49 protein-coding genes and 1 pseudogene (2 of these 50 running past the window's edge) are annotated in these 57,671 nt (G+C 58.0%); 15 read left to right on the forward strand and 35 right to left on the reverse strand.

What is annotated here, in order from left to right; genetic code table 11:
* The 3 genes from H4N61_RS09265 to H4N61_RS09275 form a co-directional block, all read right to left on the reverse strand.
* A protein-coding gene (locus H4N61_RS09265) for an ABC transporter permease (RefSeq protein ID WP_182393844.1) crosses the window boundary here: on the reverse strand, positions 1-300 show its start. It extends 687 nt beyond the left edge of the window; only the first 300 of its 987 coding nucleotides appear in the window; its start codon is at positions 298-300; its stop codon lies off the left edge, out of view.
* A 143-nt stretch (positions 301-443) separates the two neighbouring features.
* On the reverse strand, positions 444-2,555 hold the full coding sequence (locus H4N61_RS09270; protein WP_182393845.1) for a family 10 glycosylhydrolase: 2,112 nt from the start codon (positions 2,553-2,555) through the stop codon (positions 444-446).
* Between the two features lie 85 nt (positions 2,556-2,640).
* The gene (locus H4N61_RS09275) at positions 2,641-4,569 is read right to left on the reverse strand and encodes an ABC transporter substrate-binding protein (protein ID WP_182393846.1); all 1,929 of its coding nucleotides are present in this window, start codon (positions 4,567-4,569) and stop codon (positions 2,641-2,643) included.
* Between the two features lie 229 nt (positions 4,570-4,798).
* On the opposite strand from H4N61_RS09275, the gene H4N61_RS09280 reads away from it, so the two are divergent.
* Positions 4,799-5,782 carry a LacI family DNA-binding transcriptional regulator gene (locus H4N61_RS09280; protein ID WP_248306607.1) on the forward strand — a complete coding sequence of 328 codons (984 nt, stop codon included), beginning with the start codon at positions 4,799-4,801 and terminating at the stop codon, positions 5,780-5,782.
* Between the two features lie 42 nt (positions 5,783-5,824).
* Here H4N61_RS09280 and H4N61_RS09285 read toward each other — a convergent pair whose 3' ends face one another.
* From H4N61_RS09285 to kdpA, 8 genes and pseudogenes are all read right to left on the reverse strand, one after another.
* Positions 5,825-7,444 (reverse strand): FGGY-family carbohydrate kinase, encoded by a 1,620-nt coding sequence (locus H4N61_RS09285; protein ID WP_182393848.1) that lies wholly within the window; start codon positions 7,442-7,444, stop codon positions 5,825-5,827.
* Positions 7,445-7,447: 3 nt separating this feature from the next.
* Entirely contained in the window at positions 7,448-8,176 is a 729-nt protein-coding gene (locus H4N61_RS09290; RefSeq protein WP_182393849.1) for an SDR family oxidoreductase, read from the reverse strand.
* 59 nt (positions 8,177-8,235) lie between these two features.
* Positions 8,236-8,361, reverse strand: a pseudogene (locus tag H4N61_RS09295) (IS3 family transposase); the annotation flags it as partial.
* Between the two features lie 545 nt (positions 8,362-8,906).
* Entirely contained in the window at positions 8,907-9,596 is a 690-nt protein-coding gene (locus H4N61_RS09300) for a response regulator (RefSeq protein WP_182393850.1), read from the reverse strand.
* Positions 9,593-12,271 carry a sensor histidine kinase KdpD gene (locus H4N61_RS09305; protein ID WP_248306502.1) on the reverse strand — a complete coding sequence of 893 codons (2,679 nt, stop codon included), beginning with the start codon at positions 12,269-12,271 and terminating at the stop codon, positions 9,593-9,595. Before H4N61_RS09305 ends, H4N61_RS09300 begins: the two co-directional genes overlap by 4 nt.
* 4 nt (positions 12,272-12,275) lie before the next feature.
* On the reverse strand, positions 12,276-12,863 hold the full coding sequence (gene kdpC, locus H4N61_RS09310; protein WP_182393851.1) for a potassium-transporting ATPase subunit KdpC: 588 nt from the start codon (positions 12,861-12,863) through the stop codon (positions 12,276-12,278).
* Positions 12,864-12,875: 12 nt separating this feature from the next.
* A complete protein-coding gene (kdpB, locus tag H4N61_RS09315; protein WP_182393852.1) occupies positions 12,876-14,939 on the reverse strand; it encodes a potassium-transporting ATPase subunit KdpB in 2,064 nt (687 codons plus the stop codon).
* Between the two features lie 11 nt (positions 14,940-14,950).
* Positions 14,951-16,660, reverse strand: coding sequence for a potassium-transporting ATPase subunit KdpA (gene kdpA / locus H4N61_RS09320; protein WP_182393853.1), 1,710 nt, complete (start codon positions 16,658-16,660; stop codon positions 14,951-14,953).
* A gap of 714 nt (positions 16,661-17,374) precedes the next feature.
* On the opposite strand from kdpA, the gene H4N61_RS09325 reads away from it, so the two are divergent.
* Positions 17,375-18,109, forward strand: a complete 735-nt coding sequence (locus H4N61_RS09325) for an SDR family oxidoreductase (protein WP_248310138.1) — start codon at positions 17,375-17,377, stop codon at positions 18,107-18,109.
* Between the two features lie 301 nt (positions 18,110-18,410).
* Positions 18,411-19,082 (forward strand): hypothetical protein, encoded by a 672-nt coding sequence (locus H4N61_RS09330; RefSeq protein ID WP_182393855.1) that lies wholly within the window; start codon positions 18,411-18,413, stop codon positions 19,080-19,082.
* A 241-nt stretch (positions 19,083-19,323) separates the two neighbouring features.
* On the opposite strand, the gene H4N61_RS09335 is transcribed toward H4N61_RS09330, so the two are convergent.
* The 8 genes from H4N61_RS09335 to H4N61_RS09370 all read right to left on the reverse strand — a co-directional run bounded on the left by H4N61_RS09335 (position 19,324) and on the right by H4N61_RS09370 (position 28,234).
* Positions 19,324-20,505, reverse strand: a complete 1,182-nt coding sequence (locus H4N61_RS09335) for a mandelate racemase/muconate lactonizing enzyme family protein (protein ID WP_182393856.1) — start codon at positions 20,503-20,505, stop codon at positions 19,324-19,326.
* On the reverse strand, positions 20,505-21,416 hold the full coding sequence (locus tag H4N61_RS09340; protein WP_182393857.1) for a dihydrodipicolinate synthase family protein: 912 nt from the start codon (positions 21,414-21,416) through the stop codon (positions 20,505-20,507). Before H4N61_RS09340 ends, H4N61_RS09335 begins: the two co-directional genes overlap by 1 nt.
* On the reverse strand, positions 21,413-22,249 hold the full coding sequence (locus tag H4N61_RS09345; protein WP_182393858.1) for a carbohydrate ABC transporter permease: 837 nt from the start codon (positions 22,247-22,249) through the stop codon (positions 21,413-21,415). The genes H4N61_RS09340 and H4N61_RS09345 overlap by 4 nt, the downstream gene beginning before the upstream one ends.
* Complete coding sequence (locus tag H4N61_RS09350; protein WP_182393859.1) at positions 22,249-23,184, reverse strand: sugar ABC transporter permease; 936 nt, start codon at positions 23,182-23,184, stop codon at positions 22,249-22,251. Before H4N61_RS09350 ends, H4N61_RS09345 begins: the two co-directional genes overlap by 1 nt.
* 62 nt (positions 23,185-23,246) lie before the next feature.
* Positions 23,247-24,515: an extracellular solute-binding protein gene (locus H4N61_RS09355; protein ID WP_182393860.1), complete on the reverse strand. Its 1,269-nt coding sequence runs from the start codon at positions 24,513-24,515 to the stop codon at positions 23,247-23,249.
* Positions 24,516-24,591: 76 nt separating this feature from the next.
* Complete coding sequence (locus tag H4N61_RS09360; protein ID WP_182393861.1) at positions 24,592-25,395, reverse strand: SDR family NAD(P)-dependent oxidoreductase; 804 nt, start codon at positions 25,393-25,395, stop codon at positions 24,592-24,594.
* The gene (gene ugpC, locus H4N61_RS09365; RefSeq protein WP_182393862.1) at positions 25,395-26,489 is read right to left on the reverse strand and encodes a sn-glycerol-3-phosphate ABC transporter ATP-binding protein UgpC; all 1,095 of its coding nucleotides are present in this window, start codon (positions 26,487-26,489) and stop codon (positions 25,395-25,397) included. Before ugpC ends, H4N61_RS09360 begins: the two co-directional genes overlap by 1 nt.
* A 14-nt stretch (positions 26,490-26,503) precedes the next feature.
* Positions 26,504-28,234, reverse strand: a complete 1,731-nt coding sequence (locus tag H4N61_RS09370; protein ID WP_182393863.1) for an SMP-30/gluconolactonase/LRE family protein — start codon at positions 28,232-28,234, stop codon at positions 26,504-26,506.
* Positions 28,235-28,362: 128 nt separating this feature from the next.
* Between H4N61_RS09370 and H4N61_RS09375 the strand changes: the two genes are divergently transcribed.
* From H4N61_RS09375 to H4N61_RS09390, 4 genes are all read left to right on the forward strand, one after another.
* The gene (locus H4N61_RS09375) at positions 28,363-29,514 is read left to right on the forward strand and encodes a mandelate racemase/muconate lactonizing enzyme family protein (protein ID WP_182393864.1); all 1,152 of its coding nucleotides are present in this window, start codon (positions 28,363-28,365) and stop codon (positions 29,512-29,514) included.
* A 5-nt stretch (positions 29,515-29,519) separates the two neighbouring features.
* Entirely contained in the window at positions 29,520-30,398 is an 879-nt protein-coding gene (locus H4N61_RS09380; RefSeq protein WP_182393865.1) for a 2-dehydro-3-deoxygalactonokinase, read from the forward strand.
* A 6-nt stretch (positions 30,399-30,404) separates the two neighbouring features.
* Positions 30,405-31,253, forward strand: a complete 849-nt coding sequence (locus tag H4N61_RS09385) for a hypothetical protein (protein ID WP_182393866.1) — start codon at positions 30,405-30,407, stop codon at positions 31,251-31,253.
* Positions 31,254-31,470: 217 nt separating this feature from the next.
* Positions 31,471-31,872 carry a VOC family protein gene (locus H4N61_RS09390; protein WP_169196411.1) on the forward strand — a complete coding sequence of 134 codons (402 nt, stop codon included), beginning with the start codon at positions 31,471-31,473 and terminating at the stop codon, positions 31,870-31,872.
* Between the two features lie 30 nt (positions 31,873-31,902).
* On the opposite strand, the gene H4N61_RS09395 is transcribed toward H4N61_RS09390, so the two are convergent.
* Positions 31,903-32,430, reverse strand: a complete 528-nt coding sequence (locus H4N61_RS09395; protein WP_169196410.1) for a hypothetical protein — start codon at positions 32,428-32,430, stop codon at positions 31,903-31,905.
* Positions 32,431-32,610: 180 nt separating this feature from the next.
* Between H4N61_RS09395 and H4N61_RS09400 the strand changes: the two genes are divergently transcribed.
* Positions 32,611-33,273 (forward strand): L,D-transpeptidase, encoded by a 663-nt coding sequence (locus tag H4N61_RS09400; protein ID WP_182393867.1) that lies wholly within the window; start codon positions 32,611-32,613, stop codon positions 33,271-33,273.
* Between the two features lie 59 nt (positions 33,274-33,332).
* Here the strand turns inward: H4N61_RS09400 and H4N61_RS09405 are convergent, their stop codons facing one another.
* The 8 genes from H4N61_RS09405 to H4N61_RS09440 form a co-directional block, all read right to left on the reverse strand.
* Positions 33,333-33,713 carry a DUF983 domain-containing protein gene (locus tag H4N61_RS09405; RefSeq protein WP_169196408.1) on the reverse strand — a complete coding sequence of 127 codons (381 nt, stop codon included), beginning with the start codon at positions 33,711-33,713 and terminating at the stop codon, positions 33,333-33,335.
* A gap of 282 nt (positions 33,714-33,995) precedes the next feature.
* Positions 33,996-34,895 carry a dienelactone hydrolase family protein gene (locus H4N61_RS09410; protein ID WP_169196407.1) on the reverse strand — a complete coding sequence of 300 codons (900 nt, stop codon included), beginning with the start codon at positions 34,893-34,895 and terminating at the stop codon, positions 33,996-33,998.
* Between the two features lie 78 nt (positions 34,896-34,973).
* Positions 34,974-35,714, reverse strand: coding sequence for an ABC transporter permease (locus tag H4N61_RS09415; RefSeq protein ID WP_169196406.1), 741 nt, complete (start codon positions 35,712-35,714; stop codon positions 34,974-34,976).
* The gene (locus H4N61_RS09420; RefSeq protein WP_169196405.1) at positions 35,711-36,649 is read right to left on the reverse strand and encodes an ABC transporter ATP-binding protein; all 939 of its coding nucleotides are present in this window, start codon (positions 36,647-36,649) and stop codon (positions 35,711-35,713) included. Before H4N61_RS09420 ends, H4N61_RS09415 begins: the two co-directional genes overlap by 4 nt.
* Complete coding sequence (locus H4N61_RS09425) at positions 36,646-37,800, reverse strand: ABC transporter permease (RefSeq protein ID WP_182395995.1); 1,155 nt, start codon at positions 37,798-37,800, stop codon at positions 36,646-36,648. Before H4N61_RS09425 ends, H4N61_RS09420 begins: the two co-directional genes overlap by 4 nt.
* 52 nt (positions 37,801-37,852) lie before the next feature.
* Positions 37,853-38,761, reverse strand: a complete 909-nt coding sequence (locus H4N61_RS09430; protein WP_182393868.1) for an ABC transporter substrate-binding protein — start codon at positions 38,759-38,761, stop codon at positions 37,853-37,855.
* A gap of 139 nt (positions 38,762-38,900) precedes the next feature.
* Positions 38,901-40,088, reverse strand: coding sequence for an MFS transporter (locus H4N61_RS09435; protein WP_182393869.1), 1,188 nt, complete (start codon positions 40,086-40,088; stop codon positions 38,901-38,903).
* Positions 40,089-40,228: 140 nt separating this feature from the next.
* The gene (locus H4N61_RS09440) at positions 40,229-41,218 is read right to left on the reverse strand and encodes a LacI family DNA-binding transcriptional regulator (RefSeq protein WP_169196402.1); all 990 of its coding nucleotides are present in this window, start codon (positions 41,216-41,218) and stop codon (positions 40,229-40,231) included.
* Between the two features lie 192 nt (positions 41,219-41,410).
* Here H4N61_RS09440 and H4N61_RS09445 point away from each other — a divergent pair, with 192 nt between their 5' ends.
* On the forward strand, positions 41,411-42,793 hold the full coding sequence (locus tag H4N61_RS09445) for an ADP-ribosylglycohydrolase family protein (protein WP_169196401.1): 1,383 nt from the start codon (positions 41,411-41,413) through the stop codon (positions 42,791-42,793).
* Between the two features lie 110 nt (positions 42,794-42,903).
* Here H4N61_RS09445 and H4N61_RS09450 read toward each other — a convergent pair whose 3' ends face one another.
* The 4 genes from H4N61_RS09450 to H4N61_RS09465 all read right to left on the reverse strand — a co-directional run bounded on the left by H4N61_RS09450 (position 42,904) and on the right by H4N61_RS09465 (position 46,846).
* The gene (locus H4N61_RS09450; protein WP_169196400.1) at positions 42,904-44,022 is read right to left on the reverse strand and encodes a Gfo/Idh/MocA family oxidoreductase; all 1,119 of its coding nucleotides are present in this window, start codon (positions 44,020-44,022) and stop codon (positions 42,904-42,906) included.
* A gap of 65 nt (positions 44,023-44,087) precedes the next feature.
* Positions 44,088-44,990 carry a sugar ABC transporter substrate-binding protein gene (locus H4N61_RS09455; protein WP_169196399.1) on the reverse strand — a complete coding sequence of 301 codons (903 nt, stop codon included), beginning with the start codon at positions 44,988-44,990 and terminating at the stop codon, positions 44,088-44,090.
* Positions 44,991-45,073: 83 nt separating this feature from the next.
* A complete protein-coding gene (locus H4N61_RS09460; protein WP_169196398.1) occupies positions 45,074-46,054 on the reverse strand; it encodes an ABC transporter permease in 981 nt (326 codons plus the stop codon).
* 9 nt (positions 46,055-46,063) lie between these two features.
* Complete coding sequence (locus tag H4N61_RS09465; protein ID WP_169196397.1) at positions 46,064-46,846, reverse strand: ATP-binding cassette domain-containing protein; 783 nt, start codon at positions 46,844-46,846, stop codon at positions 46,064-46,066.
* A 199-nt stretch (positions 46,847-47,045) separates the two neighbouring features.
* Between H4N61_RS09465 and H4N61_RS09470 the strand changes: the two genes are divergently transcribed.
* Positions 47,046-47,912, forward strand: a complete 867-nt coding sequence (locus tag H4N61_RS09470; RefSeq protein WP_169196396.1) for a MurR/RpiR family transcriptional regulator — start codon at positions 47,046-47,048, stop codon at positions 47,910-47,912.
* A gap of 21 nt (positions 47,913-47,933) precedes the next feature.
* On the opposite strand, the gene iolG is transcribed toward H4N61_RS09470, so the two are convergent.
* Positions 47,934-48,923 carry an inositol 2-dehydrogenase gene (iolG, locus tag H4N61_RS09475; RefSeq protein WP_182393870.1) on the reverse strand — a complete coding sequence of 330 codons (990 nt, stop codon included), beginning with the start codon at positions 48,921-48,923 and terminating at the stop codon, positions 47,934-47,936.
* Positions 48,924-49,134: 211 nt separating this feature from the next.
* On the opposite strand from iolG, the gene iolC reads away from it, so the two are divergent.
* The 4 genes from iolC to iolB are packed head-to-tail and all read left to right on the forward strand — an operon-like array spanning position 49,135 to position 54,621.
* Positions 49,135-51,051, forward strand: coding sequence for a 5-dehydro-2-deoxygluconokinase (iolC, locus tag H4N61_RS09480; protein ID WP_169196394.1), 1,917 nt, complete (start codon positions 49,135-49,137; stop codon positions 51,049-51,051).
* On the forward strand, positions 51,048-52,892 hold the full coding sequence (iolD, locus tag H4N61_RS09485; RefSeq protein ID WP_182393871.1) for a 3D-(3,5/4)-trihydroxycyclohexane-1,2-dione acylhydrolase (decyclizing): 1,845 nt from the start codon (positions 51,048-51,050) through the stop codon (positions 52,890-52,892). The genes iolC and iolD overlap by 4 nt, the downstream gene beginning before the upstream one ends.
* A gap of 23 nt (positions 52,893-52,915) precedes the next feature.
* Positions 52,916-53,809, forward strand: coding sequence for a myo-inosose-2 dehydratase (gene iolE, locus H4N61_RS09490; protein ID WP_169196392.1), 894 nt, complete (start codon positions 52,916-52,918; stop codon positions 53,807-53,809).
* 14 nt (positions 53,810-53,823) lie between these two features.
* Positions 53,824-54,621: a 5-deoxy-glucuronate isomerase gene (iolB, locus tag H4N61_RS09495; protein WP_169196391.1), complete on the forward strand. Its 798-nt coding sequence runs from the start codon at positions 53,824-53,826 to the stop codon at positions 54,619-54,621.
* A gap of 107 nt (positions 54,622-54,728) precedes the next feature.
* Here iolB and H4N61_RS09500 read toward each other — a convergent pair whose 3' ends face one another.
* Positions 54,729-55,385 carry a hypothetical protein gene (locus H4N61_RS09500; protein WP_169196390.1) on the reverse strand — a complete coding sequence of 219 codons (657 nt, stop codon included), beginning with the start codon at positions 55,383-55,385 and terminating at the stop codon, positions 54,729-54,731.
* Positions 55,382-55,729, reverse strand: coding sequence for a RusA family crossover junction endodeoxyribonuclease (locus tag H4N61_RS09505; RefSeq protein ID WP_248306503.1), 348 nt, complete (start codon positions 55,727-55,729; stop codon positions 55,382-55,384). The genes H4N61_RS09500 and H4N61_RS09505 overlap by 4 nt, the downstream gene beginning before the upstream one ends.
* Positions 55,730-56,083: 354 nt before the next feature.
* On the opposite strand from H4N61_RS09505, the gene H4N61_RS09510 reads away from it, so the two are divergent.
* Positions 56,084-57,671, forward strand: the 5' portion of a protein-coding gene (locus H4N61_RS09510; protein WP_169196388.1) for a Tex family protein. The gene runs 749 nt beyond the window's last position; 1,588 of the gene's 2,337 nt are visible here — the first part of the coding sequence; it begins with the start codon at positions 56,084-56,086; the stop codon falls past the right edge of the window.

A 57,671-nucleotide genomic window follows, 5' to 3' on the forward strand; every position in this document is an offset into this window, starting at 1 on the left:
GCCCCAGATAACTTCAGAAACCGGTTGGTTCCATTCGAAGGAAAAACCGAAATCCCCTCGAGTCAGAATGCCGGTCATCCATTTGCCGTACTGTACCCAAACAGGCTGATCGAGCCCGTATTGCGTTTGTAAACGCGCAATGGTTGCCGCGTCGACGGGTGAGCCGCCGTCGGCCAATGTCGACAAGAGAGAGGTGAGATAATCACCCGGTGGCAGTTGGATGATGGCGAACGAGATCACCGACATCCCGAACAATGTCGGGATCATGTAGACCAGCCGCTTCAGAATATAGTTTAGCATTGCCGCTCCTCTTTCGGCATTGCGGGTGGCTGGCAGCGTTTCCGCCGCCAACCGAGATGATATGCTCGTCAAACCCCGTTCAAACGACGCCTTGGTCCTACTCCCTGGACAGCACGTCACTCACTGGGGCTATCGGTCTTGCGTCATTCCCAGCGCAGATGGACCACCTCCATGGTCTCGATCTCACTGACCTCCACAGTCGCTCGGTTACCTTCTACTTGGACCGACACATTCTGACCGGACACCAAGAGACTGGCAGATTTAACTTTTTTGCCAAGCGGGATTTCGATGTCTACCGTTAAAGGGCCAATAGGCCAGGTATCGCGCAGGGGCCCCTTCATCATCATCGGGTTTGTCAGATTAAGCAGGCACAGCACCCGGCCGTTTTCGCTTTGATGAAGGCCGACATCCAGCACGCCTTTGCCACTCACGCGAACTTCGGGCTCTTTCCCGAGGGCCCATTTGACCGCATTAGCGATAAGCAACCCTTGGTCTGCTGCCATATATGTCCAAAACACTTCCCCGATATTCCACGGGATGTAGACCACGCGCCCGCCCGCTTCGGTTTCGCGAGCGGCAACGCCCACGCCCTGCGGGGCGAGACGCGGATAGACCTCTTCCATCGGCAGGTCAGGAAAATCTGGAATTTTCAGGAAAGGCTGTTCAAGGTCGGCGATAGGCTCGACGCCGATGTCTTCCGTACCACCAATAATGCGCGTTGCGCCGGCAAAGCCTGCATTGATTGGGTGATCGCCATTGAGTGCAACATAAGAATTGCGAACGTTTCCGCGCGGCGGCGCCGTCATCCTCACGCCGAACACGTCAGCCAAGCCGAAGTCAGCCCGTGCGGCGCCTTTTTCGTCAAATAGCGACGTTTGGTGTGCCGCCACAACGCTGCCACCGGCTGCAACATAGGCGCGAATTGCGGCGCATTGCTCGTCCGACAGATAGGTCGCATTGGCCAGAATGATCAGCTTATAGGCGCTCAGCGTTTCTGCCGTCATGATCTGGTCAGAGAGAAACTCAAACGGCAACCGCGCTTCGACCAGAGCATGGTAAAACCCCATGTCGTTAAGCTCGGCCAAATGACGCTTATCGGGGTCCCAATTGCGTAGAGTTGTCGCCGGGTCGATGACTGCAATTTCTGCAGTCGGCAACATGTCTCCAAGGACCGGCTCTATCTTAGCATGCAAGTTGAAAGCGTTTGCCGTCGGCTGCACCCAGCGATCATCGGGGACACAGGCGTTGAACTTGGTGAACCACGGAAAGAGGCCCTGCGTGATCCCTGCATGGACCCATTGCTCAATTTCCGGGCCGGTCTGCACAGAGTCTTTCCAGCGCGGAATTTCCTCTGGGCCGATTGAGGTAATGAGCCCCACCGGCCGATCGCGGAAAGTGGCGCGGATACGTTTGCCATTGCGACCAGCCGACCAGGCCGGCTCAACATTGCGTCGACCCTGATGGTCGACAAACAAGATCGGGCAGTGTTTTTTGATGACCGATAGGTCAAATTCCATGAGCGAGGAGCCGCTCATATTGGGAATGAAACTGGCGTGTGGTTTGACCTTCTTAACTTCCGTGTCCCAATGCGCCACGAGACGTGTCAGCGTGGTGCGACGCCACGCAGCCCAAGCCTGCCAGACAGGATCTGAGGCGCTGGTCGTTTCAGGCAGTTCAAATCCACTGGCAGCGCGGAAATTATCTTCGCATGCCTTGCAATAGCAAACACCGTGCCCCTGCCAACGATTGCCGAACAAGGCATCGATGTCATACTTCTCCGCGATTTCGACAATGACCTTGGTCATGAAGTCGAAATTGTAGCTAGAATAGGCGCAGGTGACATAAATTCCGGGCATCGCCCAGTGTTCACGAGGCTTCCGATCGACAGTCAGTGACACCCATTCAGGATGCGCCTCTGCCGCATCCGCATGGATGGCATGGGGGTCGACGCGCGCCATAACATGCATGTTCAGTTTGCGCGCTTCGTCCACCAATCGGCCGAACGGATCACTATCGCCAATAAATTTGGACACGTAGTGGAGCGGAATCTCGCTCGGGTAATAGGCAATATACCCCCCTGCGGAGAGGCAAATGGCGTTCGATTTCGTGCGCTTGAATACGTCCACCCAGAACTCAGGATCGTACCTCTGCGGGTCATCCTCGACAAAAGTGAGCTGGGTCCACCGCGTAGCACTCTTGTACCATTCAGGTGTTCTTAGTCCGGCGGTGGAAAGGCTGTCTTCTGTCATGAGCATCAAGTCGGTCCGAAGCATGGGCGTGAAAAAGGGAGCCCCGGCGGCGGGGGTAACCGCCGAGGCCAAGCGCTGACATTTAGGGATGTCAGCTGATGTAGTATTGTTCCGGGTTAGTCGGCGCTGGCGTCGGGTAACCCCAGCTGCTTGGCATGGTCGGACGGACGTTTTTGAGCCTGTTTGCGACAACGCCATAGCCATCAAGCGGCAGCGTTATACCGAAAACGTAAAACTCATCCGCCGCGATTTGCAGGATTTCCTTCATCAGCTCCTGCTGACGCGCCGGATCACCCGTCTGCCGAAGCTCATCATAGGCAATATACTGCCGCTGCGTTGCCGCTGGAGGTTCGACCGCGTCGGGGGATGTCTTGTCATTGTACCAGATCTGCCACCCCTTGGCGTACATGGCCTCGGTCGTGTTGGGGAAGAAATAGCGCGGATCCAACACAGCGACGATGCCACCATTGCCACCGAACTTGTGAACCGTTGCATCATACTCCCCACCCTGGCGCACTCGGACTTCCCAAAGCGAGCGATCCATGGAGCGCATCTGAGCGTCGACACCAACACCACGGAACATCGGCAAAACGAGCTGGAACGCGTCAACAAAAGTCTGCCGAACCTGATCGATCTCGAAGATGATCGACACGCGCTGGCCATTCTCGTCTAGGCGGAAGCCCTCACCATCCTTGTTCGGGATGATTTTGTCCAAATACTCGTTCGCCTTAGCGACATCATAGGCGACATATTGGGTCGCCAGCTGTTCATTATACAGCGGATCTTCCGGACGCACCGACGGCTGGGCCGGAGCCCCCTGCCCGATAAAGATCGTATCAATGACGGCCTGACGATCCAGAGAATGGCTCAAACCGGCACGGAACTCCTTGTTCTGATACAGGGCGCGCTTGATCGGATCGGGATGGGTCAAGTTGAGCTGGAACACCATCTCGTTGGGTTCCGTTGAGGTCGTCGTATAGAAGCCGTATTTACCCGCCTCCTGGCCGTCATAGAGCACGGCACGATTGGCTGGGGTACAAATCCACTGGTCAATCATGTCGATTTCGCCCTGCAGCGCCTTAAGAAGCAAGACTTCATTGTCGGCGGCGATGGCATAGGTAACCCGGTCGATGTAGGGCAGTTGGTTCCCTGCCGTATCAACCTTGAAATAGTACGGGTTGCGCTCAGCTATCGAGTATTCCGCAGACTCGCCAACCGGCTGCACGATCTTCCAGCCGTACAGCGTCGGGATGTCCTTATTCTTGAAAATTTCACCGTCGACGGAAATCCCGCTCTTGATCTGGAACAGCTGGACCCAGCCGGTGAGCCCCTGTTCCACAGCCAACTTATCCGCGTCTGGGTTGTACTTGATGTGGAACTGGCTGAGGTAGTGCTTAGGCAACCGTGTCGTACGATCGTCATTAGCCCAAGCCATGCGCAATGGGAGCAGACCATGCGGCTGGCTGAAGGAAATCGTAAAGGTCGTCGCATCGACCTTAGCGAAAACACCGGCATCGCCATTCGGCGTCCGCAGATAGCCTTGCACCGAAGGCGTCAGGTCCAAATTCTGCATGACATCTTCATAGAAGAACATGACGTCATCGGTGGTGAAGGGCTGACCATCAGACCACTTATGACCCTCGCGAAGCTTGACCGTATAGACAGTCGCATCAGCATTGGCTTCGAAGCTTTCGGCAACGTTCGGAATAACTCCGCCAAAGTCCGGCGTATACCGCAGCAGACCTTCGTAACCCTGGTAGCGGTGCATCATATTGAGGGAGCCGCCGCCGACCAGCGCCGCCCGCAGATCGCCGCCGTATTTGCCAACGGCTTCAAACGGCTCAACCACCATGGGGTTCTTGGGCAAGCGCTCAGCGACCGGCGGCAATGTCCCCGCCGCGACGGCATCCGCCAAGCTTGGCGCCTCCGTCATCGCTCCTTGGGCGAACGCAGGAATTACAGGCAGTAGCAGAGCAGCACTAGACGCAGCTAGGAACGCCCTCCGAGAAATATTGGTCATTTTTTCTCCTCCTCAGCCCGGATGACTTATCTATCAATCTTCGGACTAACATCAGCTTTTCACTGCCTAATTGTTAGGTCAATTTGTTTTTCGGACATTGAGCACCTCAACACCTAAACCTTGTAAATACCTGTTACGACTAGCCTTGACTGATCATTGAGCGCCATTGTTGCACCTAACTTTCATTATGCTACAACCTAAAAAAGATGGAGGTGATGAATTGAAGAAAGTGACTCTAGACAGCATCGCCGACCAACTTGGTGTGTCCAAATTCGCGGTGTCCCGCGCGCTGGCCGGCAAGGATGGGGTCGGTGATGAGCTGCGTTTGCGCATCATCACCAAGGCGCATGAAATGGGCTATCAGCGCAGTTCGGCGACAGTGCCAACGCAGCCTATCATTCATGTCATTTTCGCTGAGCATGACCCGGTTAATAGTGAGCTGTGGATGCAGATGCAGAATGGCATCGAGCAAGAGGCTTCAGCGGCTGGGTTTCAACTGCAGACCATTTGGGCGCCGTCTTCGGACAAAGTCAGCGGCATGGTCGCGAACAGCAATGGGGTGGTTTTGGTTGGCCCCCATGAACAGCCATTGATTGAAGCCATAGCCGCAACTGGCCGCACCACGGTCCGGCTGGGCTGGGTTCGCCCACTCGAGAACACCGATCAAATCGGTGGTGCCGACCACGAAGCAGGCAAAGCCGTGGGGGAGTATCTTCTGGCCCGCGGGCATCGCAAAATTACCTTCGTCCACGGCACGCGAAAATTGCGCGGCCGTATGGAACGCCTTTTTGGACTGAGAGAAGCCACCGTCTACTGCCCTGACGCTACCATTAGCGAAATTCAGTTCAGCACCGAAAAAACCTTTGCCCAGCACATAACTGAAATGGCTGACCTAGGGGTCCGACCAACAGCGCTGTTCTGTTCACACGACAGCCTGGCCGTTTTTGTTATCGCTGAGCTCCATCGGATCGGCTATCGCGTTCCGGAAGATATCTCGGTGATGGGCTATGGCGATTTTACGGCCGCGACACAGATCTCGCCCGCGCTCACAACACTGCGTCTACCCGGCACAGACATGGGCATTGCCGCATTTCGCCTGCTCATGGACCGTATGAACACACGCAAGCGCCAGCTACCGCCGCAGCGTGTCATGTTGGTTCCAACTTTGATCGAACGAGAGTCGGTCCGTGATCTCATGGTCCTGTCGGACTAAACATCACGGACCGGGATTTCTGCTTTCCCGCAGACGAGCACTCTATTGCTCAGAGGAGCGAATTCTTTCCGCAAGAGACTGTAGGTCGACAAATGCGCCATAGCGCTTCTGATGGAAAGATTGATGGGTCACACTCGGTGAGATCACGTCTTGCGTACTCGCCATTTGAGCCATTGCTTCACTCAGCGCTTGATATGCACCGGCAGCAGTTGCGCCCAACATAGCGGAGCCGAGCAGCACAGGCTCAGGCGAACTGGTGACGGCCACAGGCACACCGACGCTGTCGGCGAGAAGTTGGCGCACGAGCTTTGACTTACCAGCCCCGCCGCTAATGTAGAGTGCTTCGAGATTGATACCGGACCCTGAGGACGCTTCAATGATCTGTCGTAGACCGTAACCGAGGCCCAAAAGTCCGGCGACATAGAGCGCCACAAGGCTCGCCTCAGTACTGTCCATACCGATGCCTGCGATGACCCCCTTCGCCAATGGATTGGCATGCGGCGCCCGATTGCCCAAAAACTCAGGAACAACATGAAGGCCCTGCGCCAGCTGCGCAATTTCTGACAGTGTGGCTCCCGTGGCTTCGGCCAATTGACCGAGATAGGCAGGCACGGACAGTCCTGCTGCACTTGCCCGGTCACGCGCCTCAGCACCAAAAGGATGCAGAGTGACAAGATGGTCGAGCGCTGCACCGGCGGCAGATTGACCGCCTTCACTCAACCATAAGCCCGGTACCATGGCGTCGTAATATGGGCCCCATACACCAGCAACGGGCTTTGCCGTTTCGGTGGATGCCATGGTGCAAGCAGAAGTCCCAAAGACATAGGCCATGCGCGAGGTTATCGTCCCTGGCCCGCCTGCGGCTCCCAGCGTCCCAATGCCTCCGGCATGTGCGTCGATCAAAGCCGCGCCAACCGAAGTACCAGCAACAAGGCCCAGTTCTCCAGCCGCCTCTGCGGTCAGCCCGTTGCCCAATGGCGAACCGGGCGAGACAATGTCAGTGCCAATACGCTCAAAGCTTTCATCGGCGAGTGCACCCAAGCCAATGGCGCGGAAATAGCTCCCATCCCAACGCTGCTCGTGAGCCAAATAGGTCCACTTGCAGGTCACCGTGCAGGAAGACCGAGCAAGGCTTCCTGTTGCCTTCCAGGTCAGAAAATCGGGCAGATCGAAAAACTGCCAAGCACCAACAAATACTTCCGGCTTGTTCTCCGCCAGCCACAGCAGTTTTGGCGTCTGCATTTCCGGAGAAATCCGCCCGCCAACGTAAGCCAGAACAGCATGATCACCGGCATTGATCCGCTCGGCCTGCTCCAGCGCACGGTGGTCCATCCATACAATGATATCGCGGCTTGGATCGGTGCTGTCACTGATAGACAGTGGCTTCCCGCCCTCGCCCAACACCACCAAGGAACAGGTCGCGTCAAACCCAATGCCCCGCACATTTGCGGGAGTAACGCCGGCAAGGGCAACAGCCTCGCGGACCGTTTTGCAGACGGCCCGCCAGATATCTGCGCTTGAACTTTCCGCCCGTTCGCCGGGCTCTAAACAGAGTTTTATCGGATCAACCGCCGAGGCGAGCATTGTTCCTTGAGCATCGAACACCCCGGCGCGTGCGCTCGCAGTCCCAACATCGACGCCGATAAAATACTGTTTTGTCATGGCTTAAAGATCGTTGCGCTGCGGAAGAATGACGAGATCACGGATGGTAACGCCACGCTTACGCGTGAGCATAAAGACAACCGCGTCAGCGACCTCTTCTGGCTCCATCAGGTCACCTGCCGCCAAAGCGGCTTCCAGCTTTTCCTTTGGCCAATCAGCAATCAGCGCCGTCCGCACCGGGCCGGGACACACAGCGCCGACGCGAATGCCTGCCGGAGCCACCTGACGGCGAACCGTATGTACGAAAGCCTGCACGGCAAATTTGGAAGCGGTGTAAATCGGCTCCCATGCAACCGGGACAACGCCAGCAATCGAGCTGGTCATGATGATGTCGCCGGTTTTGCGCTCGGTCATATAGGGCAATACGGCATGAACGGTGCGGAAGGCGGCATTGACGTTCAAGTTTAACATTCGGTCCCAATGGTCCGGATTGCCCTCAACAATTGGCCCGCCGATATAGGCGCCCGCATTGGCGTGGAAAATATCGAGCTTACCTGCACGATCAAGAATTGCGGGCAGCATGGTCGCAACGCTGTCGGGCGAGAGGAGATCGACTTCGACGGCAAAAGCACCCTGCCCCAATTCTGCGCAGGCCGACGCCAGTGCAGCGGCATCGCGGTCAACTAGGGCGACTTGCGCTCCGGCCTCCGCAAGCGCCTTGGCACAGGCGAAACCGATGCCAGAGGCCGCCCCAGTAATCGCTGCAACTTGGCCCTTCAAAGACAGGCTCATTCGGTGGTCCTTTGTATAGTCGTAACGAATTGCCCCGCGTTCTGTAGACACCTTCGGGGTCAGTTTTTGTGTAACCGGTCGAACTCGATCGGTGAGAGCATGCTGTTTCGGGCATGCTTCGGGGTCAGGTTGTAGAACATCTCGATGTAGTCGAACACATTTTTGCGAGCTTCGTCTCGTGCTCGATTGGTCCCGCACCCGCTCCATTCGCTTTCGAGAAGGTTGCAGAATCTCTAGGCAGTCCGACAGCAAATTCAACCTTGTGCACAGTTAGGCGCCCCTCACCTTCGGCTGAAATACAGACGAATGCGCATTTGCGATCTCGGTGGCCTCCACCATTCTAGGGTTCAAAGTTGCACAGCGGACATATTCGGTCGGCGATAGCCCTACGTGTTATGTTGCGAACAGCGTATTCGCCGCAGGACATAATTGCAGTTATTTTGTCTTTAAGCCGCTTGGTGTGCACATTACACAAACGGCGTCACACTCAATCTAATCTCGCGAATATTTCAGTTCCAAGGGCAATGTAATTGTTCGTCTTCAGATGCTTTGGCACAGATCGGTGTTTTGAATAGCGATGAGCGCTGCTCGTTGCTTGGTTGATGCTATGCGGCAAGCCTATGGTGCATCAAACCCATGCCGGATGACCGAAATGGGGCGGTTGACGCCTCACATTTCAGACTTTGGCGTTGCCTCTTAAAACACCGAAGACCAGACAAAATCTGTTGTGTCACCGTCTGAGCCGATAACCTATGCCCGGTTCAGTGACGATGTAGACTGGCGCGGCGGGTTCAGCCTCCAGCTTCTGACGCAATTGGCCGATGGCGACACGCAGATACTGGGTATCTTCCGTGTGCGCGATGCCCCAGACCGCCACCAGCAGTTCCTTGTGAGCAAGCACCTTGCCATTGCCTGAAATCAGTCGTGTGAGCAGAGCATATTCTTTGGGTGCCAGATGCACCCGCGCGCCACTGCGGGTCACGTAGCGCATGTCGAGATCCACCTCGACGTCTCCGAAACGCACGATTGATGCTGGCGACTGCACAATAGTCTTCGGGCGCAGCGCCACTTTTATGCGCGCCAGCAGCTCGCCAATGCCGAAGGGCTTTTCGATATAGTCGTTGGCGCCACTGTCCAAGGCTTCGATCTTCTCGCCTTCCTTGTCACGCGCCGAGAGGATCAGAATGGGCCCCTCGTAAAAGACCCGTGCCCGCGTCAGCACATCCTTACCGTCCATATCCGGCAGGCCAAGGTCAAGGATCACCACATCTGGGCTCCATTGGGCAATTTCCCGCAGCCCCTGCGCACCGTTGTCAGCACGACGGTGGTGGTAGCCCACGGCTTCCAGCGCTGGTCCCAGAAAGCGATGGATTTGCGGCTCATCGTCGATAACCAGAATACGTGCGAGCGCTTGTGTCACTTACTTTTCCAAATGTCTGCTGCAGACTTTTTGAGGGCGATCAGCATGCGCGTTCCCTTGTCGCCATGGATGGGACTCGCGGCGACGATTGATCCGCCAATAGCCTCAATGAAACCTTTTGAAATTGATAGTCCCAACCCCACGCCCTTGCTGCGATCCGTTGGTTCCTCGAGCCGCCGGAACTTGTCGAACACGCGCTCCAGCTCGTCGGTGGGAATGCCCTTGCCCTCATCCTCGATGCTAACGATGATCTTCTTGCGGTCCTCATAAGCGGCAATGCTGATTTCGGTATTGTCGGGTGAGTATGCAATCGCATTTTCAAGGATGTTGACGATCGCCTGTTCCAACAGCCCCGGATCAATGGTGACCTTGGGCAGTTCTACGGGAAAGTCATAGGTGATCGAGTGCTCTCCCAGCCTGCGGCTCAACCGGGCCGTCGCGGCGCGCAGCACTGTCTCAATGTCACTATCCTCAAGCCGCAGTGTCACCCCGCCACCTTCGAGCCGGGTCATGTCCAGCAAATTGCGGATATGATGATTGAGCCGCTCGGCCTCCTCGCGGATGGAAAGAAGCAAGTCCTGTTGGACGGCTGGCGCTAGCTTGTCACCCAACTCAAGTAGCGTCGAGGACGATCCCAACACGGTGGACAAAGGCGTCCGCAGATCATGGCTCACCGAATTGAGCAGCGCCGTCCGGAAGCGATCCACCCGCCGCAGCGTCTCAGCTTCCACCGCATGCATTGCAAACTCCGCCCGTTCGATTGCAATGCCGCCGCCATCAGCCACTGCCGTCAGCAGCTTTTCCTGATCCGACCCCGGCACCGTCGCCACGCGCTCAATGCCAACCACGCCCGTGCGGTTCTGCACCCCACGTAGCGGTCGGAATGCCCAATTGCTCTGCGGCAGCGTGCCCGTGTTGTACCCTGCCGGATCACCCCGCTCCCACGTCCAACGGGCCGCCGCCATCGCCCCTGCGCCCAGCTCCTGCGCTTCCGGCGCACCAGCGACGGCCACCAATTCTCCATTTTCGGGCAGTAGCACGATCGACTTAGCGCCAGTCGCCGCTGTCGTCTGCTCGGCGAGCGCCCTCGCGGCCTCGGCCTTGGTCGGCGCGCGCGAAAACGCCCGTGTGGCCACCAACAGCGACGTTACATCGCTCGCCCGCCGTTGGGCATCCCGCGCCCGATCCCGAGAGCGGCCAGCCAGAACACCCGTCGCCAGCGCCACCGCGAGAAAGACCATCAGCGTCAGCAGATCGGTTGGCGACCCGATAGCAAAGCTATAGCGCGGGCTCAAAAACAGCACATTGTAGATGGCAAAGGCGCACACCGCGGCCACCAAGCCCGGCGCCAGTCCATGCACCACCGCCGCCGCCAGAATAGCGGCCAGAAAGATCATGCCCAGATCGGCCCGCTCGAACTGCAGATCCAGCACATAGGCCAGTGCCGTTGCCACGCCGACATAGCCCAGTCCAATGGCATATGGCGCCCAGCCCCGCTTTACCAATTGCTGCCAGGCACGTCGCGGCCGTAGTTCAGTTTCGCCCGGTTCAGTGACCACATGAATGGACACACCCCGCGCCGCACGCAGCAATTCGGCCGCCAGCGAGAGACCGAACATTTCCCGCAAACGGCTGTCCCGTCCTTTGCCAATGACAATCTGTGTCACGTTGTTCTGGCCCGCATAGGCAAGCGCCGCAGCCACCAGATCAGCGCCATTCAGCACCACCGTGGTCGCGCCCAGCTGCTCCGAAAGCTTGAGCGCATCCATCAGCTTGGAGCTGGTCCCTGCGTCCCCATCCTCCGCCCCTCCCCGCGTAATATGCGCCACGATCCAAGGCGCATCTTTCATTGTGTCTGACAGCCGCCGCCCTTGGCGCACCAGCGCGCTCGCCATACCATCATCGGCCACCAGCACCAGAATGCGGTCTCCCGCCGCCCACGGCCCCTCAAGCCCCTTCACCCGCATCGCCGCGTTGAGCTGATCGTCCACCGTCTGCGCCGCGCGCCGCAGTGCCAATTCGCGCAGCGCCGTTAAGTTCTCGGGTTTGAAGAAATTGTCAGCGGCCAGCCGCGCCGTCTCGGGCACGTAGACTTTCCCTGCCGCCATGCGTTCACGCAGTTCGGCCGGGGTAATATCAATGACCTCGATATCATCGGCCCGCGATAGCGCGCCGTCCGGGACGGTCTCGCGCTGCCGCACCCCCGTGATTTTGAGCACGACGTCGACGAGACTTTCGAGGTGCTGAACATTGAGGGTCGTCCACACGTCTATCCCAGCAACCAGCAATTCCTCGACGTCCTGCCAGCGCTTTGGATGGCGCGAACCCGAGGCATTGGTGTGAGCATATTCATCGACGATCAGCAGCTCGGGTTTTCGCGACAGCGCCGCGTCGATATCGAATTCGAGCTGCGTCCGCCCGCGATGTTCGATGGGCCTCCGCGGCAGCACGTCCATGCCCCGCAGCAGGCTCTCGGTTTCCTTGCGCCCATGCGTCTCGACGAGCCCGACAACAACATCGAGCCCGTCCATCTTGCGTCGTCGCGCCTGCCGCAGCATTTCGTAGGTCTTGCCGACACCCGGCGCCATGCCCAGAAAAACCTTGAGCTTGCCCCGATGCGCCTTCTGCGTTTCAGCGAGGAGTGCTTCGGGATCGGGACGCCGGATGTCTTGCACGTCGTTACTCTGCAGCAGGTTGGAGCGGATAGGCGCTGTCCAGCGCCAGATTGGTCATCAACACATTCACGCGCGTTTGGCCGATAAATCCTAAGATGGGTGCCGCCGTATTCTCGGCGACAACGGCCTCCACCTCAGACGGTTCTATACCGCGCGCTGCCGCAATGCGATCCACTTGCAGTGCCGCAAATTCCGGCGATATTTCGGGATCAAGCCCCGAACCAGATGTGGTCACCGCGTCTGGCGGGATCGCCCCAACCGGCGCGTAGGCCCGAATTGCAGCGACGTCGGCCGCGACCCGCTCGATAAGGACAGGATTGAGTGGGCCAAGGTTGGACCCGGAGGAGCCAGCGGCGTTGTAGCCATCGCCAGCCGCCGAAGGCCGTGGCCAAAGATAAGCTGGCCCTGTCGTCACCTGCCCGATGAGTTTTGAGCCGACGACTACCCCCTCCGCGTTTCTCACGAGCGAGCCCTCGGCCTGCTGGGGGAACAGCGCCCCGCCCGCCGCCGTGACGAGGGCCGGATAGGCCCCTCCGAGAATGGCCGAGAACAAGAGCATAGAGGCTATAGCTGGTCTTGCTTGGTTCAGCATTGTGGTTGCTCCTTATGCGAACCCGACTGCGGTGATGGCAATGTCGATGATCTTGATGCCGATAAAGGGGGCGATAAGACCTCCGAGCCCATAGATGCCCAAGTTGCGCGACAGCAGCGCACCGGCCCCAATGGCGCGGTATTTGACGCCGCGAAGGGCAAGCGGAATGAGAGCGACAATGATCAGCGCGTTGAAAATGACCGCTGAGAGGATCGCGCTTTCCGGGCTGGCCAGTCCCATGACATTGAGCGCTTGCAGCTCGGGCAACACTACCACAAACAGCGCTGGAATGATGGCAAAATACTTCGCGACATCATTGGCAATGGAGAAGGTCGTCAGCGCACCACGCGTGATGAGCATCTGCTTACCGACTTGAACAATCTCGATGACCTTGGTCGGATCGCTATCGAGATCAACCATATTGCCCGCTTCACGGGCCGCCTGTGCCCCAGTCTGCATGGCCACACCCACATCGGCCTGAGCAAGAGCGGGGGCGTCATTGGCGCCATCGCCACACATGGCCACGAGACGCCCCTTACCCTGTTCCTCTCGGATGAGGCGCAGCTTGTCCTCGGGCGTCGCCTCCGCGAGGAAATCGTCAACACCCGCCTCTGCCGCGATGGCCGCAGCCGTTACTGGATTGTCGCCCGTAATCATCACTGTGCGCAGGCCCATCTTCCGAAGATCGGCAAAACGCGCGGCAACGCCGGGTTTGACCACATCCTTGAGATGAATGACGCCGATCAGCGTCTTCCCTTCGGCAATGGCGAGCGGCGTGCCACCACTGCGCGCGATCCGATCCACCACCTGGCGGAACTGGGCTGGAGCGTCGGTATCGCTCTTGCCCGTCAGCTTCAAGATCGCGTCGACCGCCCCCTTGCGCCAGAGTTTGCCGTCCGTATCAATGCCCGATAGGCGGGTCGACGCCGTGAACGGAATGATCTTACCGTCAGCAGGCGCGTCAAGGCTGATGCCCTTATTGCGCGCCAGTTCGATGATCGAGCGGCCCTCAGGCGTCTCATCTCCGAGTGAGGTCATGACCGCAGCCCGGAACGCCAGGTCTTCCCTGATCCCCGGAGCCGGAATGACTTCGGTCGCCATGCGATTGCCGAAAGTGATCGTGCCGGTCTTGTCGAGCAGCAGCGTATCGACGTCACCCGCCGCTTCCACGGCACGACCGGACGTCGCCAACACATTGACCTTGAGCAGGAGATCCATGCCAGCAATGCCGACAGCCGAGAGCAGGCCGCCAATGGTGGTGGGGATCAGGCAGACAAAGAGCGCGCCAAGCACAACAGGATCAAGATCGATGCCTGAATAGGCGGCGAAAGCCAGAAGCGTGACGACGGCGATCAGAAAGATCAGTGTCAGTCCCGCCAGCAACACAGCCAGTGCAATTTCATTCGGTGTTTTGCGCCGATCGGCGCCTTCTACCATGGCGATCATCCGATCAAGGAAGGTCGAGCCGGGGCGCGCCGTCACGCGAACCTTGATCCAGTCCGAGACCACCGTTGTTCCGCCCGTAACGGCAGAACGGTCGCCACCAGACTCGCGGATGACGGGGGCGCTTTCCCCCGTAATCGCCGCTTCGTTGACCGAGGCCACCCCTTCAATGATTTCCCCATCGACCGGAATGACGTCGCCTGCTTCGACCAGAATAGTCTGGCCCAGGCCCAGTTCATGGGCCGGCGTCGGCACCACAAGTCCCTGCTTTTCATCGACGATCAGTTTGGCCTTGGTTGTCGTGCGCGTTGCCCGCAGGGAGTCGGCGGCGGCTTTGCCCCGCCCCTCGGCAATGCTCTCGGCAAAATTGGCAAAGAGCACGGTTGCCCAAAGCCACAGGGCAATGGCGACGGCAAAGCCGCCATTGGTCCCACTGCCAATCGCAATCGCAGCCGAAACTGTCGCGAGAACCGCGACGAGTTCGGTGGCAAGGATCACCGGATTGCCATAAAGCTTTCGGGGGTCGAGTTTCATAAAGGCGTCGCCCAATGCACGGGCCAGCGTCGCGGCATTGAGACCACCGGCAAGCCGGGTGTGTCCTTTGCCTTCAATTCCAAATTCCATCGTAGACATGTGACGAGACCTTAGTTTGCCGCGACCGCTTCAAGCACTTGGAAGTGCTCTACGATCGGGCCAAGGGCGAGCGCCGGGAAATACTGCAGCGCACCGAGAATGATGATGACCCCGACGAGCAGGCCAATGAACAGCGCGCCCGTCGTCGGCAGAGTGCCAGTGCTCGGGGCCAGTTTCGGCTTGGCGACAATGCTCCCAGCAATGGCGAGCACAGCCACGATCGGAATGAAGCGACCAAGGAGCATGGCGAGGCCAAGTGTGGTGTTCCACCAAGGCACATTGGCCGAGATGCCGCCAAAAGCTGAGCCGTTATTGGCCGTGGCTGACGTGAAGGCATAGAGCAGTTCGCTGAGGCCATGCGCGCCGGGGTTGAAGAGGCTGGAGAGCCCACCCGGCCAAACCACGGTGAGCGCCGAAAAGCCCAGCGTCGAGAGCGGCGCGACCAGCAGGGCCACCATGGCAAACTGGATCTCACGCGCCTCAATCTTCTTACCCAGATATTCTGGCGTGCGCCCAACCATGAGACCGGCCACGAACACAGACAGCATGGCCATGACCACCATGATGGCAATGCCCGAACCAATGCCTCCAGGCAGGATCTCTCCCAGCATCATCAACAGCATCGCCATTCCACCGCCAAGCGGCATCAAACTGTCATGCATGCCATTGACCGAGCCATTGGAAGCCCCTGTCGTCTGCGCGGCCCACGCGGCAGTGCCAGCAATGCCGAAACGGGTCTCTTTCCCTTCCATGTTCGCCGGGCTTTCGATCCCTGCCGCCGCGAGAGCCGGAGCGGGCTGGGCTTCAGCGGTATAGATCGCAGCACCGCCTGCACCGAGGATCAGAATGGCCGCAGTCGCCAGAGCCCGAATTTCCTTGCGCGCAAAAGCCGAGCGGCCAAAGGCAAAGAATGCTGCCCAGCCCAACGTATTGATCGCCACGGCGGTCATCAGATTGGTCAACGGGGTGGGGTTTTCGAACGGATGAGCCGAATTGGCGTTGAAGATACCGCCGCCATTGATGCCCAACTGCTTTATGGCCAACTGGCTCGCAGTTGGTGCCACTGAAATGGTTTGGCTCGCGCCGTCGAGCGTTGTCGCCGATAGTGTGGCGGCAAAGTTCTGGACCACGCCAAGGCCGATCAGGGCCACAGCGAGAACAATCGAGAGGGGTAGCAGCACATAGAGGGTTGTGCGCACGAGGTCGGCCCAGAAATTGCCCAGCCCGGTCTCGCGATTGCCTATAAATGCCCGCGCCAGCGCAGCTGCGATTGCGGCACCCGTCGCTGCAGACACAAAATTCTGCGTCGTCAGGCCAACCATCTGGGTAAAGTGGCTCATAGTGGTTTCCCCACCATAGCTCTGCCAATTGGTATTGGTCACAAAGCTCACCGCCGTGTTGAACGCCAGGTCCGGTGAGGCGCCCGCAAACCCCTGCGGATTGAAGGGCAAAATGCCCTGCAGGCGCAGCATGGCGTAGAGCAGGACCAAGCCGAAGAGATTGAAGGCGATTAGCGACGCGCCATAGCCGAGCCAGCCCTGCGACTTGTTAGGGTCGATGCCGGAGGCCGCATAGAACACGCGCTCAACGGGTTTCAGCACCGGATCAAGCCAGGTGCTTTCCCTATTCCAGACGCGCGACATGAAAATACCCAGTGGCCAGCCCAAAGCGAGGGCGAGACCAAGGGTCAGGGCGATTTCCGCCCAGCCTTGCCAGTTCATTTTGAAAAGTTTCCGCTAAAGTTTGTCGGGCCGAAACAGGGCGATGACCATGTAGCCGGCAATCGCGAGGGCACCGAGCCCCCAAAGCCAGGTCAGCATGGCGCTACACCCGCGACAAAAGCCGCGCGAGGGCGAATGTGAGGACGAAAAACCCCACCCCAAGCGCCAGATAGATGATGTCCAACATACGTACGTCCTCCGTTGAGAGGCCCGCACATTCGATTATCGTCGCGTAAAAATTCCATGTGGAACCACGCGATCCGCATAAAGCCTGCATAAATTTTTAGAACGCGGGAGTGAGCAAGAGGGCGTACGTCTATGGGCCTCTGGGAAGATCGCGCTTATCCGTCGCTCAGGCGGGTTTTGGCTCCTTGGCATTTCACGTCGAAGCCAGCACCCCTACCCGACCGTCAGCTTACTGCCCCTCTTTCAGACGCTGGTGCCGCTCTAGCGAGTTCCCAAGAGCAGACCAAGCCACTCAAACCGATCTCAAATCTCGCGACATCAATGCTGCGGCCCCTTCTCAAGTACCGTCAACCATTTTGACAGCTAACGCCCCATTTCGGTCATCAGATGCCCTTCAACGCCCCCCAAAGCCGCCATCAGGCAGGGATGGATGGCACAAATGGGGTGGATTGCGGACTGGCAGGTTTTGTTCGCGAATTCAAGATATGCTGACTTCGTTCTTTACAGCAGTTGGCCTAGGTGACGTCGATGCGGGGTAGGAAGATTGTGATAACTGGAGCGGGCCGAGGACTTGGCCGAGCTCTATCCATCGTGGCTGCGTCTCAAGGTGCAATTCCCATACTACTCGGCCGCTCCTCCGACATGTTGCGAGAGGTCGCTGCTGTCATTGTTGGCAACGGCGGGCCACAGGTCGATAGCTTTGTCTGTGACCTGTCGCAATCTCAGTCCATCCAGGCTGCGGCGAACCAAATAGTCACGTTTCATCCTGACATCGACATATTGGTCAACAACGGGGCGCAGTTCACATCTGGCCGTTTGGAAGATCACACCGACGAGCAAATCGCGGCCGTTGTGAACTCGACAGTCACAGGGACGATGACGTTGACCAGACAGCTTCTGCCCTTGTTGAAGGTTCGACCGCACGCGGATATCCATAACGTCGTTTCGATGTCGGGTTTGCAGTATGCTAGGTTTGTTGGGGCCTCGCTTCCGTTCAGGGCAGCAAAGGCCGCGCAAGATGGGTTTACGCAAGGCTTGGTAGAGGAACTGGCAGGAACCTCGGTGCGGATTACATCGGTATATCCGGGTGTCATTGAGGACGTATCGCCCACTACAGCGGAATGGAACAGGACACGTGCAGCAGAGGAAGGCCTATCCAACAAGGACGTGGTTGAAACGATCCTCTACGCCCTATCCGCACCTGCAAACGTATCGCTGCGGCAAATCGTGATCGAGCGTAGCCGTTCTGATTTTCTGCTGTAGTTCTGGTTGCAAACCCAATCGACAGCGTCCGTTTACCACGACTGATCATCGTCCGCTTTCGAGGCCTTCGAATACGGGATAGATGACCGCACTTGCGTCGATGGTAGACCGGCGCGTCAGGCATGGAAACCGGCTTAGCTCAAATGGGATCGTGCGCGGGTTGGCCGCCTTTCCGCAGGGCATACCGAACTTTCGATGAGAAGGATCCAGAATATCCCGACAAAACCCCAGGCCAAAACCAGCCGCTAAAAAGCCGTTTTTGCTGGCGACCGTTCCGCGGGGTTCAGGCAGGAGCATTGTGGTGGCGTTGAAAACTGTTTCGGCGGAAGAATGGCTTGCTGAAGTTGCGCGGCGCACCGCATTGCTGCCGGCAGGTCTTGGCGACTATATAGGGCGCTTCGAGCTTACCCCGGCGGGCATGCCGCTGGCCGATATCGCGGCGGGCTACCAGGCGGGCGACTTGCGGGTAGACGGTGATTTTCAGCCGCAGAGCCTGATCACCGCCGTGGATGGGCACCTTACTGTCGACGGTCTGGTGTCTACGCAAGGCGGCGACGGTGCAGATGGCAATGCGACCCTGATTGTCTTTGGCGATGTGCGCTGCAAGACGCTGATCAATGAATGGTCCAGCATCATCATTGTGACCGGCGACTTGATCGTGGAGGATTGGGTTTATGCGGGGCGAGCGGATTCGGCGCTGCTTGTCGGAGGGGATTTTAGGACGCCGATTTATATCGGCGCCGATATCGGGGTGACCGTCGGCGGCACGATCGCTGTAGACTATGCCTATGGCTATGCCACGGATTTGCCCGAACCGGGGCAGACCTATGGGGCGCGCAAGGCGCTGGAAAACAGAAGCTGGCGCGAGATTGCAGCTCGGCTGGGCCTTGGCCGCGAGGTCACGGCGGAGGAATATCTCATGGAGGCACTGGATATGCGGGTGATCACGACAGGCAGTTTGCTACCGGGTTAAAACTCGCACGCGGCCGCTCACAGGGTCGCGCTCCAACAGAACGACACCCACCTCGGCTTTTGGGTCGAGGAGCGACCCGTTCAATTGCGTTAAGCCCGGCGCCCTTTTTCCTCAACCTCAGGCAACGCAAACCAGTCCAATCGCTGAAGAACAATCTTGGTCCATGAGCACGCTCGCTCGAAAAATCCTCGCCGCGCATCGTTGGATTGGAGCGGCGAGAATATCTTGGTCCCTTTGCCTGCTAGATCTTGCGGACCACGTATTTGAACAGCTCGTCCCGCGGTTCAACGCCGATCCCTGCCCCGGTTGGCACAGTGTAAGCACCATTGGCGCAGCCCATGTCACCCACCGTATGCGCAAGGTTCCGGTCGAAGATTGAGTGCTGATACTCGTGATAAGGCACATTCTGCAGAGTGGAGGCGACCTGCAAACTTGCCGCCATGAAAATGCCGACGCTGATCGAGGCGTGCGGAATGACGTTCATGTGGAATGACTGCGCCATACGACCGATCTGAACGAACTCGGTAATGCCGGTATGCCCCATTTCCGGCTGCACAATGCTCATGGCCCGAGCTTCAAAGCGCGGACGGAACTCATAAGTGGTGCGAAGCTCTTCGCCGAGAGCAAGGGGCACACCAATGCCCTTGGCGACCCACGCCTGACCTTCAAGATTTTCAGGCTGTACCGGAGCCTCCGCAAAGTAGAGGTTATGCGACTCTAGACGACGAATGAGCCGCACGGCCTCGGCGGCTTCAAACTTCCAGTGCAGGTCGACCATGATGTCGATATCAGGACCGACCGCCTCCCGAAGGGCTGCCATTTCAGCAGCGATCCCTTCGTCAGATACAGCTGCCGCAAACTTGATGCCTTTGTAGCCTTTGCTGACCCACTCAACCGCGAGATCGCAACGTTCCTTGATCGTGGCTTTGGGCAAGCCGGAAACATAGGCGGGAATAGTATTGTGACGACGGCCACCTAGTAGGCTCGATACCGATACATTGAGCACCTTACCGGCCAAATCGTAGAGGGCGATGTCTACGCCAGCCAAAGCATCAAGATAAAAGCCTCCGAAGAAGCCGCGCACCCGCATAAGATCATATAGATCCTCGTGAATGACGACAGCGTCCGCCGGGTCTCGGCCGATGATCACTGGCCCCAGAACATCATCAATGATGGCTTTTGTCGCCTCAGGAGCGACGATGCCATAACACTCTCCCCAGCCAACCACACCGCTCTCGCCAGTCACTTTGACCAGCAGTGTCATATCCGTTGACGGGTAGATTGTGCGGTTCCCTTTCCGAACGAGGTAGCCCCGTTCGTTGATCGCTTCTCCCGACTTGAGGGGGCCGAGATACGGCACCTCTCGCGGAATGGAGATGATGAAGGTCTCAACCTTGACGATAGCGTCGACGTGTTTGAGCATCACACAATCTTATGGTTGGTGAACGGCAGATCAGCGTCGTCCAGAAGATTTCCCAGTTCGATGAGATCGTCGGCGTCGAACTTTGGTCCCTTGGCGCGCACAAATACATTCTTGATCACGCCACGGCGGCGTAACACTTCCTTGGTGAGATGCATACGGAAGATCGCCTGGTAATTTAGCAAGGGCAGCGAAATATTGTAGAGGCGGCGCGTGGTCTCGCGATCGCCCTTCTGCCAAGCGTGGATCATCATAGCGTGAATGTCTGCAATCTCTGATGCAGGCATCGTGCCAGCTGCGCCGCGGGCGAGTTCGTCCGTCACGTAGCGCCCACCTGCCCCACCAAAGACAGCATCGACAGAGTCACCAGCGGCGTTTTTAATGCGCGTCAGATTTTGGCCAAATGGCGCCGTTTCTTCCTTCACATAGCGGATTTCAGGAACGGCCTTGACGATCTCTGCAACTTCTTCGGGCAACAAGCCCGCGCCAATCGGCTTGGGCTGGTTTTGGAGCATAATCGGCACCGGAGCACCCGCCGAAACCGCCTTGAAATACGCGATCTGAGCCGCAACATCATTGCCGATCGCCAAAGGGGCGATCACCATGGCGGCCGCAGCGCCAATCTCACCGCCCTGCGCCACGTGCTTAACCGCGACGGCAGGATCAGGATCACTCGCACCGATAATGATCGGCAAGCGACCAGCCAATCGTTCGGCAAGGAACAACATCTGGCTGCGACGTTCATCAGAAGTGAGAGTTTCCACTTCACTGGCAACCCCGGGATAAACCACCCCGTCCACATTACTCTCAACAACGAAGTCGATGATCGAGGCAAAGTCGGCTTTGTCGATCTGGCCATCGGCGGCGAATGGCGTTGGAAGCACCGGAAAAGCGCCGGCAAGTGTCTTAGTCATTTTACAGCTCCGGCTGTCACGCCTTGGATGAAGAAGCGCTGGAGAAACATGAATGCGATAACGATGGGGGCAGAGGCGATGAGCGAAGCGGCCATAGCGCCACCCCAATCGGAATTGACCTCATTGAGATAGGTCAGAAGCAGGCCCGGCCCGATGGTGCGCTTGTCGTCAGACACGATGAGCGTCATCGAGTAGAGAAGGTCGTTCCAACTCCACATGAAGGAGTAGAGGAACACCGTCACAATCGGCGGGATAGAGATCGGAATGACGATCGTATGGAAAATGCGCAAGTCGCTCGCCCCATCGGCGCGAGCCGCGTCAATCAACTCATCAGGCACTTGCGAGAAGTAGCTATAGAGCATGTAGGTCGACACTGGCAGTGCGAAGACGATGTAGCTCAAGACCAAGCCGAGCTGAGTGTCCAAAAGATTGAGGCTACTCATCATCGGATAGAGCGAGATCAGCAGAAGGCCAAATGGGAACATCTGCGCGCTCAACATGAAGAGCATAACCGGCTGACGGCCAAAATACTTGTACTTGGCAAAGCTATAGCCAGCATAAATGGCCAGTACCGAAACCAAGAGAGCACTGGCACCAGACGTCACCAGGGAGTTCCACAAGTACATCGGCAGCTTGCCGCGGGTGATCGCCGCAACGAAATGGTCGAGCGTCGGCATAACCGGGAAGGCTGTCGGGACGACCTGATAGAGTTCAGCATTGCCCTTGAGTGAAGAGATCACCAGCCAATACAGCGGGAAGAACAGGAAGAACCCAATGAATGCTAAGGCGAGGCCAAAAACGACCTTGGCCGTAGTTGAGGACAGGTCAAACATCAGTTGTTCCCTTTGACCAGCATGCGCAGATAGAGGAAGGCCGGTGGCAGGAGTGTAGCGACCCACAGCACGCCAATTGCGGAAGCGATGCCGATATCCCACTGCTCGAAAGCACGGCGGTAGACTTCGACTGAGAGCACTGCTGTTGCACGAACAGGACCGCCACCGGTGAGCGCATAAATGGTGTCGAATTGCTGCAGATTGCCGATAACACCGAGCACGACCACGATGATTAGAACCGGCCGCAGGTGCGGCAGAATATGGTCGCGCAGGATGGCGAAATTGCCAGCACCATCGACACGGGCCGCATCAATCTGCTCCCGATCAAGGTTCTGCAGACCAGCCAGGAAGAAGGCCATGAACAGCGGTATAGACAGCCAGACCTTGGTCAACACCACAGCCATCATTGCCCCTTGGGGCGTCGACAACCAGGCCTGCGGATAGTGAATCACGCCGATCTGCATCAGAAAGGCATTGAGCACGCCATATCGCGAATTGAAGATCCAGCCCCAAATAAAGGCGGATACGGTCGAGGGTAGAACCCAGGGCAAGAGCGAGAGCGAGCGCAATACGGCGCGACCGCGGAATGGCTGGTTGACGATAAGCGCCCAACCGAGCCCCATAATCAAAGTGCCAACAGTAGTCAACGTCACATACACTGCTGTCGTTGCGAATGCATTCCACACCGCAGGATCCGCGAGCAGCTTGGCAAAATTGCCAAGGCCGTTCCAGCGGGGAGACATCATCTCCACGGTGTACTGGAACATCGATAGTCCCAGCGCCTGCAAGAATGGATAAAGAATGATCGCTGAGAAGGCCAATGCTGCAGGCAGAAGCATCAGCAGGCCAACGCGGGACTGCCCGCCTTTCAGACCCCGCCGATTGGCAAGGGGTGAAACGGGATAGTCAGATAAAGTGTCATCCGAAGTGGCCATGAATGTCCTCAGCATCAGGCACCGGCCGCCTGTGGCGACCGGCTCAGAGATAGAGTTTCGAATTAGTTGGCAGGCGTAGCGTTGGCCATGGATTCAGCCAGACGGGACTGCATCGCCACGATCGCATCGTCGACTGACTTCTGGCCGAGCAACGCGCCCTGCACTTCTTCGCCCACGATGGTGGTGAGGTCTGCGGCGTTGGACCAGATGCCGACTTCGTTCTGACGCGACGCACCTGTCGCAGCGGCCCAAGCCGAGAGATACGCATCGTCAGCAACAGCGGCACGCGCCGAATTGGTGACCGGAAGCGCACTCATCTTGAGCGGGAAGCTGGTCTGAACCGCATCGGAGGTCAGATAGCTCAGGAACTTGGCAGCAGGAGCCTCTGCAGTCGAGGTCGCGCCCGGCGCAAACTGCACCAAGAGATGGCCCCACTGAACTGATGTCGACTGGTCGCCTTCGGCCAGAACTGGCGTCGTAACCGGCAGCACGTTGACGTCAAAGGCTTCGCCCTGACCGGAGAAGTCGCGCAAGAAGGTGCGCGTCTGCGGCGCGTCGAAATAGAAGGCCGAAGCACCTTGCGCCAACAAACGGCGGCTATCTGGACGGTCAATTTCTGGAGCTGCAAGGCGCTCGGTCATGAGATCGACCATAAATTGCAGAGCCGCGCGGCTTTCGGCAGTGTCGACGACAGCCTGTCCATCGGCGTTAATGATGGCACCACCGTGGACCCAATTCCAGATCATGAAGTCGATCAGGATCGAGCCATTGTTCTTCGTCGCCATTGTATATGGAACGGAGTTCGGGACGTTGTCGCGCACAGCAATCAGCGCATCCTTGAACTCGGCCACGGTCTTCGGTGCCTCAACGCCAGCCTGTTCCAGCACCGCCTTGTTGGCCACGAGGCCAATCGAGCCCGAGATCAGCGGCAGCGCCAGCTGCTTACCATTCACATTGCCCATCGCCAGCGCGTCAGCGGCGAAAGTCGCTTCGAGCGTTTCCTTGCCGTAAACGGTGTTCAGGTCGACCAAAGCTTCAAGGCTGGCGAAGGTCGGCAACCAACGTTCCGACAGCTGGGCGATATCTGGCAACGTGCCAGAACGTGCGCGCAAGAAAATGTTCTTCTGCATGTCGCCCCAGGCAAAGCCCAACGGCTCGACAGTGAGGTTTTCGGCGGCACTGAACTCATCCAACATAGCCTGTACGGTGGTGGTATTGGCCTCTTCCGCAAAGGTGAAGCTCATAAAGCTTACGTCGGCGGCGTAAGCCGAAGACATCAGCAGCCCCGTGCTCATAGCGACCGCGCCAATGGCACTCTTAAAATTCTTCATAAAACGTCCCTCCCTTTGGAACTTAGTTTCATTCAAGAAAACACGTAGACGAGGCCCTCCAACGGCCTCGTAGCCGTTACACAGCACCACCATCGACGATGAAGGTTTGCGCCGTAATGAGCCTTGAGTCATCCGCAGCCAAAAACAGGGCCATGCGGGCGATATCAGGTGGCAGGAGATGTTCCTTCAAACATTGAACCTGCAGATATTCTTGAAACTTTCCCTGATAGATCGCTTTTGCGCGAACAACTTGCCTCTCAGTCAACACCCAGCCGGGTGCAATTGAGTTCACGCGAATGTTGCGCTCCCCCAATTCTCTTGCGAGCGACTTCGTCATTCCCATCACCGCAGACTTGGCTGTGGTGTAGAAAACGAGCCCCGCGGCACCGCGCATCCACGAGATCGAGCCCATGTTGATGATCGTGCCACCACCAAGCTTCACCATGCCGTCAATCACAGCTTGAACGGCGAAAAACTGGTGTCGCAAATTCGTGTTCTGCCGATCGTCCCAATAGTCGGGAGTGATCTCTTCGATCACCAGTCGATCGTCGTTACCGGCATTGTTCACCAATACCGAAATCGTCCCGATCTTCTCGCTCAAGGCCAGAATAGATCGGCGCATTGCCTCGATATCGCGGAGGTCACAAACCGCGTAGTCAGGCCGCGTGCCCGTCTTCTGCTCGACCGACACGGCGCAATTTTCTGCAACTGCTGCATCGAGCTCAATGAAGCCAACCTTGCATCCTTGCGCTGCAAAGTGTTCGACCAACGAAGCCCCGATACCCGACCCGCCGCCCGTAATTAGGACGGCTTTTCCGGCCAAGCTCGGATAACGCGCAACCTCGACATCAACCTTTGCGATAAGCTCTTCGTGCACCATCACGCGGCCTCCAAAGCCACCGGGCGCGCCGACGCTAAAGTGCGCCCATCAGCGCCGAAGACATGCAGGAGCGTGGCATCGAAACTGACACCGATGGTTTCATTTTTACGCACGGCACGCTCGCCAGCGACACGAACGACGAGCACGTCATCGCTGCCTGTCAGCGCCACGTAAGCATATGTGTCACTGCCCAAATGCTCGGTCATTGTCACCGTGCCGGAGAGCGCATGTGGCTTCGAAAGATCTACAAGATCAATGTGTTCCGGGCGAATACCAACTTCAGTTGGAATATCTCGGAGCGCTGCAGGCACCGTAACAATGCCGCCCGACACCTCATGCCGCCCGTCACCAGTCTTGCTGCCCAATTGCAAGAAATTCATCTTGGGACTGCCGATAAAGCCCGCGACAAAGCGGTTCTGCGGCGCATTGTACAGCTCAAGCGGCGAGCCAATCTGCTCAACCACGCCGCCATGCAGTACGACAATCTTGTCCGCAAGCGTCATCGCTTCAACCTGGTCGTGGGTCACATACACCATGGTCGTGCCCAGACGTTCTTTCATACGTGCGATTTCAATCCGCATCTCGACGCGTAAGGAAGCATCCAGGTTCGAAAGCGGCTCGTCGAACAGAAAAATCCTCGGCTCGCGAACGATTGCACGTCCGATGGCTACACGCTGGCGCTGACCACCAGACAACTGGCGCGGCTTACGATCCAGATAGTGATCAATACGCAGAACCTTGGCCGCCTTTTCAACGCGTGCCTTGATTTCATCCTTGCTTACACCCGCGAGGCGAAGCGCGTAGCCCATGTTTTCTGCGACGGACATGTGCGGATACAAGGCATAGCTCTGGAAGACCATGGCGATACCGCGCTTTGCCGGGGCGACATCATTCACGATCTCCCCATCAATCGCTATTTTGCCGGCGGTGATTTCGTCCAAGCCACAAATCAACCGCAGCAAGGTTGATTTACCGCATCCCGACGGGCCAACGAAAGCGACGAACTCACCGTCCTCTACGGTAAGATCGATCCCCTTGAGCACCTCGGTTGCGCCGAAGGATTTTTTAATGCCGCTAAGTTCAAGCTTTGCCATTTTAGTGCTTTCGTTCAGCCCGCAAACATGTTGCTCGGCAGGCCTTTAATGCCCGTATCAATCGCAAACACGCTTCCGGAGAGAGGGGCGTCCGCAAGCTGGGCAGCGGACAAACGAATTCGAGCGGTGGTAACAAATAAGGTTTGCAGATCCTCGCCACCGAAAACGCATGATGTTGGTCGTGGAACGGGGAGGTTGATGACACGCTCAACCTTGCCTTCTGGGTCATAGCGCGTGACACACCACCCATCCCAATGGGCAACCCAAAGGAAACCTTCAGCATCGACAGTTAGCCCGTCCGGCTTGCCTTCAGATTCAGGCACAACAACGAAGGGCCGTCGGCCTGAAATCGAACCGGATTCCAGATCGAAATCATAGGCGTAGATCGTCTGCTTGGCTGTGTCGGTAAAGTAGAACGTCTTGTCATCCGGGCTCCAATCAAGCCCGTTTGAAACATGGATTCCACGATCCATCTCATAGGCTTTGCCATCGGGGTCCAAACGCCAAAGGCGACCCTGATCCGGTGATGTGTCGATGGCCAAAGTACCGCCCCAAAGACGCCCCTTGCGATCGCATTTGCCGTCGTTAAACCGGTTGCCCGGACGATCTGCCTCCAACCGCGCCAGTGTTGTGACACTGCCTGTGGGCATATCGATGCCGCGAATATCGCCGTGCATACCGGCGACAAAACCGCCACGCGTCCGTGGCACCATAAAGCCAACCAGCTCCGGAACGGTGACACTTGTATAGGTGCCCTTTTCTGGGTCACCCGCATGCACCGACGGCGCCAGAATATCGACGAAATAAAGCTTCTTGTCCTCGGCAGACCAATACGGCCCCTCCCCTAGGAAGGAGCTTGCCGGGATCACACACCGCACGTCGGCGCGATCAACCCCAAGTGGACGGGGTTGGATGCCTAGCGACATAGCGAACTCTCCGAAGTTACCAGATGTGCGACGTCCAGCCTCAATCACATCACGCCCAAGAGCATGGAGGCGATCAAGCGGGAGCCGGAATGTAGGTGCGATTATGCCAATGGCGCCAATAGGTTCGCCACGATGGTTCAAAACTGGTGCAGCGACCGAGGAAATGCCGACATGCTGCTCATCCACCGACACAGCATAGCCACGCGCTTTGATCAGATCGAGCTGGCGCGCCAGTTCTTCCGGATCGGTAATTGTACTGTCGGTAAAGCGCTCAAGATTTGAATCTGCCAACAGCGCCCGGCGCTTCTCAAGTGGCAAATGGGCAAGAATGGCTTTCCCCAGACCACTCGCGTGAACCGCCGCCCGACTGCCAACCCCATTGTTTAGACGCAATGGCTGCGGCACTTCACGCTGGTCAATGTAGAGTATGCTTTGGCCATCCATGACCCCAAGCCGAATGGCCTCGCCGGTCATATCGCGAAGGCGCTCGAGCTCTGGCTCAGCAGCACCACGCAGGTCAAAGTCATCCCAGACCTTGTGCGCCCATTGAAACAACCGCGCGCCCAAACGGTATTTTTGATGACGGCTATCGAAGGTGAGCAGGTTCTCTTCGACCAAAGCCTGCAGCAGCCGATGCAGCGTACCCTTCGGCATCGCCGTTTGTTCGAGCAATTCGGTAAACCGCAGCCCTACTGCCGCATTGGCGACGATATCCAATATCTGGACGCCGCGCGTTAAAGCCTGGACGCCAGGGGTGGACGGCACATCGCCATCACCCTCTTTGCCAATGCTCACCGCATGTTCTTGCGCGTTCGCCATAACCTCTCCCGGAACCGTCAGTTGCTGACGATCTATACAGCGATTGCTTTGCTGTGTTGTCATTTGGATATCTTGGAACTAAGTTCCATGTCAATCATGCATCGGACAGTTTGTCCTAGGGAGTGAAGATGCACATCCGTAAAATTGACCATTGGCTCGTCCGCATGCCCTTCACAGAAGACATCTTGTGGGGCTCAGGACGCCGCATCGGCACAACGCGCCTTGTCTGCCGTATAGAGACGGACACCAGCATTATCGGCTATGGAGAAACCATCTCTCTCATCGCCAATGTTCCCGCAGTTTTTGCCGATATCGTTGCACCACTTGCCATCGGCTATCCGGTTGCAGATGTGGAACGCTTACATCGCCACGTGCTGGGCGCTGGGTTCTATCACCACAAACGCGCCGCGGTTATGGCCATTGCCGCCCTTGAAATGGCAATGTGGGATGCCCTTGGCAAACAAGCGCAATTGCCACTTTATGCTCTCTGGGGCGGCAAGTGGCGCAAAGATGTTGAGGCCGCGGCGTATCTGTTCACCAGTGACACAAACAGCTTATCGGAACGCCTGCAGCGCTTTCTGGATGCGGGCTATGAGACATTCAAAGTCAAAATTGGCTTCGATGAAAAGACCGACCTCACCCTCGCTGAGGCCGCTCGTAAAGTTATCGGGGATCGCCCCCTCCGCCTCGACGTAAACGGCGCCTGGACTCCCGGGACGGCAAAGCGTCAGCTTGAGAAACTTCGCCAGTTCGACCCAGCCTATGTCGAGCAACCCCTAGAACTCGACGACCTGCATGGCCATGCCGCATTGGTCGCCAATCAGCCAGTTCCCATCGCCCTAGACGAGAGCGCCTATACGCTTGCCGATGTCGGCAATATCGTCCGCGCGAGCGCCGCCGACGTGGTGCTGCTTGATCCTCATGAAGCCGGCGGGCTTTGGCAGACCATTAAAGCTGCTGCAATCTGCGAGGCTGTGGGCATCCCTGTCACCTTACATTCCGGGGCGGAGCTGGCTCTCTCTCAGTCGGCTTATATACATTTGGCAGCGTCATTGCCGAATATGACTTTGGCGATAGACACTGAGCGCGCCTATCTCGGCGACGACATCAGCCCCAATGCACCAAAACTGAGCAACGGCCGATTTGCCATCCCAGAAGCCCCAGGCTTGGGCGTCGACATCGATGAGGCTGCCTTAGAACGCTACCGTGTCGACGGCATTGTCGGGGCCTATCTCGATACTGAGCGCAAAGACTGGTTCCCTGTTAAACCTGCATATTGATTGACATGTTTTTAGCAATCGAATGGACATCCACGAATTTTCATGCGTGGCTTCTCGACCAATCCGGCACAATCCAAGGCGAGCATCAGTGCCCGCGCGGGGTAAATAGCGTCACCAACAAAGACTTTGCCGGCGTCGTGCGCGAGGAACTCGCGCATTGGCTCACCAAGGTGGACGCCATCTATATTTCCGGCATGGCAACCAGCCGCACAGGCTGGCTCGAGTCTCCGTTTGCAACCCTACCCGCACGACCGCAGGACCTCATCAAGGCCGCGGTAGAAGCACGTCCTGACGGCCTACCGACTGTCTTCTTTCTTCCAGGCCTCGCCCGAACACTCCCCTTGCCGGATGTGATGCGCGGTGAGGAGATGGCCATTTTTGGCATCGAAGGCAGCTTGCCCAAAGCCATTATTCTGCCCGGAGCCCATAGCAAGTGGGTCACGACAGATGGCGAGGCGATCACCGACCTGACGACCTATATGTCCGGCGAAGTGTTCAATCTGCTGCGGAAAGACTCCCTAGTCTCCAAGCTTATTCCCGCGGACTACACCCCTTCGCCGGAAGGCTTCGACAAAGGCTTAGCAATTGCCCGCGACAAGCGAGCTCTGCCCGGCGGCGTCCTACAACGCATTTTCTCCGCCCGGTCACTTGTTCTTTTTGACCAACTCCCCGCTGCGGGGATTGCAGACTACCTGCAAGGCCTCATCATCGGCTGCGAGATCGTTGAAGCGCTCAGTGGCAAGTCGCAACCAAGCGAGATCGTTGTCCTCGGACAGTCACCAATCGCCGACGCATACCGGACAGCCCTAGCCGCTTTTGGAATTGCTTCACCAACGCGCGCTGCAAACGCCGCTTATGGCTTTGCCAAAATTCTAAAGCAGTAAGCGGCCATGGCAAACATCACCCTCGAAACGAGCACAAGTCGTCTTGTGGCAACCCTCGACGGTGGTGGCTTGCTAGAGTTCGCAGCGCGCACCAACATTGGCTGGCAGGACGTTCTGCGCCCCGCCAGTGCCGCCCCACAGTCACCCCTCGACAGAGCCCTCATCATCATGGCGCCTTGGTGCAATCGCATCGGCGATGGTGGTTTTGAAGCAAATGGCCGTTTCTACCCTGTCCGCCCCAATCTCCCCGACTTCCCCCTGCCGCTGCACGGCACTGCGTTTCAATCACACTGGACAGAGGAGCGCCGTACCACCGACAGACTAGTGCTCTCCCGAAGCTCCACCACCGAAGCGCCTTTTCACTACCACCCCCAAGTCACCTACGCGTTGACCAACAATGGCTTGGACGCAAAACTTGAGGTGACAAATACCGGACCCGAAGGCATGCCCTTCGGTATCGGACTGCACCCTTGGTTCGTCGCGACCAGCCACGCAACCCTGCAGTTCGATGCCCAAAGCAAGGTGGTCATCGATACTGCTGGACTGCCTACACACACCACAGATGCCGAAAATGCATTTTCGATAGCGACCGAGCTTCCTCAAAATCGGATCGACAATAGTTTTCTAAATTGGAACGGGACTGCGGTCCTGAACCTCGGCGAGCGCACGGTTACCCTGCAATCCGACGCCCCAATTCTTCATCTGTTCTCACCGTCGAGCACGGCCGGGTTTTGTTGCCTCGAGCCAACAACAGCTGCCCCAAATCACTCGAATTTCAAAGCGAGCACGACCCCGCTCCTGATGCCACAGCAGCGCGTCGCCGTGATGATGAGCATCAATATCCACCGCAACTGACGTTCATTCCTCCAGCCGTCACCCTCGGGCTTGACCCGAGGGCTCTGCACTTACCGGAGCAATCCAAAGAACAGTCGCCTCAGGCCAATATCTCGACCCGTGAGCTCTCAGCCACGCGGCGCATGTTCACGTTTTTAGCTCTGAGCCCGTGGCACGCCACGCAATATTGCTATGCCCCAAACAGAGGCATAGGCTGCTCGCCAAGGAGGACAACACGATGGATACCGCGAGCAAATTTGGGGGCGTCACGCCCTACCTCAGCGTCGATGGCGCACGCAAAGCGATCGAGTTCTATAAGGCCGCCTTTGGCGCGATAGAGCGCCACGCCTTGCCAAGCGACGACGGCAAGCTGATCATGCATGCCCATATCGACATCAACGGAACGCCGATCTTCCTCAGCGACTTCTTTCCCGACTACGGCTATCCCGCCGTCCCGCCGCAGGCCTTCAACCTGCACATTCACGTCGACAACGCTCAGATGTGGTGGGACCGCGCCTTGGCGGCAGGATGCACAGTTGGCCAGCCGCTCGAAAAGCAATTTTGGGGTGATATCTATGGTCAGCTAAAAGACCCCTTCGGCGTCACCTGGGCCATCGGCCAAGAGACCGCAGACTCATAAGACACTCTGCCCGTCGGGATCAGCCGAACCTCAGCCGCATGTCTCCAAGACTTTGCCGATCATCGTCTTGGAGCCACGCGCACCAAACACATGCGTATCAAGCTGATCAAAAGCCCCTCCGCCTTTCGTACGCACAAAGGCAACCCGCATACTGTCCCGCGCCTGTTGCGCAATCCGCGCCCACTGCCGCGCCACGGGCCCCCGCACGATCACCGAACTCCCCTCCAGATGCACCAGCGGCATATCCTGCGCAAAGCTAGTTCCACCCCCAGAGGACACCCGGCTTCCAGTAGCCGCGTCCGGGGTAATCGCTACGCTGATCGAACTCGCACCCACCACAGCCTTGTCCGGTGACTTCACCCAAAAACCCATGGTGAGCGTTCCGCCGCGACACGCAAACTGAAACTGGGCCTTGTCTGTCTCGAACCACGCAATGGGCGTCGCACCGCCCTCATAGCGCCAAAGCTCATCGGCCATGAGCGGCGCGGTGAAAGCCAAAGAAAGAACTGCGGCAGCAAAAATACGCATGGCAAACCAGTGAGTGATCAACAGGTTCACTGGCCCCCAAAACCGCTAAAATTCTCTTTCAATTTTCGCGAGCCAACAAAAGGTGATGACCCAGTCGCACACGGCGCCTGTTGCGCCGATCAAATAATTTCAGAGCACTTGCCAAGAGTTCGAGAGCAGAACACTCTCCTTCTCATCAAAGGACAAGCTTGGCTTGAGGACGAGTCTCATATGACCGAAGAACACTCCAATATCGGACTTAATCGTCGCCATGTTCTGTTTGGCGCAGCGTCGTTAGCGGCCCTGACGCTGGCCGGGTGCACGAGCATGGGCGGTGGCATGTCTCACGAGGAAGCTCTGCTCGCCTATGGTCCTCTGCCCAAAGAACGTTTTCCGGTCCCGGCCGTCAATCTGAACAAGGTCGACCCACGGTATTTGCGCCGCACGGTCGCCTATAAATCCAGTGAAGCGCCGGGAACGATCATCGTCGACCCGGGAAAATTTTATGTCTATCGCATCGAGGGGAACGGCATGGCAACGCGCTACGGCGCCAATGTTGGCCGCGCAGGCTTTCTCTGGAATGGCGACGCTTACATCGGCCGCAAGGCCGAGTGGCCGGTCTGGACGCCGCCCCGCGAAATGATCGCCCGCCAACCTGAAGTGGCAAAATATGCAGGCGGCATGGCCCCCGGCCTCTATAATCCACTCGGGGCACGGGTGCTCTATCTGTACCAAGATGGGCGCTACACGCTCTACACCATCTATAGCACCATCATGCCGGAGACGATCGGCAAGAACATCACCAGTGGCTGCGTCGGCCTGCTCACGCAAGACGCCAAGCATCTGTTCGACCAAACCCCGGTCGGCACCAAGGTTGTGGTGCTCAAGGCCTAGTCGCCAAAACACAAAAGGCCCCTGCGGGGGCCTTTTAGCAGTCTATCGACGATTGGGCCTCAGCGGTCCTGCTCGTCGCTCCAGCCTTTGGCCCACATCATGCCAATGATCGCCCCTTTGATGGGCGGCATCACCGCGAGCGAGCCGAAAAGCGTCACCGGCACCAAAATATAGAGATAGAACATCGGGTCATTCGCTCCCCGCAGTTCCATATCCAGCATCAACACAGCGACAACATGAACAATGAGCGTGATGACCACGAGGCTGGTAAACAACCCGGCCTTAAACTCGCCGATTGGTTCATTGCAGTTGGCGCAGACATCCACCTGTTCGAGATAGTGATGGAATAGCCATCCCTTCCCACAATTTGGGCACTTGCACTTGAGGCCACGCTTCATCGCTGGCCATACGCGCTTCTGGTTAGAGACTGGCTCTTGCATCTGCCTTCCCCTCTTTCGGATTGCGGCCCTCTAGGGCTAGGTCCGCATACCGCCTGGGTCAAAGTGGCGATTTGTATCACCCTGACCAAATTTTACGCATCAGGCGACTATAGTAGCCAAATCCCAAGGAGATCGGCCACGGAACAATTTTTACGCGTGTGCGGTGCCTTAAGGGAGAAACACGCATATGGGTTCCACACTCTTGACCTTACCCCTTGGGAAGGCCGTACCTACCGTGCCGGTCCCGCCAACCATCGGTCAATCCGGCCAATTGCGGCCCACTTAAGCCGACTCAGCGGCTTTCAAATAGCGCTCGAAAAACCATAAAACGCTGTCCCGCATCTGGGGCGTTTCCATATGGCCAACACCGGGCTCTATCAGCAAGTCGAGCGCTTCCGGTTTGCCCAGATAGGCCGCTTCAAGCTCCAGCCAAGCAGCCTTAAACGCATCGGGCGGCGTCAGGCTATCGTCTTCACCGATGCAGACCATTTGCGGGCGCGGCGCGATTAAGGCTGCCACCTGCCCAGCGTCAAACTCTTCGAGCAAGCCCGGCACGACCATATAGATGCCGTGACCATCATGCGCCCCGGAGGCGATCATCTCCCTCTGATTGGCAAAGCAACAGAGGTGTGCCACCACGGCAATGCGCTCGTCCAAGGCGGCATGAAAATAGCTCAGCGTCGACCCCATGGACATGCCCAGCGCACCGATGCGACCGGGATCAACATCGTCTCGGCTAGCGAGATAACTCAATGCGGCAGCTTCTTCATTGAGCATTTTGCCGAGCAGGGATTTCCCATACCAAAGCAAGGCCTTAGACGCGCTCGCTTCAGTAACGGTGTTACGTCGACCAAAACAGGGCATGTCGATGCACAGGGTGACATAGCCCGCTTTCGCCAAGGCCGGCCCAGGCCCATCGAGCAAATACTCCCGCCCCCGGATCAACTCCTCGGCGCCAATATCGTAATTGCCACCATGCGAATGTGCATAAAGGATCGCCGGTCCTTGTCCGTTCTGGTTGAGGGGCTTGGTCAGAAGCCCCCGCACCTGCTCTGCGCCGATTTGAAGCGTTAGAACTTCAAGAACATAGCCGTCACGTCTAGTTTCGAGGCTATCGATGACTGCTGCCTCGGGAACCTGCCAGCGAATGAGCTCAGCAAGCCGAGCGCGTGTCTTCGTCATGGTCCCCTCCAAGCCCAAAACCTAAGCGTCAAACAATCATACTTTTGAGAAAGTTCAAACTCCTTCCGCCACGTATAATTACCGCGCAGCAAGGCGATAGCGGCTCACCCGGCGTTCCAGAACCTGCAACAGATCGTTGATAATAATAGCCAACAGCGCAACGACCAGCGCCCCCTGAGCGATGAAGGCAATGTTGGAGTTGATCAATCCTGCGATGATCGTCTCCCCCAAGGTCGAGGCGGCAACTGTCGAACCAATCGTTGCCGTTCCCAGCGAAATAATCGCCGAAATCCGAATGCCTGCCAAAATCGCAGGCATAGCAATAGGCAATTCCACCTGCGTCAGCTTCTGCCATCCGGTCATGCCGACACCCTCTGCGGCTTCCGCAACTTGGGGTGGCACCGAGCTTAGCCCCGTTAGCGCATTCTCAAAGATCGGCAGCAAGCCATAGAGAAACAGCGCCAGAAGCGTCGGTGCTGTACCAAACCCCAGGATGGGCACCGCAAGGGCCAGAACCGCCACAGGCGGAAAGGTCTGTCCGACGTTGGCCAGCGTGCGCGACAGCGGCAGGAATTCCCGACCGAAAGGTCGCGTCACCAAAATCGCCAGTCCCACAGCCAATACAGCGCCCGCAAGTGTCGCCGCCAGCACCAGACCTAAATGGCTCAGCACCAGATTCAACACCGTGTTCTGCGTATAAATCACCGGCTGGCCCTCCTTGGCGAGAGGCGCGAACACAGGCTCAAACCACTGCGGCTGCGCAATGAATGCGACAAGGATGGCCAGCACAACTATATTGATCAGCGCGCCCCACCTCATTGTGGCCTCGCCGCTTGCCGGATGGCCGTGTCGAGCGTCACACGTCCAATGATTGCCCCTTGCGCGTCAGCCACGGGCACGGCCTTGCGCCCGCTCCACAATGCCTCCTCCAGCGCATCGCGCAGTGTTACGTGCTGGCCCAGTGGCAGCCCGCTGGCCTCACCCGCCTCAATGAAGGTGCCAATGGGTTGCAACGCAAGGCGTCGGAACGCCCGCTCCCCACTCCCCAGCAAGGCCCCAACAAATGGCGTTGCAGGTTTGACAACAATCTCGAGCGGCACGTCATATTGAACCAGCCTGCCCTGGTCCATAACCGCGATCTTATCCCCCAGATCTATGGCCTCAGCCATGTCATGGGTCACGAGCACCACAGTCGTCCCTAGGCGTCGCTGAATGTGTTTGAGGTCTTCCTGCGCCCGCGATCGAATAATGGGATCGAGCGCGCCGAAGGGCTCATCCATAAGCAAGACTTTTGGCTCCGCCGCGAGCGCGCGGGCAACGCCAACGCGCTGTTGCTGCCCGCCAGAAAGTTCACTGGGATAGCGCTCCGCAAAATCCTGTTCAGGCAACTGAAACAGCTCAAGCAGTTCATGAACACGGCGCGCTATCTGACTCTGTTCCCAGCCCAAAAGACTGGGCACAGTCGCAATATTCTGCGCAACAGTGCGATGCGGAAAAAGGCCATGCCCTTGAATGGCGTAGCCAATCTCCCGCCGCAGCGTATGGGGTGGGACTGTCGAAATATCGCGTCCATCAATGCGGATTGCGCCGGAACTGGGCTCAACCAGCCGATTGATCATCCGCAAGAGCGTGGTTTTCCCCGACCCAGATGTCCCCACGATAGCAGCGATCTCGCCATCCGCCACGGTGAAGCTGACGTCATCGACAACGCATTTGTCGCCGAAGTGCTTAAAAACATGGTCAATTTCGATCATGTGCGCCCCTTCGTGGAAACACCTTCAACCAAAGCATCAAGAACAACGGCGGAGGCAAAGGCCAGCGCCACCGTCGGCACGGCACCGAGCAGGACCAGATCCATCGCCGTCTGACCAACGCCTTGAAACACAAAGACCCCTAAGCCTCCGCCGCCGATCAGCGAGGCAATGGTCGCAAGGCCAATGTTTTGGACCAGCACCACGCGGATTGCTGTGAGGAGCGAAGGAAAGGCGAGCGGAAGCTGGATGCGCAACATCCGCTGCCATGTGGTCATACCCATGCCTTTGGCAGCTTCGTTGGCAGCGGCTGGCACCGCAGCAAGGCCAGAAAGAGTGTTGGCTACGACCGGCATCAAAGAATAGAGAAATAGCGCGACCATGGCAGGCGCGGGACCGATCCCTGCTATGCCCAGATTGGCCGCTCCGGGGATATTCGCCGAGACCCAGGCCAAGGGCGCAATCAGTAGACCGAACAGCGCAATGGAGGGCACGGTCTGGATCGCACTCAATACGCCGACGACGCCGGCCCGGATCGGCTTTGCTTTATGCAAAACAATGCCGAGAGGAATGCCAACGACAACTGCCGCTGCCAGCGAGCCAAGCGCGAGGATAATATGGGTGCCAAGCTCACGCCAGAATACCTCAGCCTGATTGGCATATTCGCGCAGCACCGAGACATTTTCCCAGAGCCCGAACCAGAGAGCGGCCCCCGCGAGACCCGCAATCAGCACCACGAGTGCGACCCGTGCAATCGGACCGAGCCTGAGCTTAACGACGCTATCCGTCGCCAAAAGCCCGAAAGCCAGCGCTGCAATCCACAGCCCACTGGCAGGCGCAGTTCGGGAAATCTTGTCGCCCTCTGTGGTTGCCATGTCCGCCGCAAAACCCAGTGCGACGGCTAGGCCAATAAGGGACGCCAAGGCCAGAACAAGCCGCCAACGCGGGTCAAACCTCAGCAGAGCGAGAGCGCCGACGCTCCCAAACATGACCATGGCCACAAGGCCCAAGGGCGCAGGGAGCGCATCGACCCAGCCCAAGGCTTGGCCGGGCACGATACGGTTGGCTTTGAAAACGACCAATGGCGACCACAAGGCAAACGCAACCAGCCCGGCGATAATCACGCCGAGCCGATCACACCACGCGTGCCCCATAGGTGCAGCTTGGCTTTCAACCACGCTCATCGCCAAGACAGCGACGGGCTAATTAGAGATAGCCCTGCTCAGTGAGCCAACTCACAGCCACATCCTTGGCTGCCTCGCCATTGACCTGAACCCGACCGTTCAGCTGTTGTAGAGTTGCCAGATCAAGCCCTTCGAAGATCGGACCCAAAATGTGCTCCAAATGCGGGTGCTCGTCGATAATCTCCTGACGGACGATTGCCGCTGGCTGGTACACAGGCTGCACGCCCTTGTCATCCTCCAGAACGACAAGATCGGAAGCCGAGATTGCGCCGTCAGTGCCATAGACCATGGCAACATTCACGCCATCCGTTTGCTGAGCGGCCGCAGCAATAGTGGCCGCCGTATCGCCACCAGCGAGCGTCACCAATTGTTCAGGCTTGAGGGTAAACCCATAGACCTCCTGAAATTTAGGCAAGGCTGCGGGCGAACTGACAAACTCTGCAGAAGCCGCCAGTTTCACCTCGCCGCCTCCGGCAACAAACTTACCAAAGTCAGAAAAGGTCACGAGCCCATTGGCTTCGGCGACGTCTCTGCGGAGCGCAACTGCCCAGGTGTTATTGGCAGGCGCAGGGGCAAGCCAGACGATCTTGTTGGCCTCCAGGTCCAGCTTCGCCGCCTCCGCATAGGCCTGTTCGGCATTGGTCCAGAGCGGATCATCGGCCTTATTGAAGAAGAAAGCCGCATTGCCGGTGTATTCTGGATAGATGTCGATCTGACCGGCCAGAATGGCCTCACGCACCACCGATGTTGCGCCCAACTGAATTTTCTCTGTCACTGCAATGTCATTGGCTTGCAGCACCTGCGAGATGATGTTGCCGAGCACCCCGCCTTCCGTATCAATTTTAGAGGCAACCACGACCTGTGCTTGGGTCATGGTGGTCGTCATTGCTAGCGCAATGGCAATGCTCGAAATTTTGGTCACGAAACGCATAGTTGAAAACTCTCCATGTCGTCTGGCCAAATCCAGCCCGGCAAAAGTCTCGCCGCGCTGAGTGACAGAACTTGTCAGGGTAAAATCCTGTCACACCGATGGGGTTCCCAAATTGCAGTCGTCCTAATCGCCGCGAGTCCTATGCGGCTTTCCGCTCCGCGCGGATCGCCACGAGGGCCGCGACAAGCGCAGCGAGCGCCGTGGCGAGCATGATGAGCAATAGCGAATAGCGCGCGTTCTCGGGCGTAATGATCACGCCGACCAATCCTGAGATAACGGCCGCCCCGCCCACGGAAATCGCGCTGGCAAGTCCCGCGGCACTCCCAATCAGCTGCGGCTTGACCGAAATCGCCCCCGCATTTGCGCTCGGCTGCGTAAAGCCATTGGCAAAGCCGACAAACATGCACGGCACAAAAAGCATCAGCACATGGTCTGCCCCTGCCCACACGACGAGCAGCCCACCCAAGAGCCCGCCGATGGCCAAAAGCCGCCCGAGCAGAAGCAATCGAGACAGCTCGAGCTTGCCCGACAAACGCCCGGCAAAAAAACTACCCAGCATGAAGCCGACCGTGATTGTCCCCAAGAGCAGGCCGAGGGTTGCGGGCGAAACGTTATAGAGTGCGTGCGCTGCCAGAGGCGCGCCAGCCAGGAACGCATAAAATCCGCCCATGGAGAAAGACATGCAAAGCGCATAGGCCCAGAATTTCTGCGACGACAGCAACTCCGGATAGGCCCGCATTTGCGACAGCACAGAGGTCGACCGCTTATAGTTGGTTTCGCGGAAATCAGACCAGCACAGAACCAGCACCAGAACCGCCAACACAGCCAGTAGCGCGAAACCGACGCGCCACCCGAACACTTGATCTATGACCCCACTGATGCTTGGCCCGAGCAAAGGGGCAATGCCCCAAGCCGTCGCGATATAGCCAATCTTGCTCGCGGCCTCTTCGCGCGTATGGACGTCGCGAATTGAGGCCAAAGACACCGCATAAACCGGCGCAATCACCGCCTGCACCATACGGAAAGCGAGGAAGCTGGTCGCGTCTTGCGCCAAGGCCGCGCCGAGCGTGGCGAAAAGAAAAACCGCGAGGGCGGCGAGAATGACCGGGCGTCGGCCAAAACGATCAGAAAGTGGCCCAAGCACCAGCTGCAAACACGCCGATACGCCAGCATACCCAGCCAGCGCCAAGCCGATAACGCCGTAATCAACCTCAAACTCCAGCGCCAAAGCCGAAAGCGACGGCACGATGAAATTTAACGGCAAGACAGCAAGTGCAGCCAGCAAAATCAGGGTTATGACGCGCGGCGCGCGAACTTCTGTCGTCATTGGGAAACCGCCTTTGCCAGCCGGAGATGGAAGTCGAAACTGAGCCTCAGCCCAGTTCCTTCCATTTCAGCTTAACCTATGCAGCACGACAAAAATCGCCAACTCTGTTCATCATGTGAGAGACAGCTCGCAACGGGCGTCTATTCGCCCGACCATGGCCCACTTGAGCCGCGGTGGACCAATGACACCGGCACAACACGATCTTCGCGGCTGATCCCCGGCGCCTTAATGCGTTGGATGAGCAGATCGACGGCCCCTTCGCCCAATCTGTCCAGTGGCTGACGCACGGTGGACAGGTCAATCAGCGGCCAGCTGCTCATCTGCATATCGTCGAAGCCGATGACAGAAACATCTTGCGGAACACGAAGTCCGAATGTTTTCAACGCGCTGAGTGCTGCAATCGCAACCAAATCATTCACGCAGGCAATAGCTGTCACCGCGCGCCGACCAATGGCCTCTATGGCGCTTTCTGGCAGCTGAGGAATGAGATCAACCTCGTGCTCCCATACAATCTCAAGCCGCCCATAGGCTGTGGCGAGAAATCCCGCCCGCCGACTTTCCGAGGAGAAAAGCTCCTGTCGTCCGCGCAAATAGCCAACGCGCTTATGACCCAGAGCGATGAGGTGCTCTGCCATCAGCCGCCCACCGACGAAATGATCAGACATGATGCTGTCTAGGCCGAGATGAGGAGAGTCCAAGGCAACGAGCGGGAAGTGTTCAATGCCGTCCATATCGAAGCCGGGATGAAGGAGGGCGACGGCCCCGTCGACTCCATGGTTGATCAGCGTCTGGATCAAATTCTCCTCGCGCTCAATCTCGGTTCCAGAATCAACAACAACGGTAGCGAAGCCATGCGCTTCAGCGCGCCTCTGAACTGCCTGTGCGATTTCGGGAAAGATCGGACTGGTCAAGCTAGGCAAGAGGCAACCAATAGTATTGTTGCGCCCGGTCTTGAGCGCACGAGCCGCGTTATTGCGCGTATAGCCCAACTCGGCCGCGACCCTGCGGACCAACTTATCCACCTCGGACGAGACTTTATTAAGATCGTTCAACACGTAAGAGACTGTAGCGGACGATACGCCCGCAGCTCTTGCGACGTCTTTGATGGTCGGACCGCGCCCTTTAATCATTCCGATCAAATCCCCCGTTCATCCGCCCCTTCATTGCTGAAAACTCCTCCGCCGCCAAGGAAATACTAGTCCCTGCCCGCTCCATCTTGACGCCCGCCAATAAATGCCTTTAAAAGTTTACACGATTAAACGCCGCTCATCAGGCGGTTTGCGAGCGCTCCGGCTTCCGCAGCGTGACGAAGGACTATTGCTATGAAAGCTTGGGAACTCACCCGAGATCTACTGCGCGACACCAAGCCTGTCGTGCGGACCGCTGAAGAACAGACCTGGGACGCGACCGATGTCATGGCCGGGACGGACTTCAACCTCAAGCTCTTTTGGTCCAGCAATGTTCCGGGCTCCGCGGCCCCAGAAAGCCTGATGGCTGGCGCGCTGCAGTCGCTTGAAAACAAGGGCTACATCCTCGCGCCTTACGCTGACTTGCTCCAGCAAGGTCTCGATGCCGTTGCCGCTGGCGACTACGAAAACCTCTACATGATCGACATGCGCCTGCGCGCCATCATGCAGGCCGCCAAGCCCGATCCAGAACACAAGTCGCAGAAGACCCTGCGCTACCAGTCTTGGGAAGAGTTCGACGCGGCCGTAACGTGGCCAGCTGACGACGCTGTCGACACCACCAGCGAAGATTTCGCCGATCAGACCCGCGCCGCTTGGCTCGGTCAGCTCGTTGGCGCCGCTGCCGGCACCGCGCTCGAAGGCTACACCGCTGACAATATTGCCGAAGTGTTCGGCCCGATCACCAGCTACCCGCGCGAACCCAACACCTATAACGACGATATCACCTTCGAGATCGCCTTCCTCGAAGCCTATCGCGAAAAGGGTTCGGCTGTGACCGGTGAAGACATCGCCGCTCGTTGGACTGGCATGATCCCGCTCGGCTGGTCGGCAGAAGCTATCGCGCTCAACAATATCCGTCGTGGCATTCTCCCGCCCGTCTCCGGTTCGCTCGACAACCCATTCGACGAATGGATCGGCGGCCAGATGCGCGGCACCATTTGCGGCATGGTCGTTCCCGGCCAGGCTCGTGAAGCCGCACGCCTTGCTTATATGGACGCTGAAATCTCTGCAGCCGGTAACGGCATTTTGGGCGAAGTGTTCAATGCCGTTCTCGCGGCCCGCGCTTACACGCTCACCGACACGCGTGAGCTGCTGAACTCGACTATCGATCTCATCTCCACCGAAACCGAATACGGTGCCGTTCTGGCTTTCGCGCGCAATGCTTGCGAAACCTCGCCAGATTGGCGCTCGGCTTGGGCCAAGTGCGATGAAGAATACGTCGAATACAACTGGATCCACGTGTACCCCAACGCTGCCGCTCAGGTCGTGGCGCTGTGGTTTGGTGAAGGCGACTTCGACAAGACCCTCGAAATCATCTGCGGCATTGGTCACGACGTTGACTGCAACGCCGCTCAAATCCTGTGCGTCATCGGCATTCAGAAGCGCAGCGGCGTGATCGCAGAGAGCTGGTACAAGCCGCTGATCGCAGACGATATCGTCACCTACATGCGCCGACCGGCTAAAATCGCCTTCGCAGACCTCGTTGCCCAGACAATTGAGGGCGCGCAGAAGGCGTGACGAACACAGAGCATGGCGGTGCCCCACTGCCGTGCTCTGCCCACCTTACGCCCGTCAAGAGGCGTAGAAACGCAAGGCCCTTCCCCCGAGGGCCTTGCAACCTCTAGCGGCTAGTCTTTCAGCCGCACCCAGCGACCATCAGAATGGCTTTTCGCCATGGCATGGATAGCGCGCTCAATCTCCAGCCCCTTGGCAAAATCAATCACATGCCCCTGCCCGCTCTTGATCGTGCGGATAAGCTCGTGCGCCTCGATCGCCTTGAGGTCGTTGAAACCCAGGCCATGGCCTGCTGCCGGAACAAATAGATTATAGGGAGGATGGTCGGGCCCAGCCAAAATGGTCCTGAACCCTTGATCGGCCGGCTTGCCGCTGCGCGTGAAGAGCTGCAACTCATTCATCCGCTCCTGATCATAGGCAATCGTGCCGTCAGAGCCAAAGAGTTGTATGGCAATGCGCCCCTTACGCCCCCAGGCGGCGCGGGACAGCTGAATGGCTCCAGAAGTACCGTCCGTCAGACGGAGGAGGACATGGGCGACGTCAAAGTTCTCAACATCGCGGGCCGTGCCGTCCGCGGTCACCCGGCTTGCATAGGGCTTCCCGAGATCGGCAAAAACCGCCTCAACAGGCTCGAGCATGGTCGAGAGAATGGACAGTGGATGCACGCCGAAATCATCGACCACGCCATAGCCGGACTTGGCCTCGCTGCGCCACGAGAAAGGCGCGTTCGCATCCGCCATAAAATCCTCATCCATCTCCACACGGAACGAATGCACCTGACCAATCGCGCCGGATTTGACCAGCTTGGCCATGTGCCGGACCATTGGATTTTGGATGTAATTATAGCCCAACACCGCCTTGCGGCCGCTCGCCTTGGCCGCCGCCAACATACGCTCGGCATCAGCAAAACTTGGCGACATCGGCTTTTCGCACCAAACATGCTTGCCAGCCTCAAGGGCCGCAATCGCCATTTCAGCATGCAGAGCATTGGGCGTCGTGATGGAGATGACCTGAACTTCGGGGTCCAGCAGCAGATCCCGCCAATTGCCGGTCGCGCGTTTAAACCCAAGCTTATGCGCCTGATCGTCGGCCAGTTCGCGGTTCCACTCGGCCAGATGGATCAGCCGTGGCCGCTCAACATCGCCGAATATGGACGCCACACTGTTCCAAGCCAGCGCGTGGCACTTCCCCATATAGCCTGTGCCGATAAGGCCAACACCTAAGCCCGCCATGCTTCTCTCCCAGACATGCAGACGGCGCCCATAAAGAGCGCCGTCGTTTCGTTTGTTAAGTCCGCTTACTTGTATTCAGCAGCATTGGACGCATCGACCAGCACGGTGCCGGTATCGACCCAAGCGTCGACAGTTTCGCCCTTCTTGAGCTTGATCAGGCTTTCAATGCCGAACTTGCCCATATTGGTTGGTGCCTGAGCAATCGAAGCTTCCATGTCACCAGCGATGATGGCATTGGCAGCATCTGGGTTGGCGTCAAAACCAACGATGGTGATCTTGTCGAGAAGCGCTGCCTGTTTGACAGCTTCAACAGCACCGAGCGCCATATTGTCGTTCGAGCCGAAGATACCAGCAAGGTTTGGATTACCAGCCAGAATGGTTTCGGTCACAGAAATACCGGTCGCACGATCCCAGTTTGCTGGCTGTTCGGCCACGATCTTGAGGCCGCAACCTTCAAGACCACCCTTAGCACCATTGTACCGTTCCTGACCGGTCGACTGGCTGATCAGGCCCTGCAGAATGGCGACTTCAGCGCCGCTCGGCAGGTTGTCACAAAGATACTTGGCGGCAAGTGCAGCGCCGACTTCGTTGTTGGTGCCGATGAAGGAAACGCCTTCATTGGTGCCACGGGTGTCGACGAACACCACTGGAATGCCCTGAGCCTTAGCTGCCTCCACAACCGGGGCCAGAGCGTTTGGATCGGTTGGAGCCAGCGCAATGCCGTCAACCTTCTGTGCGATCAAGTCTTCGATCTGGTTGATCTGAGCCTGAACGTCGGATTCCTGTGGCGGAGCCACAACAATCACTTCAACGCCATGCTCAGCACCGGCCGCCTTGGCACCGGCTTCAACAGCGGCCCAGAACGGGTTGCCCGCGCCGGGGCCCTTCATACCGAGCACATAGGTTTCTGCCTGTGCGCCGATTGCCATGGTTGCGAAAGCAACGCTAGCGAGTAGTACAGCTTTCATCACGGTCCTCCCTAAGAACCACTCCACTTGAAACTACGGTTCGGTCCGGCTGGAGTGCACCGGACCGACCTGTTGGTAAAATCCTAGCGGCGAACCGATGCCCGACGACGGACCACGTCGATCCAGACCGCGAAGATAATGACGGCACCAATAAGAACCATCTGCCAGAACGGGCTGACATTGTTGATGTTTAGGCCGTTCCTCAAAAGCCCCATGATCAACACACCAGCCAGAACGCCGATCACCGTGCCACGCCCACCAAAGAAGGACGCACCGCCAATGATAACCGCCGCAATGGCGTCAAGTTCAAGCCCGATCCCCGCATTGGGGAAACCAGAGTCCGTACGACCAGCGAGCAACAACCCGCCAAGACCAGCAAAGAACCCCGAGATAACGTAGACCAAGACCAGCACGCGGTCGACGTTGACCCCGGACACACGAGCCGCCTGCGGATTGCCGCCAATGGCATAGATATGACGACCCACATTGGTCTTCTCGAGGAAGAACCACAGGCCCACGGCACAGACCGCAACCAGAAGGAGCGAGGCCGGAATACCTGCCGGTGGCGCAAAAATGCCAAGGTCATAATAGGCCTGCCCGATGTACCGTACTTCAGGCTGCAGACCCGAAACCGGCGCGCCATTGGTGGCGAGATAGGTCAGACCGCGAGCGATATTGAGCGTGCCGAGCGTCATGATGAACGGGTGCGGTAGCTTCAGCCACGTCAGGCCAATGCCGTTGACGAGACCCACTGCGATCCCAACGAGCGGCCCAATCAGAATAACGACCGGCCACGGCAGCCCCATCTTGCTGGCGACCGCCAGACACACCATTCCCAAGGCCATGGTTGAACCGACCGACAAGTCGATACCGGCGGTAACGATGACGACGAACATGCCGAGCGCCAACAGCGCCAAGGTCGCGTTCTGCTTGAGAATATTGGTCAGGTTCTGCGGTGTCAGGAACACGTCAGGACGCGACAGCGCAATCACAAAGGCCATCACCAGAACGACGATGATAATGCCGTAGGACTCAAGGAATTTGGAGAGCTTGGGGTTATACATCTCAGGCTCCTACAGACGGTCATGAGCAAGGGCTTCATTGTGCCCCTTGGTGCCCATGATCCAACCGATCACTTCGTTACGATGCGTTTGATCCAGCGGCGCTTCAGCGAAATTCGTGCCCTGATAGAGCGCCATGACGCGGTCGCAGCAGTAGAAGATATCGTCCATACGGTGCGAGATGATGATCACCGCCACACCGTGGTCCTTCAGCCGTTTGATCAAGTCGAGCACCTTGCCCACTTCCTTGATCGCCAAGGCGGCAGTCGGCTCATCCATGATAACCAGACGCGCATCAAACGCCGTCGCACGGGCAATTGCCACAGCCTGACGCTGCCCACCGGAGAGATCTTCGGTGTTCTGGTCGACCGACTTCACATGAATGTGGAGGTTATCGAGATGCTTCTTAGCCATCTCTCGGGACTTGCTGTGGTCAATGACAGTCAGCGGCCCGAACTTCACACCCGGCTCGCGCCCCATATAGATGTTTTCGTAAATGGGCATGTTTCCGGCGAGCGCGAAGTCCTGATAGACCATCTCAATGCCTTGAGCACGAGCGTCCTTGGGGCTAGAAAACCGCACCGGCTTGCCGTCGAGCACCAATTCGCCTTCAGAAGGCTGAAACAGGCCCGACAGAATTTTCATCAAGGTCGACTTGCCCGCGCCATTGTCACCAACAACGCCCAGCACTTCACCTTTGCCAACATGGAAGTTCACATCATGCAGAGCGGTGATCGCCCCGAAATGCTTTGCTACTCCCCGCGCCTCCAACAGAGGCACCTGCGTATGAGCCATGTCTGTTCCTCCCAGTCACAGCAGCAAATAGAACGCCTGTTCATATTTGCGAGTTAGTAGAACATTCATTCCATCTATGTTAGAAAGCGTCAACAGTATTCTTCAAACAAATTGCTCGCCTTTTGAGCCAAACAGCGAAGACCACTGACACCATTGAATAATCTTCTCCCTCGCAGGGATCGCTCTGGAGTATTTTAGAATGACCAACTCAAAACACACTCCAGAATCCAACAACAAGCTAGCCCCGCCCCGCGATTATTCTGCCTTGCGCGACATGGTTGTTGCGCGCTGGGAAGACCTCCCCAAGCGCCTAACCGAAGTTGCTCGCTACGCACTAGATAATCCTGATGAAATTGCTTTTGGAACGGCAGCCTCGATCGCCGCCAAGGCCAATGTTCAACCATCGACCCTGGTTCGCTTTTCCCAGTCGCTCGGCTACCAAGGCTTTTCCGATCTGCAGGATGTGTTCCGCTCCCGTCTGCGCGATCAGGTGATTGGCTATGACCAACGCCTCGCCAAGTTCGGCGAGAATGCGGACGGCAAGTCCCGCTCCACTTTGATTCTGGAAGGGGTCACCGAAGCTGCCAGCACCTCGCTCGCGGCGCTGCAGAGCCGTACTCAGCCTGACCAGCTCGACAAGGCCCTCGACATCCTTACCCCCGCCGAGACCATTTATTTGGTCGGCCTGCGCCGCTCGTTCCCGGCCACGTCTTATCTGGCTTATGTCTTGGGCAAGCTCGGAATTAAGTCCATGCTGATCGATGCGGTCGGCGGGCTCGCTCCAGAGCAAGCCAGCTTCATCACCCCGCAGGACGCCGCCATCACCATCTCCTTCACACCCTATGCGAGCGAGACGGTCGCCCTCACCCAGCAAGTGCGGGAGCGCGGGGCAAAAGTGGTGGCCATTACGGATTCAGTCTTCTCGCCACTGACAGCGCAGTCGGACCTCTGGTTTGAATTGGCCGAGGCTGACTTTGAAGGGTTCCGCACCCTTAACGCAACGATCACCCTCGCAATGGCAATCGCAGTTGGAATTGCCGACCGCCGCAAAGCGACGGCCGGCTAAATTATTGCCCAAAGGCAGACGTCAGAGCTTGATGACCGAACCGGTCTTCAGGCTCTCGGTTGCAGCTTCCGCCAGCTTCTGCGCCATCAGACCATCATGGCCAGACGCACGCGGAGCCTCACCCTTTTCCAGATAATCCAGGAATTTATGGATCTCGGCTGTGTAAGCTGCCTGGTATCGTTCAACGAAGGAGAACGGGATGGCGTCTTCGGTCCAACCGTTTTCATTCGCCAATTCCACAGTGGTGTTGTGAATATTGGCAGCGCGCAGCAGGCCCTTAGAGCCATGCACTTCAATGCGCTGATCATGCCCATAGGTGGCGCGACGCGAATTGGTGATGACAACCATTTTCCCTGAAGCAGTCTGCATATGCACCGCCGCGGTGTCGATGTCGCCCGCCTTGCCAATGGCCGGATCAGTCATCACGCCACCCAGGGCATGAACCGTCGCCACTTCTTCGCCGCCGAGCAGGAAGCGCGCCATGTCAAAGTCATGGATCATCATATCGCGGTAGAGGCCACCCGAGCGCTCGATATAAGAGACTGGCGGCGCCGAAGGATCGCGGCAGGTGATGGTAATGATTTCTGGGTCACCAATTTCACCAGCGCGCAAACGCTTTTCAAGCACCGAAAAATTCGGATCGTAACGACGGTGGAAGCCGATCATCAGCGGCACACCGGCCGCATCGACAACCTTCAAGCATTCTTCAATGCGCGACACTGAAAGCGACACTGGCTTTTCGCAAAGGATCGCCTTACCCGCACGCGCCGCCATCTCAATCAGATCGGCATGGGTATCGGTCGGTGTCGCGATCAGAATGGCATCCACGTCGGACGCGGCAATAACCTCCTCCAGCGGAGCGGTTTTCGCGCCAACAACCTCGGCCAGCTTGCTCGCAGCGTCAGGCATCGCGTCAGCAATATAGCTGACCTTCGCACGGCCTGAGCTCGCAATAGAACGAGCGTGCACATTGCCAATACGCCCTGCCCCAAGAATACCGAAACGCAACATGAGTTTGCCTCCTAACAATCTCGCCGCGCATGTAGCGTTGCACGGACCTCACGCCAAGTCATAGTGATTTGCGTCATTCCGAAAAGAATTTCAACATCAAAATAGAACGTACATTCCAGATTGACGAAGTGGCGGAATTGATGTTTCACTCAAAACAACACATCCGCGAGCTCTGGACAGCGCGCGCATCGAGATTCTGAGGAGGCAATCGATGAGTGAGGTACACCCCACGCTCGACATTATTACTCTAGGCCGCGCCTCGGTCGACCTCTATGGCCAACAGATTGGCACACGACTCGAAGACACTGTCAGCTTCGCCAAGTCGGTTGGCGGTTGCCCGGCCAACATAGCCATTGGTTCGGCCCGTCTGGGCCTGAAATCGGCATGGCTTGGCCGCGTCGGTAACGAACAATTCGGTCGCTACATCACCGAACAAATGGCCCGCGAAGGCGCATCGACCGACGGGATCACCATCGACCCGACCCGCCTCACCGCCCTCGCTATTCTCGGCATTGAAGACGACAAGAAATTCCCACTCCTGTTTTATCGCGAAAACTGCGCCGACATGGCACTGAGCGAAGACGATGTGGACGAGACATTCATTCTGAGCGCGGGTGCCATCCTCGTCACCGGCACCCACTTCTCCCGCGCCAATACGGCTGCGGCCCAGTTCAAGGCGATCAAAATCGCCCGCGAAAACGGCATGAAGGTCGTTTTCGACATTGATTACCGCCCAAACCTGTGGGGCCTTGCTGGCCACAATGCAGGCGAAGAGCGCTACATCGCCTCCGACACTGTCTCGCAAAAGCTGCGCGACGTGCTACCCCATTGCGATCTCATCGTCGGCACTGAAGAAGAAGTGCTCATTGGCTCCGGCGCTGATGATCTGCACGAAGCCCTCCGCACCATTCGCGCCCACTCCAGCGCCACCATCGTTCTCAAGCGCGGCCCCATGGGCTGCATCGTTTACGAAGGCGACATTCCAAACGATTTGGAAGACGGCATTATCGGCCAGGGTTTTCCAATCGAGGTCTACAATACGCTGGGTGCTGGCGATGCTTTCATGAGCGGGTTCCTCCGCGGCTGGCTGCGCAACGAGCCGCTCGACACTTGCGCCACTTGGGCCAATGCCTGCGGTGCCTTCGCTGTCTCCCGCCTCCTCTGCTCTGCCGAAATCCCGAGCTTTGTTGAGCTGCAGGATTTCCTCGCCAAGGGAAGCTCTGAACGCGCCCTGCGCAAAGACGCGCGCATCAATCACATCCACTGGGCGACCACGGCCCGCCGCCGCGATTATCCGACCCTCAAGGCTTTCGCGATTGACCATCGCATCCAGCTCGAAGACGTCGCTGACCGACTTGGCGCGCCGCGCGAAAAGATCTCCGAATTCAAGGTGCTCGCTGTGCAGGCTGCCGCCCGCGTTGCCGATGGCCGCAATGGCTTTGGCATGCTGCTCGACGACAAATACGGCCGCGACGCGCTGTTTGCCGCCTCGAAAGTACCAGACTTCTGGATTTCCAAGCCTTTGGAAGAGCCCGGCTCGCGCCCGCTGCGCTTCGAGTTCAGCCAGGACGTGGGCTCGCGTCTCGTCGAATGGCCGATTGATCACTGCATCAAATGCCTCTGCTTCTACCATCCAGACGACCCGGCCGATCTGCGCGCCACCCAGATCGACAAGCTCAAAACCCTGCACGAAGCCGCTCGCAAAATCGGCCGCGAACTTCTGGTCGAAATCATCGCGGGCAAACACGGCAAACTTGACGCCAACACCATCGCTCGTGCCCTTCAGGACGTCTACGACGCCGGAATAAAGCCCGATTGGTGGAAGCTCGAACCACAAGCCTCGCCCGAGGCTTGGGTCGCCATTGACGACACCATTGAACGCAACGATCCGCTCTGCCGCGGCGTCGTGCTCCTCGGCCTAGAAGCGCCCCGCGCCGAGCTCGAAGCAGCGTTCAAAGCCACCACTGCCTCGCGCACCGTAAAAGGCTTCGCTGTCGGCAGAACACTCTTTGCCAGCGCCGCCGAAAAATGGTTGGCTGGCACCATCACCGACGCTGAAGCCGTGGAGGATATGGCCCAGCGTTTCGCCGAACTCGTTTCGGCTTGGGAGCAGAGGGGGAACGCATGACCCAAACTATTCGCCTCACCATGGCTCAAGCCGTGGCGCAATTCCTCGCGGCTCAACGCACCATTATCGACGGCAAGAACGTTCCGATTTTTGAAGGCGTCTGGGCAATCTTTGGCCACGGCAATGTCGCGGCCATGGGCGAGGCGCTGTATTCGGTCAAAGACAAATTGCCGACATATCGCGCTCACAATGAGCAAGGCATGGCTCACGCCGCCATTGCTTATGCCAAGGCCAATTTCCGCCAGCGCTTCATGGCCTGCACCACCTCCATCGGCCCCGGCGCGACCAATATGGTCACCGCCGCCGCTCTGGCCCATGTGAACCGCCTGCCCGTGCTTTTCCTGCCCGGCGACGTGTTCGCCAATCGCCGCCCCGACCCTGTGTTGCAGCAGGTCGAAAACTTTGCCGACGGCACTGTCTCGGCCAATGACTGCTTCCGCCCGGTATCGCGCTATTTCGACCGCATCACCCGCCCTGAGCAGATCATCTCCGCTCTCCGCCGCGCCATGCAGGTGCTCACCGATCCCGTCGATTGCGGCCCAGTCACCCTTGCACTGTGCCAAGACACGCAGGCCGAGGCTTACGACTACCCAAGCTCATTCTTCGATGAAACCATTTGGTCGCTCCGCCGCCAGGGTCCGGACGAGAATGAACTCGCTGCCGCTGTCGCAGCACTTCAGAACGCCAAGCAACCGGTGATCATCTCCGGCGGTGGCGTGCTCTATTCCGGGGCCACAGAGGCATTGCGCAGCTTTGCCGAAACCCACGGCATCCCCGTTCTCGAAACTCAGGCCGGAAAATCCTCCCTGCCCCATTCGCACCCGCTTAACATGGGTTCGGTTGGTGTTACGGGTTCCTCGGCCTCCAATCAGCTGGCAGAAGCCGCTGACGTGGTCCTCGCCGTCGGCACCCGCCTTCAGGATTTCACAACCGGCTCCTGGGCCCTATTCAAAAACCCGAACGTTAAATTCATCGGCCTCAACGTCGCCGCCCCCGACGCTGCCAAGCACCGCGCCTTGCCGCTCGTCTCCGATGCAAAGCTGGGCCTTAAGGCTCTCAGCGCCGCTCTGAGCACGACCAAAGCTCCGGCGACATGGATCGACAAAGCTGCATCCGGCAAAGCCGAATGGCTCAAGGCCGCGAATGCCGCGACCGCTTCGTCAAATGCGCAACTTCCATCCGACGCTCAGGTGATCGGAGCTGTTCAGCGCGCCATCCCCGACGCCATTGCCGTCTGCGCGGCAGGTGGTCTGCCCGGCGAATTGCACAAGCTCTGGCAGGCCGAAAAGCCGGGCCATTACCACCTTGAATACGGCTTCTCCTGCATGGGCTACGAGATCGCTGGCGGTCTCGGCGTCAAGCTGGCGCGGCCCGACGAAGACGTCGTCGTCATGGTCGGCGATGGCTCTTACATGATGATGAATTCCGAGCTCTCGACCTCGGTCATGATGCGCAAAAAGCTCATCGTCGTGCTGTTGGACAATCGCGGCTACGGTTGCATCAATCGCCTACAAATGGGCACCGGCGGAGCCAACTTCAACAATCTGCTTGAAGACGCCAATATCGAAATCATGCCCGATATCGACTTCGCCCTCCATGCCCGCGCTCAGGGCGCGCATTCGGAAAAAGTCGCCTCCATCGCCGAACTCGAAACCGCCCTCGCCGCTGCCAAATCCCGCGACATGACCTCGGTCATCGTCATCGACACCGATCCGCTGATCACCACGCAAGCGGGCGGTCACTGGTGGGATGTGGCTGTGCCGGAAGTGTCAGACCGCGCCGAAGTCCGCACCAAGCGCGCCGAATACGAAACCAATATTACTCGCCAGACCATCGGCTAAGTCTTTTCTAGGGAACACGAAGAATGATCCGCATCGGTGCAAACCCCATAGGCTGGTCCAATGATGACATGATCGAGATTGGTGGCGAAACCAGTCTCGAAACCTGTCTGACCGAAGCGCGCGAAGCTGGCTTCACCGGCATGGAGCTTGGCAACAAGTTCCCGCGCGTCGCCAGCCAACTCCGCCCGATCCTTGAGGCCCACGGCCACAACCTCGTCTCCGGCTGGTATTCGGTTGAATTGCTCACGCGCGACGTCGCCGCCGAACTCAAGGCCGCCGAAGCCCACGCCACGCTCCTGCGCGACATGGGCTGCAAAGTCTTCATCGTCTGCGAAACGTCCAACGCCATCCATGGCCAGATCAACACCCCGCTCTCGGCGCGTCCGGTCTTGGGCAAAGCGGATTGGAAGCAGTTCGGTGAGCGCCTCACAGCCTTCGCCGAAGCGATCAAGGCGCAGTACGGTCTGACGCTGGTCTATCACCACCACATGGGCTCCATCGTCCAGACCGAAGCCGAAATCGACCGCCTGATGGCCGTCACCGGCCCGGCCGTGCATCTCCTGCTCGACACCGGCCACATCACTTGGGGCGGCGGCAATCCGGCCCGCGTCGCGCGCAATCACCGTGCACGCATTGGCCACGTCCATTGCAAGGACGTCCGCGCCGAGGTCATGAAACAGTCGAACTCGGAAGACTGGTCCTTCCTCAATTCAGTCCTCGCAGGTGTCTACACCGTCCCCGGCGATGGCGTGGTCGATTACCCCGCCGTCTTTGCCGAAATCTCGGGCTACGAAGGCTGGGTGGTCGTGGAAGCCGAACAGGACCCGAAAAAGGCCAATCCGCTGCAATACGCCAAGCTCGGCTACAAAAACCTACGTGGCTACCTTGAAGCCGCTGGTTTCACCGTCACCGAATAAAGCGAGAAACCGACATGTCTAAACTGCTCGTCAAACCAAACGGCACCTCCGGCAAAGTCATCGACGTTACGCCGGAAAGTGCAGGCTGGACCTATGTCGGCTTCACCCTCCACAAGCTCAGTCCCGGCCAGTCGGTCAGCGCCCCAACAGGCGACCGCGAGGTCTGTCTCGTCCTCGTCTCCGGCACAGCCGACATCACCGCCGGGTCCGAAAACTTCCCATCTGTCGGCAAGCGCACCTCGCCTTTCGAAGGCAAGCCCGAAGCCGTCTACGTCCCCGGCCATTCCAACTGGTCGGCAAAAGCCGTAACCCAAGTCGAACTGGCCGTCTGCTCCGCACCAGCGCTCACCGAGAAAAAGGCCCGCTTTATCTCGTCGGACGACATGAGCCAGGAGGTTCGTGGCAAAGGCACCAATGTGCGCCACGTCACCAATATCCTACCCGAGACCGACCCAACCGCGGACTCGCTCCTTGTGGTGGAAGTCATCACCCCCGGTGGCCACACCTCGTCCTATCCGCCCCACAAGCACGACAAGGACAATCTGCCCGCCGAGAGCTTTTTGGAAGAAACCTATTATCACCGTCTCAACCCGCCGCACGGCTATGCCTTCCAGCGCGTTTACACCGATGATCGCTCGCTGGACGAAACCATGCTCATCGAAGACGGCGTCACCGCGCTGGTGCCCAAGGGCTACCACCCCTGCGCCACCATCCACGGCTACGACCTTTACTACCTAAACGTCATGGCCGGCCCGACCCGCATCTGGAAGTTCCACAACCAGGCCGAACACGAGTGGCTGCTTAAAAAGTAGCGCCAAAAACACAAAAGCCGGGGTCATGCCCCGGCTTTTTCATTGTCGCAGTTCATGGCAAGCGGCTCCGCCACTCGGCTCGACCAAGACGGCAAGTGAGCCCGGCCTTAAGAAGATGCGGCACGCTGCTCAGATAGCAACCCTGACAAAATCGCTTTCATATCCGCGACTTCCTGCGCTGTGACCGCCACCGTCAAATCACCATGCACGAACTTGTTCCGCTTAGCGGCCATTCCCCGCATTTGAGCAGCTTGCCCCGGCAGAATATCACCCCGCCCCGCCAATAGCTCAACCAGCCGCCCAGGAGACTGTGGGCGCTGAGTATGATCGGGATAGATGTGCCGCACCAAAGCCTCGGCTAAAGACCAAAGCTTAATCAGCGCCAACCTCGTATCGACAGACCCAATGTCATCGACCGCCTGCAACTCAGATTGGAGCTGATAAAGAGCGAGTTTCGGCAATTCGTCCTGCGCCTGCCCATAATAGACAACCTGAAATTTCCAATCCGGGTGGCGCTGAAACAGTGACCGCACGCGCTCCAAGTTCTGCTCAGCACTTGGATTACTTTTCACACCTTTAGATTTGACCTCAATGGCAAATTTCTCATTACCCTTGGTCGCAATCATATCCGGTTGATAGTACCGGAAGACGTCTTCTAACCCAGCGAAACTGCGGGGTTCGACCTGCACGTCAAAGCCACGCGCTTGCCACTCTATAGCAAGTTGTTCGGTCATTTCATTCGCGGCACTAGATACAGCGCTCATAGCGAAACTCCGACAGCGGAAACCTCATCAACGCATATGTAGAGCACAGGATCCTCCACAGCCATAGCGCTGAGCAGAACTTCGCTAGGTGCAACAAATGCGGCTGCATCGCGCACATTGAACCTTTGCACCAGCACTCGATCGACAATGGCATCATCAGTGTAAACTCTAGGTACCAGTGCATCCATCGTCAATTTCACGATGTTATCTATGTCCCCGAGCATCGGGCTTGCCGGAAAATAGAACATCGTGAAGGACAGCCTAGGCCAATCATGAAACGCCCATAGTTTAGCATCAATTTCGTTCTCCGCATCGCGGAGTGCGGCTTCCGCTGCCTCAAGCACCAAACGCTGCCAAGCTGCCCGAGCCCGAGCCCGGCTATTGCCTGACTGCAAAGTCACCGGCGTACCAACCACTAGAAATTCTATCGGTAGTGATGGCCACATTGCTTGAAGCTCTCGATTGTGACTTCTGTTCTGAAACTGGCGAACGTGCCTAACAGGGTGTCATTCAATAAAAGCAGATTAGGCGGAACAGCGAAACGCGGGAGAAATCCCAGCCCAAAACTCCCCCGCCCCAAGCCCGCCGCAACTGCGCATTAAGTCAATCTCCACAGCCTCCCAAAGCTGCGCCAAAAACCATTGCCTTGCGCCCATTCCGCACTATGGTCACGGCGAAATAACCCGAGATTGAGCGACATGTCCGAAATCGACACCCGCATTGCCAAACAGATCGCCACCGAAATTGCGGCACGCCCTGAACAGGTGCGCTCCGCCGTGGAATTGCTCGATGGTGGCGCGACGGTTCCGTTCATTGCCCGTTACCGTAAGGAAGTCACCGGGGGCCTCGACGACACCCAGCTGCGCAACCTTGCCGAGCGCCTGACCTATCTGCGCGAGCTCGAAGCCCGCCGCGCGTCCATCATCAAATCCATCGATGAAAAAGGCCAGCTCACCCCCGAGCTGACCGCCTCGCTCGTCGGCGCGACCACCAAGGCCGAGTTGGAAGATCTCTATCTTCCCTATAAGCCGAAGCGCCGTACCAAGGCCGAAATCGCCCGCGAACGCGGCCTTGCGCCCCTCGCCGAAGCCATTCTGGCCAACCACGCTGCCGACCCCTACAAACTCGCCGAAGCCTACATGACCGACGAGGTCCCGGGCACGAAGGAGGCGCTCGAAGGCGCGCGCGATATCGTCGTGGAAGGCCTCACGGAAAATGCCGCCCTCCTCGGCCAACTGCGCGCCTATATGCGCGACAAGGCCATGCTTGTCTCCTCCGTCCTCAAGGGCAAGGAAGCCGAAGGCCAAAAATTCTCGGACTATTTTGAGCATTCCGAACGCTGGAACAAAACCGCTGGCCACCGTGCTCTGGCGATGATGCGCGGCCGCGACGAAGGCTTTCTGGGTCTCGACATTACCATCGATGCCGACCTAACCGATCCAGTAAAACCTGTCGAACGCATGGTTGGCGCAGCGCTGTCCGCACAAGGCTCTGGCGCTGGCGACATCTGGCTGCGCGAAGTCGCCGCTTGGGCATGGCGCGCCCGCCTCTCCGTCTCGCTTTCGGTCGATCTCATGGTCGAACTGCGCGAACGCGCCGAGGCCGAAGCCATCACCGTTTTCGCCCGCAATTTGAAAGATCTGCTACTCGCCGCCCCCGCTGGCGCCCGCACCACCATCGGCCTCGATCCGGGCATTCGCACCGGCGTAAAAGTGGCCGTTATCGACAAGACCGGTAAAGTCTTGGATACCGATACCATCTACCCCTTCCAGCCACGCAATGACGTGATGGGTGCGCAAGCAGCCCTCGGCCTGCTCATTAAAAAGCATGGCGTTGAACTCATCGCTATCGGCAATGGCACCGGCTCCCGCGAGACCGAAAAGCTCGTCGCCGATCTGATTGAGCGCCTCCCCGCGCCAAAACCCACCAAGGTCATCGTCTCGGAAGCTGGCGCGTCGGTCTATTCCGCCTCCCAGCTTGCAGCCAATGAATTCCCCGATCTCGACGTTTCGCTGCGCGGCGCGGTTTCCATCGCCCGTCGCCTGCAAGACCCGCTGGCCGAACTGGTCAAGATTGAGCCCAAGGCCATTGGCGTCGGCCAATATCAGCACGACGTCGATCAGGGCCGCTTGGGCCGCCAGTTGGACGCCGTTGTTGAAGACGCTGTGAACGCCGTCGGCGTTGATCTCAACACCGCTTCCGCCCCGCTCCTCGCGCGCATCTCGGGCCTCTCCTCCTCGGTTGCCGACGCCATTGTGTTGCACCGCAACGAAAACGGCCCCTTCG

The sequence above is a fragment of the Devosia sp. MC521 genome (assembly GCF_014127105.1).
Taxonomy (GTDB): Bacteria; Pseudomonadota; Alphaproteobacteria; order Rhizobiales; family Devosiaceae; genus Devosia.

What these genes read in the sequence shown, in the direction of transcription:
- H4N61_RS09405 (WP_169196408.1), bottom strand. Translation starts at nt 33,713, where the DNA reads ATGCAAGAGCCAGTCTCTAACCAGAAGCGCGTATGGCCAGCGATGAAG.
- H4N61_RS09335 (WP_182393856.1), bottom strand. Translation starts at nt 20,505, where the DNA reads ATGCTCAAACACGTCGACGCTATCGTCAAGGTTGAGACCTTCATCATC.
- H4N61_RS09385 (WP_182393866.1), top strand. Translation starts at nt 30,405, where the DNA reads ATGGCAAACATCACCCTCGAAACGAGCACAAGTCGTCTTGTGGCAACC.
- kdpB (WP_182393852.1), bottom strand. Translation starts at nt 14,939, where the DNA reads ATGTCTACGATGGAATTTGGAATTGAAGGCAAAGGACACACCCGGCTT.
- H4N61_RS09470 (WP_169196396.1), top strand. Translation starts at nt 47,046, where the DNA reads ATGACCAACTCAAAACACACTCCAGAATCCAACAACAAGCTAGCCCCG.
- H4N61_RS09450 (WP_169196400.1), bottom strand. Translation starts at nt 44,022, where the DNA reads ATGGCGGGCTTAGGTGTTGGCCTTATCGGCACAGGCTATATGGGGAAG.
- iolB (WP_169196391.1), top strand. Translation starts at nt 53,824, where the DNA reads ATGTCTAAACTGCTCGTCAAACCAAACGGCACCTCCGGCAAAGTCATC.
- H4N61_RS09455 (WP_169196399.1), bottom strand. Translation starts at nt 44,990, where the DNA reads ATGAAAGCTGTACTACTCGCTAGCGTTGCTTTCGCAACCATGGCAATC.
- H4N61_RS09360 (WP_182393861.1), bottom strand. Translation starts at nt 25,395, where the DNA reads ATGGTGCACGAAGAGCTTATCGCAAAGGTTGATGTCGAGGTTGCGCGT.
- H4N61_RS09270 (WP_182393845.1), bottom strand. Translation starts at nt 2,555, where the DNA reads ATGCTCATGACAGAAGACAGCCTTTCCACCGCCGGACTAAGAACACCT.
- kdpC (WP_182393851.1), bottom strand. Translation starts at nt 12,863, where the DNA reads ATGCTGAACCAAGCAAGACCAGCTATAGCCTCTATGCTCTTGTTCTCG.
- H4N61_RS09370 (WP_182393863.1), bottom strand. Translation starts at nt 28,234, where the DNA reads ATGGCGAACGCGCAAGAACATGCGGTGAGCATTGGCAAAGAGGGTGAT.
- H4N61_RS09460 (WP_169196398.1), bottom strand. Translation starts at nt 46,054, where the DNA reads ATGTATAACCCCAAGCTCTCCAAATTCCTTGAGTCCTACGGCATTATC.
- H4N61_RS09375 (WP_182393864.1), top strand. Translation starts at nt 28,363, where the DNA reads ATGCACATCCGTAAAATTGACCATTGGCTCGTCCGCATGCCCTTCACA.
- H4N61_RS09390 (WP_169196411.1), top strand. Translation starts at nt 31,471, where the DNA reads ATGGATACCGCGAGCAAATTTGGGGGCGTCACGCCCTACCTCAGCGTC.
- H4N61_RS09425 (WP_182395995.1), bottom strand. Translation starts at nt 37,800, where the DNA reads ATGGGGCACGCGTGGTGTGATCGGCTCGGCGTGATTATCGCCGGGCTG.
- H4N61_RS09440 (WP_169196402.1), bottom strand. Translation starts at nt 41,218, where the DNA reads ATGATTAAAGGGCGCGGTCCGACCATCAAAGACGTCGCAAGAGCTGCG.
- H4N61_RS09465 (WP_169196397.1), bottom strand. Translation starts at nt 46,846, where the DNA reads ATGGCTCATACGCAGGTGCCTCTGTTGGAGGCGCGGGGAGTAGCAAAG.
- H4N61_RS09400 (WP_182393867.1), top strand. Translation starts at nt 32,611, where the DNA reads ATGACCGAAGAACACTCCAATATCGGACTTAATCGTCGCCATGTTCTG.
- H4N61_RS09290 (WP_182393849.1), bottom strand. Translation starts at nt 8,176, where the DNA reads ATGAGCCTGTCTTTGAAGGGCCAAGTTGCAGCGATTACTGGGGCGGCC.
- H4N61_RS09500 (WP_169196390.1), bottom strand. Translation starts at nt 55,385, where the DNA reads ATGAGCGCTGTATCTAGTGCCGCGAATGAAATGACCGAACAACTTGCT.
- iolG (WP_182393870.1), bottom strand. Translation starts at nt 48,923, where the DNA reads ATGTTGCGTTTCGGTATTCTTGGGGCAGGGCGTATTGGCAATGTGCAC.
- H4N61_RS09430 (WP_182393868.1), bottom strand. Translation starts at nt 38,761, where the DNA reads ATGCGTTTCGTGACCAAAATTTCGAGCATTGCCATTGCGCTAGCAATG.
- H4N61_RS09445 (WP_169196401.1), top strand. Translation starts at nt 41,411, where the DNA reads ATGAAAGCTTGGGAACTCACCCGAGATCTACTGCGCGACACCAAGCCT.
- H4N61_RS09275 (WP_182393846.1), bottom strand. Translation starts at nt 4,569, where the DNA reads ATGACCAATATTTCTCGGAGGGCGTTCCTAGCTGCGTCTAGTGCTGCT.
- H4N61_RS09345 (WP_182393858.1), bottom strand. Translation starts at nt 22,249, where the DNA reads ATGTTTGACCTGTCCTCAACTACGGCCAAGGTCGTTTTTGGCCTCGCC.
- kdpA (WP_182393853.1), bottom strand. Translation starts at nt 16,660, where the DNA reads ATGAACTGGCAAGGCTGGGCGGAAATCGCCCTGACCCTTGGTCTCGCC.
- iolD (WP_182393871.1), top strand. Translation starts at nt 51,048, where the DNA reads ATGACCCAAACTATTCGCCTCACCATGGCTCAAGCCGTGGCGCAATTC.
- H4N61_RS09435 (WP_182393869.1), bottom strand. Translation starts at nt 40,088, where the DNA reads ATGACGACAGAAGTTCGCGCGCCGCGCGTCATAACCCTGATTTTGCTG.
- H4N61_RS09340 (WP_182393857.1), bottom strand. Translation starts at nt 21,416, where the DNA reads ATGACTAAGACACTTGCCGGCGCTTTTCCGGTGCTTCCAACGCCATTC.
- H4N61_RS09285 (WP_182393848.1), bottom strand. Translation starts at nt 7,444, where the DNA reads ATGACAAAACAGTATTTTATCGGCGTCGATGTTGGGACTGCGAGCGCA.
- H4N61_RS09325 (WP_248310138.1), top strand. Translation starts at nt 17,375, where the DNA reads ATGCGGGGTAGGAAGATTGTGATAACTGGAGCGGGCCGAGGACTTGGC.
- H4N61_RS09415 (WP_169196406.1), bottom strand. Translation starts at nt 35,714, where the DNA reads ATGAGGTGGGGCGCGCTGATCAATATAGTTGTGCTGGCCATCCTTGTC.
- iolC (WP_169196394.1), top strand. Translation starts at nt 49,135, where the DNA reads ATGAGTGAGGTACACCCCACGCTCGACATTATTACTCTAGGCCGCGCC.
- H4N61_RS09350 (WP_182393859.1), bottom strand. Translation starts at nt 23,184, where the DNA reads ATGGCCACTTCGGATGACACTTTATCTGACTATCCCGTTTCACCCCTT.
- H4N61_RS09410 (WP_169196407.1), bottom strand. Translation starts at nt 34,895, where the DNA reads ATGACGAAGACACGCGCTCGGCTTGCTGAGCTCATTCGCTGGCAGGTT.
- H4N61_RS09380 (WP_182393865.1), top strand. Translation starts at nt 29,520, where the DNA reads ATGTTTTTAGCAATCGAATGGACATCCACGAATTTTCATGCGTGGCTT.
- ugpC (WP_182393862.1), bottom strand. Translation starts at nt 26,489, where the DNA reads ATGGCAAAGCTTGAACTTAGCGGCATTAAAAAATCCTTCGGCGCAACC.
- iolE (WP_169196392.1), top strand. Translation starts at nt 52,916, where the DNA reads ATGATCCGCATCGGTGCAAACCCCATAGGCTGGTCCAATGATGACATG.
- H4N61_RS09420 (WP_169196405.1), bottom strand. Translation starts at nt 36,649, where the DNA reads ATGATCGAAATTGACCATGTTTTTAAGCACTTCGGCGACAAATGCGTT.
- H4N61_RS09355 (WP_182393860.1), bottom strand. Translation starts at nt 24,515, where the DNA reads ATGAAGAATTTTAAGAGTGCCATTGGCGCGGTCGCTATGAGCACGGGG.